The organism is Paenibacillus sp. F4 (genome assembly GCF_002894905.1).
Classification (GTDB): Bacteria; Bacillota; Bacilli; order Paenibacillales; family Paenibacillaceae; genus Paenibacillus; species Paenibacillus polymyxa_B.
The window spans coordinates 230686-288356 of the sequence record NZ_POVS01000014.1; the positions used below are offsets into that span (position 1 = coordinate 230686).

The window sequence follows — 57671 nt, forward strand, 5'->3', positions numbered from 1 at the left end:
TCTTCCCAGCCGGGATTTTTGTCTATATCCTTTTTACAACATTCTCAATGTAAAAATAACAAAATCTTGAAAATTGCAATCTGTTGTATAATGGCGGGTAACAACTAGAAGTCGCTATAAAAATATTCATAAGAGATGCAGGTGATGGCGATGGAATGGTATTTTGCATACAAAGACGAATTGGAAAAAGTATTTCGTCAAGCGGAGGAACGGACGTCCACGTTTCCAGCTCCCTTTCAGCAAGAGGGGTTGGACTATCTGGCGCGTTTTAATCCGTTGCGGGAAGACAGCACGCGTAATTACATATGCTATTTGCTTCCATTTTGGCTGCAAGAACTCACCGGACTCCCCCCCAAAACATGCCGCAAGCTGTCACTTGGCAACGTGTTCGTCATGGCCCACTATTTAATTCAAGATGATGTGATGGACACAGCAGCAGACAACCGTAAAACGCAACTTGCCTTAAGCCAGCTATTCTATACCGAGTGTCTAAGCGTATATCGGGACCTTTTTCCGGCAACCTCTCCTTTTTGGTCATATGCTCGAACGTATGTTGATGAATGGGCCGTTAGTGTGATATCCGAAGGAACAGAGGACTATTTTCAAGGAGAAAGAAATAAGGTCGCGCTGAAAGCAAGTCCATTAAAAATGGCCGGAACGGGTGCTTTACTGCTCGCAGGCCGTGCTGATCTGATCCAGACTATTACAAATATGACGGACTTGGCGCTACTCGTGCTTCAAATGTCGGATGATTGGGCGGATTGGTCAGAAGATTTGGTCGAACATAGCTATAACTGTCTTTTGTCCCATATCAGTGCCGAGCAGAAGACAGCTTACTGTGAAGGATTGGGACCTCAACAGATTCAGGAAGCGATTTATGTACGCGGTGCGCTCGCCAGCTATGTGAACATTGCCGATCAAGCAGTCCAACAGTTAGAGACCCTGGAGCCTTCTATCCACGGCCTACGTAGCTTTGCACATTCTATCACAGCAGAACTGGGCGAAGTGGCGGCGGAAATTGAAGGCGGACGCTCGCATTTGAGAAGAGGCGGACTTGATTACTGGCTCTCCAAAAATATGAAATAATGCTAGATTTTTCTGAGTCTTTCGTGGTATACTGACTAGGTAAATATAACCAATTGAATGAGAGGGTGATTTTTGATGGCTACTGAAGTTCTTCAAACACAAGTCATTCAAAAAGCTTGGGAGGATGCCAGTTTTAGAGAAAAGCTGATGACAGATCCCAAATCTGCAATTCGTGATGTGTTAGGAGTCGTGATCCCCGATCATATCCAAATCAAAACGTTAGAGGAAACACCTGATCAGTTTTATCTGGTAATCCCCCCAGACCCCTCCGGCGTGCTCGCTGCATCCCAGAAACCTCGCTCGATGTGGTAAATTAGTTGTTAATGCTTATTTAATCTATATTCCTTAATCTCATGTGGGTGGGCTCAGCAAGCTTCCCTCCGTTTTCTCCGAATGCAAAAAAGCCGGATATTATCCGGCTACGGGGAAGCGGATGGTCGCTTCTGTTCCCACCCCTTTTGCACTTGTAAAAGTTATTTTGCCATTCATCGTTTCAATAATCCGAAAAGTCACCATCATCCCCAAACCCGTGCCCTTTGTCTTATTCGAGAAATAAGGCTCACCTAGTCTGGATAAAGTCTGAGCATCCATCCCTTCACCATTATCCCGAATATGAATGACCGCTTCTCCGTTATCCACATAAGCCCATATATGAATATGACCCTGGTCTCGCAGCGCTTCAATACTGTTTTTGATGATATTGATGAACGCCTGCTTGAACTTGGAGGAATTCCCACGTACTTTGATTTCCTGGGGAATATCCAGCGAAATTTTTCCACCTTGCAAATTAGCCATTGGACTGATGATTCCCTCAATATGTTTGAATTCGTCCAATATGGTCAACGTTTTGGTTTGGTCAAACTCTGGCTTGGCAAAAGTCAGAAAATCTGTAATAATCGCGGAAGCTCGATCCAGCTCCTCCAGAGCGATATGTAGATAGTCTTTATTTTTACCATCCTCCTGCTTGCTCATCAACTGAAGAAATCCACGTGTAACCTGAAGGGGATTACGTACCTCATGAGCTACAGATGCAGCCAAATCGCTAATAATCTCCATTTTCTCCGAACGTTGAAGCTCATTATTGAACATCTCCAGTTCTCTGGAATACCGAACCACCTGCTTGTGCTTTTCTGCCAGCCTTCTGCCCAAAATCGCGATCAACGCCAGTACAAAACCGAACACGCCCCATTTCCACAAAAACATATTGTAGTGTCCGTCCAGAATAAAGAACCAGCTCAGTTCGCCGATAGAGATGACTGCAAAAAATGCAAAGCCTGTCGATAAAATGATCGCTTCGTGATCACCCTTAAGTGCCATGCGGACCGAAGCAAATACCAGCAGTATCATTAAGGCGACGAGTAATATACCCAGGATCACTACACTAAAAAAATAATATATATCGTTCAACCGCTCCTGTGCTCCTAAATTCACAATCATCATGGTAAAGCAGAACAAAGAGTAGGCGGTTAACAACTTTCTGAATTTGCGAATCAGTATAATCGAATTGATATTTTGCTCAAAAAAGTAGGCTAATGAAGGTAGCAGAATAAATAGTGCCACATCAAAAAGTTGTAAGTACAGCTTTCCATAGCCGCGATAGAATGTATACAAGAATGGTGAATACGTTACGATCATCAGACCAATAGACAATACAATCGCACTTAGGGACAGCCACATGGCCATACTCGGACGGAACAGGAAAAATGAGCAGATCAGTAGTACCAGGGCGATAAAGATAAACGTACTGCCCAGTACAATATCTAAAACATCCATTCTGACCAAGGTCCCCAACAAATCACGATAATCACCGGTCATCACATTGCCGATAATGCCCAGTCTATTCTTACTGCTTTCCGTCCATATGTATAATGTTTTACCGCTGTCTTCCGGCTTCAGCGGAATCAGAATACGATTATTCTCATAATTGTACCCACGGTAGGATTCGTAAAAATTGGTCCCATCTTTATACAGCGTAATATGCCTGCCATAAATATTTTCAAAAAGTACCGCTGGCGTTTCATCATTTAGCGAAGGTAACTTCATACGAATCCAAGCAGATCCTTTATTACCGGGCTGCCTAAGCAGTTGTGTATCATCTTCAATATGCATCCAGACCTTGCTGGGATCCTTTACCTCATCTAAAGAGCCATCCTCGTTTACCGCTCCCCATCTCATATCCCAGGAGGGTATTTTATAATCCCTTTCCGGGGTCATTTTGGCCGCATAGGTGGAGTGGCCCAGCGACAACAGTATCACAATGACCGCTAGCAGGGCGGCGACAGCTTTGGGCACATGCCTCATATTAAGCACCTCAAAGTTACATAGTAGGATTTACAAGTTTGTATACGTTTTAACATTTTTTACGTCTTGAAATTATATTATTCTATACGATGATGTGCATACCTTCTTCATAAGAAGGGTATCATGTTCTTTTTACTCATTTTTTGTAAAATCTTCATATTGATTAATGATCATTTCCTGTTCGCGCCGCTCCTTCTGCTCTCTAAGCCCCAACCATGGTTCAGAATCTTCATCTTCATAGATCGTCCAAATATCGGAAAATAAGTAATCGCGTATTTCTACTATTTTTCCAGCCTGTCCGCCATCTGTCCAGTATAAGCCTTCCGGGCGCCGAATGAGGGTGCGGGAAAATCCCGGGGTAGATGCCTTTTGACCTACTCGGATACGACTAATCATCGGACCAAACATGTACCATTCCAATTCATATCCCTCCCTATCTTCTTTATCATATCACAGCAGTTACCAAAAAAACGCTAATTGAGAATGGGCATATCCCTATTCGCATGATTTTAACTTCCTACAGACACACTAACTCAAGGTTTAGCCGTTCTTCTGTTTGGGTAAGGTCGGAATAAGCAACAAAAAGTAAAGGAGCTGAGTAACATGGCCAATCGTGATGATCGAACTACTGAGCTACATGACAATGATTTTGAGCCTTCTCTGCAAAATGCAGAAACCAACTGGGAGAATCTGACGGAAGGGCCAGATACTCCTCTGGAGGACGTCCCAGATGCCGATGAACTGACACCGAACAGTCCTGTTGATCCTTCTGCTCCTGCCGAATTCCTGCATGGTACCGATTTGTTGAATGGTACCGATGGGGATGAAGAAGAGCAACTGGACAGCGACGATATGCTGGATTAACATTAACCACTTCATTTTATCAGGTGAAAGAAAACGGTTACCAATTCTGGTATGCGGGTAATGAAGTGTATAACAGAAAGGAGTTGACTGATCTCCTATGTATAAAGATCCGATGTCTCAGGCCGATATGGAGTATAAGCGCTACAAAACCTTGAATCCTGTGGAAGCAGACGAACGTAGGACCGCGGACAAGACAATTACGGACGATATTTCGGCCGAAGATAACCCACGAGGAGTCGCATCTGCGAAGCCCGAACCCAGGGATCAAGGAAAATGAAAGGACCGATAGGGAAATGCAAAAAAGGTGCAACCTAAGCCACGCAGATGATACGTGGCTTGAGTGCACCCTTTTTGTACTTCATATGTTTACAATGGCAGCAATACTACTGTCGATTTGGCTTCCAATCCCTCTACCATTTCGTTCCAGGCAGCAGGCTTGTTCGGCAATACTGTATAGTAACGACGCAGGAAAGCTGCCACCAATTCGGCGCTCACTTCTTCCACGCTATCATCCTCAGGCATAAAGCCTAAATTCAGCCCTTCTACTGCTACTCCATCGTTATTCCAGGACGGATGTACATAGTCCAGGTCCAATCGCTTATAGCCCAGATGAGATAGCACCTCACGTCGCACGTACGGGTCCATTGGCTTGACACCACCAAAGGTATGCTCGTTGCCACGGTAAGGGTCATAGATTTCAGCAAACATCCCCTGCAACTGCTGTCCACTGGCCTGAGCAAGCGCGTGCAAGTCATTCTGACGTCGTGTCCAAAGAAAACGGCCAATGCCCAGTCCCGGTTGTCCGATGACCGTAAAATCTGTCATAGCTACATTAAAGTCCTCATAATAACGATACTCTGTTGCACCGACTACCTTATCGTCCTGTACCGCAACAAAGACACGAATACCCGGGTCTTCCAGTGGTTCCTTCCACAGGCTGTACTCCAGCACTTCCTCTGGTGGAAATACTTCCTGCATTAGCTGATGCATGCTCGCAAACAAGGGGTCTTCAATATGAGTAATGCGATGATATTCCATAGGACACACTCCTCTTCAATTAGTGATGGGTATGAAACGGATTTCGCCATTCCATGAGGGCAGCATAATTACGCGATTGTTCATCATCCAAATAATTCGGCAGGATGCAGACAGGCACCCGTCCGCAACGAAGTAGAAAAGTTAATACCGGGTCCTTCAGTTCACCAGACACTACGGCATCCACATACGCTTCTGCGCTCAATTGGTCGGCATGATGCTGATAACCAGGCATACGGCCCGCGCCCAGCAAACGATCCAGTCTCCGTTCAATCACAAGATGATATAAGGAAAAAATCAGCCATTTACCCAGACCCAATCTGCGGTAAGCAGGACGTACCGCTAAGTCAATCACATACAGCGCCTTAGCGTCCTCACAGTGTGTACGAATATAACCGTCGTCCGCAACTTCCTCCCATGTATGCTGAGGATGTTCGGGGTTATAATGCATCAGCAGGCTGGTTACCGAACCCGCCAGTTCCCCCTCAATTTCCACACACAGCGCTCCATCTGCAAAATGCTCTATCTGGCTGGCAATCTGCTCCCGGCTCCATAACAGCTCCTGCGGATAAGGTGGCGGGAAGCTCTCCAGCTGAATACGCAGCAATCCCTCATAATCGGCTGTAGAATAATTACGAATCACCGCCCGAAGCGGTCGATCGCCGTCAAAGATGAACCATTCTTTGCGATACATGGCTTATTTCCTTTCATTAGCTCCAGTCTGTGTACAAATCTGTTCTACGATCACGCCAGGTTGTCACCGAGCCACGCTCGCGTACATCGTACAACAGCTGCAAATCGAGATCTGCTGTCACAATCATATCGTTGTTCAGTTCACCCTCCACCATAATGCCGCGTGGCGGAAAAGGAATGTCATTGGGTGTAATGACTGCGGCTTGCCCATAATTGGCACGCATAAAATCAACCGTAGGCAAAGAGCCGACAGTCCCCGTCGAAACGACATACACCTGATTTTCAACCGCTCTGGCGTGGCTTGTATACCGTACCCGGTAAAATCCGTGACGATCGTCCGTACAGGAAGGGCAGAAAATAATATCTGCTCCCTTCGCCTTCGCCATGCGAACGATTTCGGGAAACTCAATATCATAGCAGGTCAGCATCGCTATGGTGCCCTTGGACGTCTCAAACACATTTAGTCCCTCACCGGGAGCCATATTCCATTCATGCACCTCAGTCGGTGTAATGTGAATTTTGTCCTGGGTGGCCACGCGTCCGTCCGGGTAAAACAAATGTGCCGTATTATATAAACGTTCGTTTCGCCTAATTACATGAGTGCCGCCAATAATATGCATCCCGGTTCGACGGGCGAACGAAGTGAATAATTCAAGGTACCGGTCGGTAAAATCCGGCAGGTCGTTGATCGTCAAAGCTTTGCCTTTACTCTCACCGATCGACATAAGCTGGGTCGTAAAAAACTCGGGAAACAGGACAAATTCCGCGCCAAATTCCTCGGCTGTTTTAATATAATGCTCCGATTGCAGGGCAAATTGCTCGAATGAGTCAATCGTATGCAGATGATATTGAACCGCCGATACTCTGATTTTGCTCATAATTCCTCCTCGGACATCACGTCTTTTAGATTGCAAGGGGGTCCCGTTGCTGTTCACATTATAACCGATTCAAAACGGTGCGAAAACTGAACCTGATAATCAGGGCTTGCCTTCTGCACCTACTTTGTTTAAAATAAGGTCAAATCTTTTGAATACCATGAACAAAGACAGCGACGGAGACAAGTAAACGTCTAACGGATTCCCACAGAAAGGTACGAATTGCTGAGAGCGTACCGCAATCCCGCGTTGAAATTCACTCCCGAGTCGAGCCTTGAACCGACAGAAGGATTCATTCCTTTGTCCGCAGTAGAGGTTTCCGGAAGCCCCCGTTACGGGCATCAAGCTCAGAAGTTACTGCCGTCGACTGAACGACGTTGACGATTCGTATGTATACTTCTGTAATTAGGGTGGTACCACGGCATTCGTCCCTTGCGACGAGTGCCTTTTTGTGTTATTTTCTGCAAAAAAGTCTATGGGCTGACAGAAAAAACAAATTTAAATTCGGGAAGGGTGTACTGTATGTCTACAAATGAAAATTCTTTGGAGCTGCTGCGTGAACAGCTCGATGCTACAAATTTGCAATTGCTGGAGCTGCTGTCCCAACGCGCTGAACTGGCGGGACAACTTGGAAAATTGAAGGAAGCTCAAGGGGTACCTGACTTTGATCCGGTACGTGAGCAACAAATGCTGGACAAGCTGATCGCGGCTAACCGTGGGCCTTTTGACGATGCTACGATTCGCCAGCTGTTCAAAAATATTTTCAAGGCTTCTTTGAACTATCAAAAAGAAGAACACAAAAAACATCTGATCGTCAGCCGCAAAAATCAACCGGATAGCACTGTTATTAAGGTTAAAGATACGCTGGTGGGCGGCAAAGCCTCCATCATGGTCGCAGGTCCCTGCTCGGTAGAAAGCTACCAGCAAACTCGTGAAGTAGGTGCGGCTCTCAAGGAAGCCGGTGTGCCGATTCTTCGTGGTGGCGCGTTCAAACCACGTACGTCTCCGTACGATTTCCAAGGACTGGGCGTGGAAGGACTGCAAATTCTCAAACGTGTAGGCGACGAGTTCGGGCTGGCTACAATCAGTGAAATCGTCGATCCAAGACATTTGGAGGAAGCGATCCAATACATCGACATTATTCAAATTGGTGCGCGCAACATGCACAACTTTGAGTTGCTCAAAGCTGCGGGTGAAACCAGAACTCCGGTTCTGCTCAAACGCGGACTGGCTGCCACTATGGAAGAGTTCCTTCATGCTGCTGAATACATCGTTTCCCGTGGTAACACGCAAGTCATGCTGATTGAACGCGGTATCCGTACGTACGAAAAATGGACGCGTAACACGCTGGATATTTCTGCTGTTCCGATTTTGAAAAAGGAAAGCCATCTGCCTGTATTGGTGGACGTGACTCACTCCACAGGACGTAAGGACATCCTGGCCCCTTGCGCCAAAGCTGCCTTGGCTGCTGGAGCCGACGGTATCATGGTGGAAGTCCATCCGAACCCAGCAGTCGCTTTGTCCGATGCTCAGCAACAGCTGAACATTCCTGAGTTCCACAACTTCCTGTCTGAAGTCAAAGAATCCGGTTTATTCAAAGCGTAAAACTAATTTTATGCCGGGATTCATAAACCGCTTTCATTTTCTCGGATTATGTTGTAGAATCTAAACAGGATTGTGACTGATCATGCAGGCAAAACCTAGATATATGTATGCGCCATTTCTATGGATGCATATATGTATTTAGGTTTTTTTTATATCTTGAATCATGAATAAAAAGGATGCTCGCATGGTTATAATCCTAAAACATCCTGGAAACGTTCAGAGAGGGGAACAGAAATGAGAGAAAGAAAAGGGTTAAGCATTTTTTTATTAGCCATGATATGTATTTTGATCATCAGTGGTTGCAGCGGCGGAAAAGCTCCTGCTGTTGCAAAGGATGAAAGCGCTGCTCCAGCAAAAGAACAAGTGGACAATAAAGTAGAAACTAAAGCGACGAAGGCCAGAACGGTTATTACAACCGATGGAGAAGTCGATGATATGAATTCGGTTATTCGCTTCCTCCTCTATTCTAATGAAATGGACTTGTCTGGTATCGTATTGACCAGTTCCGTGTATCATTATGCAGGTGATGAAAAGGCCGGCATCAAGCCATTTAGATGGACTGGAACTCAATGGGTAACGGATATGATCGATGCTTATGGAGAAATTTACCCTAATCTAACTAAACAAGCCGAAGGATATCCAAAGCCTGAATATATTAAAAGCGTTACCAAGATAGGCAATATTTCATACAAAGGTGAGATGGACAAAGAAACAGAAGGATCTAATTTCCTTAAAAATCTCTTCCTAGATGATGACAAAAGAGATTTATATGTACAAACCTGGGGTGGCACAAATACTACAGCCAAAGCTTTAAAATCTATTGAGGACGAATACAAAAATACAGCTCAATGGGCTGATATCCAAAAAAAGGTGAGCGATAAGCTCGTTCTATATATCATTTTGGATCAGGATGACAGCTACAATAAGTACATCGCAAAGAATTGGCCAGACATCAGAATTATTAATGATCAATCTAACTTCTGGCATTTCGCTTATGCTTGGAAAATGCATACAGAAGAAGTAAACAGCAAGTTGCACGGGGAATGGAACTTCAAAAATATTAAAGATGGTCATGGGAAGTTGCTCAATATGTATGCCTTGATGGGCGATGGCAATATCATCAAAGGCGAGTTGGATGAAGAACAAAGAGGCAGTGAAGCCTACTTAAAGAAAAATCCACAATACGACAAGTATGACTTTATTTCTGAAGGTGATTCTCCATCCTTCTTCTATTTAATTGATAACGGATTGCGGAGTATGGAAAACCCATCCTATGGTGGCTGGGGAGGTCGTTTCGGTGTCGTTAACGATAAATTATTTAGAAATACCGTGTTAGATTATGATGTGCATACGAAAAAATTCGAAGCAGAATATTCTCTGATGCGTTGGTTTGATGATATTCAAAATGACTTTGCTGCTCGTGCAGATTGGGCTATTGCATCCGACTACAAAGATGCCAACCATAATCCAACGTTGACCATTAAAGAAGGATTAGACCTAACCGCTAGTCCAGGGGAGAAAATAACCCTGCATGCAGAAGGTTCAGATCCCGACGGTAATCAATTGACCTATAAATGGTGGAGATATTTTGAAGCAGACACGTATGAGGATTCTAAAGTAAAACCAGCACAAGTTAAACCTGAATTGCTGGGGGAAATGCAGCTTGGGCTTCATCGAGAAGTAGCTAAAGGCGAGAAAGTAAACACGATTGACTTGCAAGGTAGTGATACGAATGCAGTTAGTTTCACAGTTCCTGCAGATGCTAAGTCAGGGAATACGCTTCATATCATTGCAGAAGTACAGGACAATGGAAAACATCCTTTAAAGCATTATCAACGTGTGATTGTAACCGTAAAATAATTGAACACAACATCCAATAAAATTAGGCCCATGGAATAACACTCCATGGGCCTGTTTATTTTTGCACATCGGACCTCAGACAATCTCTATACACGTTTAATGCTTTTTTCAGTCAAAGGAACATAATATCCTTTGCCATTCGGACCCATAGCAAATTTATTGCGAAGATGGATTAGATTAGGGCCGAATTTCGCCTCTAATTGTTCACGGAACTCATATAGGATTTCCATGATATAAATATCATGAATAATCACTTCTGTAATCGGCATCACCAGACCCGGATGTAACGTCCATGCAGCGCGGCTGTCATCACCAAGTGAAAGTATGCCAGCTACGACCTCCCGGTCGTCTACGCTAAGTACAATCCACCGACCACCAATTTCAGACGTAATCTCCTCACTCATATCATGGCGGTAAACATTAGCGAAATCAAAATTAAGCTCCCCATACGCTACAATGATCACTTCAATTCCTTGTTGAGCGACTTGCTCTAAGGCATCTCGGAACACCTCGGCATCCTCTTTCCAAATTTCCAATAAAATTCGGTGTTTTGCTCCCTTTACCCCTTCATTTATGCGATTGATAATGGCTTCATACCCCGAAATATTCCATATATTCTCTCTATTTTGAAATGATGCTGTGTACTGCTCCAAACTCTCTTGCGCCACATTGAAAATCTGCTCTGCTTTGCGTTTTCTCTGGGCAATCAATTCATGTGGCGGGAGCGGCACATACAGAGGCGTATTTTCTTGACTGACCATGATATCCCCACGGTTGACCATTCCAGACAAAACCTCGTAAATTTTGGATCTCGGTACCCCGGAATTCAATGAAACGGCGTATCCCGAAAGTGGAGAGCTTTCCAATAAGGTCACATAAGCCTTGGCTTCATATTCACTAAAATTCAAATCCCGTAGAATTTCTAATATATTTGGTTTTGGTTTCATGACGTCTTCTCCTCAATTCGTGTTCATCCTTACTATATCACTTCCCCTTGACAAAAACTGATATACACACTATCTTTTTAGTAACGTTTTTATAGTAGTCACTTTAGTAGCTACTATCATCATTTCACAGGGGATTACCTCAGGGAGGATTTAACTTGAACAAAGTCATAGCTCATCACAGCGAAAGCAGCCGGATTTACTACGGTTCTACGATTCTGGCCCTATTGATCTGGAGTACATCGTTTATTGCCACCAAAGCAGCCTACACGACGTTCCCCCCTCTTACCTTGGGTCTATCCAGATTTATTATAGCTTCCGTTGTGCTAGGTATCGTTTTGCTGATTAAAAAAGAACATATCAAAGTAAAGCCAAAAGATTTGGTTACGATTTCGTTTAGTGGTGTTTTGGGAATCACTCTCTATTTTTCAATGGAGAATATAGGGGTTAGCCTGACTACCGCTTCCAACGCAGCATTAATTGTTGCATCATATCCCGCAATTACATCGCTGCTTGAACTTATTTTGTATAAAGTGAAAATATCCAAATATAAAATTTGCGGCATAGCACTGGCCATGATCGGGGTATATTTCTTGACTTCAGTTGGCGAAAGTTCGGGTAGTAAGAATCAACTAATCGGAAATTTAATATTAATTGGAACGGGTTTTGCGTGGGCGTTTTACACTTTCATGACGCGCAAGGTAGTGGACAAATATCCGCCTGTGACGTTATCTTTTTATCAAACTGTTGCAGGAAGTATCTTTTTTATACCGTTGGCTCTATTAGAAAAGGATAGTTGGCAGGCTCCGACAACAGGATCGTTTATGTTGTTAGTATATTTGGGCGTATTCTGCTCCGTTATCGCTTTTTTGCTTTACAATTACGGATTAATCAAGCTGTCACCGAGCAGTTCCGTTTCTCTGATGAATTTGGTTCCGATATTTGGAGTCTTATTTTCTGTGTTGCTTTTGCAAGAAACGATTACATGGCGCCAAATCATTGGTGGTTTGGTCGTCATTATAGGTGTCCTACTGAGTGCTCATCAAACGAACCGTACCTAAAATGGTAGATTGCACACTAGTTATAAAAGTTAAGATAAGCATCGTTGTTATAGGTATTAGCGCTACAGTACAAGGGCGAGTGACCTCACCAAAAGTTTCTCGCCCAGTCGGTTGCATTTATGCAGTCGGCTTTTTTTCTTTTATATAAAAAAGGTGGTTATATTGATTGATGAGGTTATCCATAATTACAGACTGTCTGAGCACACTGGCATGATTAAAACCATGTTTTGCTTGCAAAATGTACAGCTTTTGGCGAGCTTTCTCAAGCTGTTGACACAAAATGTCGTCTCTTATCATAATATATCCCTCCTTGTCATATTATCAGTGTAGAGGGTTATGAATAAGTATACTAAAAGTAAAGGTTTGGGATAATTATCTAATAACACAAAAAAAGACCTGCTCTATGAGCTCTAAGGTTGTCCTCTTCGACAATTCTGTGTGATTCGCTTACCCGGCAGAATGAATATCCTGATCCGTGACGTTCTTCTTGGCTGAAACCGGGAACACGTTTTTCCCCTTCACCCCTAGCAACAACGCTGCAAGCAGCAATATGCCACCGTTTAACACAAAGATCCAGCGGATCGGCATCCAACTGCCAAGCATGCCGCCAATCAACGGCCCCGCCATTGTCGCGAGTTGAGTGGCTGATTGGCTCAAGCTAAAGGCTCGTCCGCGAAACTCCGGCTTGGTGACCTCCACAGTCATTGCGTTGATAGCAGGCATGACGGACGCATAAAACAACCCATATCCAAACCGAAGCGCACCAAAACCAATAAAGTTGGTTACATAAAATTGTAGGATATTCCCGATTCCCGAACCGATCAGCCCAATCAGCAGCACGTGTGCAAATCCGGTTCGTCCTCCAATCCGTCCCCATCGGGGAGCCATCAGCACCGCCGCAATGCCTACGGCTGAGAATACAATCCCGGAACTTAGAGATGCTTGGCTGCGGTCAACTCCCATTTCAAGCACATATACCGTAATTAACGGTTCCAGTATCATAACGGAAAAGGTACTTAATCCCGCTAGAATAAGCAAAAAGTACAAAGGCCGATTAGCAATAGCCTCCTTGATATCATCACGAACATGCGAGCGGGTACTGGTTCCCTTGAAGCTGTCCTCTCTAGCGCCAAAGGTCGCAATTAACGCAGATACCAGTACAAGAGCCGCAGAGAAAAAAAAGGCATTCCGATTGCCATAATAATGGCTCACCACACCGCCAATCAACGGACCTATAATGCTGCCTGTCGCCCCAGCGGTCGCCATAATACCGAGTGCATAGCCGGTTTTCTCCTCAGGTGAACCCGTTCCGACCAGCGCAATCGCAGCAGGAATAAACCCGGATAGAAGGCCTTGAAACAACCGTACTCCTACGAACACATATGGATCTGTCACCAAAGCACATATCAGGTACAACACCGCCAGGCTAAAGCCTGAACGAATCAGCATCGGTTTGCGTCCATACTTATCCGCAAGCGAACCCCAAAATGGGGCAATCAGCGCGCTGGCTAAAAAAGTAACTCCAAAGGCAATCCCCGACCACAGTTCCAGATGATCATTTACGCCCATTTCCGTATTCAGAAATATAGGTAAAAACGGAATTGACACGGAATAGGCCATGCTGCAAAACAATACTCCAATCCACAAAATGACCAGGTTTCGCTTCCAATATAGATGCATGATGCCACACGTCCCTTCTGCTCATTCCATTATTACCCTCTAAATTAGAAAAGTCTACCGCCCCCTCATCCTTCAATCGTGGAACAACCGTGAAGAAGCTGATATAATCGAATGGAATGGAGTTGATGACATGGCTAAGAAGAGAAATTCGTCTTCCCCTGCTCCTGCGGCTCAGGACAAACCTGCTACGTTAAAAGATCTGTTGAGTCAGGACGTGCTGAATAAACTTAAGGCTCAAGCCAATGAAGCCCAAGCAGAACAGGACAAACGTAAAGAAGACGAACGGCAGCGTGCCGTCGAAGCAAAAAAAGCTGAACAGAAGAAGCTGGATAACAACTTTGAGCATCTGCTGAATAACAGCAATTTGGACTGGCACAAATACAAATAAGCCAAAACCACAACGGTTTTGGCCTATCTTTACGCTTTATGTTATAGCCAGTCACGAATATGTTGTACTGAGTACAGCACCCCTACCCAAACCGGCAGACTGAACGCCATACCCCATATGAGACCTTTCGCCAGCTTTTTGTCTACCTCCATCATGATCCTGCCCCTTTCCTTGGGAATAGCAGCAGTATGGGTCAAGAATACGGTTTTCAAACCCGTATTTCCTTATCCCCAGCAAAAAAGGTATGATAGAAAATGGAAAAGTGTTCTGCGCTGCCCCCAAACTTTAAATTAGGATGTTACACCATCCAACCTTTCAGGAGGAATATCAATGAACCGAAAAACGATACGCCCATGGTACACGCTTTGCCTACTGGCCATCATGCTCGTGCTGGTTGCTGGATGCGGTACAAAAGCGGCCGATGTGGAAGCCGCCAGCCGGACAAGCACTACAACTCCTGCTGCGACTAAAGACAAGAACAAGGCTGTTTCCCATCCGATTGTCACGATTGTCATGAATGGTGGCAAGAAAATTAAGCTTGAGCTGTATCCGGAAGTAGCACCGAACACGGTTAACAATTTCATTTCTTTGGTGCAAAAGGGAGCCTATAACGGTACCATTTTCCACCGTGTTATCCCAGGCTTTATGATTCAGGGTGGTGATCCGCAAGGTAACGGTACAGGTGGCCCCGGCTACAGTATCAAAGGCGAATTCAAGAGCAATGGTGTTAACAATACACTCAAACATACACGTGGCGTATTATCCATGGCCCGCTCAGCGGATCTGGATTCGGCTGGATCGCAATTTTTCATCATGGTTGCCGATGCGGACTACCTCGACGGTCAATATGCCGCTTTCGGTAAAGTAACGTCCGGGTTGGATGTGGTCGATGCTATCGTCAATTCCAAACGGGATAGCAATGACAAACCGATCAAACCGGCTACGATGAAAAAAGTCACTGTGGATACGCTGGGTAAAAAATATCCAGCTCCAGTCAAAGTAAAGTAATATCTGGATGATAACAACGGCCCTGTGCATATGCATGGGGTCTTTGTTTGGCTGCTGCCTCTGTGATGTAGTAAGAGTATATACACAAAAGGAAGCGTTTTCAATCATTATTTTTAAAGTTTTTTTCCGTTATAAAAGCCGCCAGTGTTCGACAAAAAAGCTACTGTATGAGCAGTAAATTCGTCTAATTGGACTTGGTCTCGACTGAACGAATACCTTCCATCTCTTGAAGCAGTGACAGCAGTTCCTCCACTCCCTCTGACCGGGACAGCTTTAAAAGCATATGAATGACCAACTGCTCACCGTTATTGATGCGCTCGACGTGAAAGCTGTGAATCGTCAGCTTCTTGTGCTTCAGCAGTTCTTTGATCCGATTCAGTACGCCCGGCTCATTGTCGACCTGAACAACCACTTGTTGCGTGGACGGGGTAGCCATCTGATAAAAACGACTATGGAGCAAGGACTGAGCCGCTAAAATAAACAACGTTACACCTGCACCAAGCCCATACATCCCTGCACCTACGGCAATACCGATTCCGGCGGTAGTCCAAATGCCTGCGGCAGTGGTCAGTCCTTTAATTCTATTTTTTTGTGTAAAAATCATCCCTGCGCCGATAAAGCCCACTCCACTTATAACCTGTGCTGCTATTCTGGAAGGGTCCAGCGACAGGTTAGACCAGACGGCTTGATCCTGAAAACCATATTTGGATACCACCATCATGAGCGCTGCGCCAATACCGACAATAAAATGCGTGCGAATGCCCGCCTCCTTCATCCGACTTTTGCGCTCATAGCCGATTAATGCGCCGCATAATCCTGCAAACATGACCCGAATCAGGTAATCCCAATCCCACATACTTTTTTCACTCCACTATAGTTTATGTTTTGAAAGATGTTACCTCAAAGTATACAATTTAAAAATACTACGGCAAATGAGCCATTTATACAGCTGTTATTTTGTTATTACCCAAATTTTAAGGAACCCTCACTTCATCCTCTGGCAGATTACGATGTGCCTTCCTTCCCTTGAGCAACCACAGCTCCGGTGTATCCTGTACACCATCAAGGCGCAAGCTGAACGCCCCCGCTGGTAAATTGCGTACACGCAGCAATAGACGGTTTCCGTCTGCTACGGCATCCACAAGCTCCAGCAACGTTAGTGAATCGTTCCTTAGGTGACGGCTCAGGTCGCATGTTGTACCTGCTCTGTCCTCCCGGCTCCAAATACGCAGCTCATCTACAGACGGCGTGGCAATTCGCTTGCTGAAAGAAATAACCACCTCATCTTCGGCTGAACGTTCCGCCCTAAGCGGTTTGGGCGGCTCATCGTACATGTAACCACCCACATGGTATTCATAGGCGGTCCAAGCGTCGTATTCGTCCTCCAGGGCGGTAGCCCCGAACCGCCGCGTCCACTCGCGGTCTCGAACCATCCGCGCGAGCGAACCGATATCCGCCTGCACCCCGAGGGGCAGGCCCGGATAAGCGGCGCGAATCGACTGCGCGATGCGGGCGTAGCCGCGAATATACTGTGGCGGCAGACGGCGGCGCATCCAGTCCGGCCAATGGGTCTGGAGTACGTGCATATCCGGGGCGACGCACCCGATCATGGCTACCGCGTCCAGACCCTGCCATTCCCGTAGCTGGCCTGGGACATCGCCGCGTCCGCTCACAGCAAGCGACCATGTCGCCACGCAGATGTCCGGCCGGACATCACGCACACCGCCTGCGCCGTTCACCAGCTCGCTGATCAGGCCGTTCACGGCGTCCACACGCAGATCAACCCACTGCGCGTACAGCTTCGGAACCTTCCGGTAATAATTCCGCGCATGCTTGTCGCGAAAATCTGGAATGTTCTCACCGCTATGCTCGCGAAAGGCACGCTGTGCATGCGGCCCAATATCCCCATACACTCCACTGCGCAGCCCGTTCCATTCGGGGAAATAAGGCTCCGCCACCTCGAACCCGTCGAACGGAATGTCGGTGACGAGCCGGGCAGCGGCTTTCTTTTTCCATTCCACATACTCCTGGGCAAAATGTGAAAGCCGCTGAAATCCGTCGTTCGGTTCGCGCAGCAGCTCCATGCGCCATCCTCTCCACTCCGGCGGCAGCTGGGACACGCCAAAAGAGCCGTTGCCCAGCACCATCGCCCACACCGCTATGCCTCTGCGTTGAAAAGCAGCAACAAGCGCTCCATCCACTTCATTTTCACGCACGACAAAATAATGAACGGTCTGGTAGCCCGCAAGGGCGATCTCATCTGCTATACTGTCACGCGAACGGTTGGCGTAATAGGGAAACAACGGATCGATTTGAATACTGGGGCCGCTCAGTGCCCACGGTTTCATTTTTCCGGTCAGTGCTATAGCGTTTGTCGATTCGGGTCGGTCATTTGCGTTATAGCTCAATTCGATCCACCTCCGTCACTCGGTCTTTTTCATACTTGTTCCTGCTATATGTTTTTGCTATAAGTTCCTGCTGGTTCGCCTATGTTACCATATTTCGCAAATGGGATGAAATCCAGCTGTGACTGTTTCACCATCAACGTACAGAGGTATGGAATAACGAGTCAGGTTTAGTTTATGAACGGAATGGGAGGAATAGTCAATGGCAGAGCAGAGATTGCAAGGGAAGATAGCAGTGGTCAGTGGTGGAGGTTCAGGGATCGGCAAGGCGACCGCGATCCGTTTTGCAGAACAAGGTGCCAAGGTGGTCATGCTGGATCGGACACCCAAGCATGCAGAGGAGACCAAAGCAATCATCGAGCAGGCCGGCGGCGAGGCGCTTGTACTGGAATGTGATATATCCATGCCGGATATGATTCAGCAGGGGTTCGCTAAAGTCGTGGAAACGTACGGAAAGCTGGATATCGTGTTCGCCAACGCAGGCATTAACGGCACCATGGCCCCTATCGAGACACTGGAACTGGAGGAATGGGACCGCACGATGAACATTAATCTTCGCGGCACCTTTGCTACCGTCAAATATGCCGTCCCTTACCTGAAAGAACGCGGTGGCAGCATTATCATTACCAGCTCCATCAACGGTAATCGAACCTTTTCGGGTATTGGATTCTCAGCCTACGCCTCCACCAAGGCAGCTCAGGTTGCTTTTATGAAAATGGCAGCGCTGGAGCTGGCACGATACAAAATTCGGGTCAACGCGATATGCCCGGGAGCTATCGACACGCAAATTGACGATAACACGTACCCTTCCGAAGACTTGAAGAAGGTACAAATTCCAGTCGAATTTCCGAAGGGCGGAGAGCATCCGCTAGAGGATGCCCCTGGTGAGCCAGAGCAGGTTGCCAATCTAGTCCTGTTTCTCGCCTCAGACGAGTCATCTCATGTATCGGGTACGGAAATTTATGTAGACGGAGCAGAATCACTACTGCGTTAAGTATTAGAATGGGGAACGTTATACCCATACTACTGTTTAGGCATTCTTAGCAGCCTTATCCCTGGTCATATACTTGTGGAATAGGCTGCTTTTGTATGGCTTTACAACGGCTTTATATTGACCTGTCAGCACCAGGCAGAGCTCCTTTGCGAAAGCGGACATACAACCTGCCTCCCGGGAGCACCTCGAACAACAGCATCAGAAGCGAAAAGAACAGCAGTGCAATGGCTTCTTCTGCCAGAATGTACAGAGGATATGGCCCCAAAACATCCAATATCGACGGTGTTGACGGCTTTCCGGCTAGAAACATGTAGTTAGCACCGAGAGCATCGTCTACGATCCACACTATCAGCGCCAGGCCATTCAGAAAAAGCATCACTCCTCCCACACTCTTCCACGTCGGTCGGAGTCCTTCTATCCAGGTCATATACAAGGCTGCCAGAATAATAGCACTATGAGCTATGAAAAAATGGATAAAACGATAATGCGGAAATGCGTATGCCAAATTAGGCGTGAGTACTGCTTGAAGCGCCCCTCCAATTCCGGCAAAAAGAATGATCGGGTATAACCAGCGGCTTCGAAAAATGAGCATCAGGATAGACAGCAGCAGTGTCACACTGCACAGTTCTAATGGCAATGAGGTCTGCACATCCCAAATATGCTGCATCACATACCAAATATTCAGAGTCAGCTCTGACAGAATGAGGACTGTAATTAACAACCAGCGAATTCCCTCGCTTACGGGCTTGTTCGACCGAATCCATCCCCGAGTCAGCCACAGCATCAAAGCGCATACAATGAGTCCCAATATAGCCAACCCATGTGACGGAGTAAAAGCCTCGAACCCTTCTGGCGCGTTGGCATCTAACCAAGGCCCTGACCACGACCTATCCATAGCTAGCCCCCTTTGATCTCTTTCCCTCTTCGTTGCATTCTATTTTATAACCAATAGCCGATTATGTTCTAGCCGTGTTTCTTGCTTGTTCCATACCTTACCTTTATGATAAAAGATATTATATTCAAAGGAGAACCCTCATGGCCATTAATCGCCGATTAATTACAGATCAGGATTTCAGCGAGGCACTGGAACGTCATCTGCGTGTCCGGGTATTTCAGGATGACCAATTGATTGGCTCTGGCGGAATCATAATCCGTTTTGACGATCAAACCATCGTCGTGCAATCCAGCGTCAGTGATCTGGCTTACCACCCCAGAAACCAATGTGAGTTTTTTGAAATTAAAAAATAGCCACTATACACCGGGGAACCATTTTGCTGCGTTTTCCGGTGTATAGCGGCTATATTTTGTTTGATGTATATATCATGCCTCACATGAGGGTTCTGTTATAGTTGCATTCCACGTGTTTTCATCATGAGTTTATTCGTAAGCACTTTCAAATCCTCGGAAGAAGACGAAATTTCCTGCATAATTGCTGTCTCCTCATGAGCAGCTGTATAAATTTTGTGAGCTCCTTCAGAGAAGGCCCCTGACATTTGCTGAATACGATGGATCTGCTCAAAGGTTTGATCTACCCGATTCGTCTGCTCCGTCACGGCTTCTTCCATTAAACGGATGCTCTCGACAAATTCACGTACAATAGCGTTCAAACGGTTCAGCGTCTGATCCACAGAGCTTGTCCGTTCCGCCTCAGCACTGACCAACGACGTTTGCTGATGCATCAATTGTACTGTCTCTACGATTTGCGACTGCACACGGCTAACGATGGCATTAATTTCCTGCACAGACTCCGTACTTTGGGCGGCAAGTGCGCGAATTTGGTGAGCCACTACAGCAAATCCGTTCCCTTCTTCTCCCGCACGCGCCGCTTCTATAGAAGCATTCAACGCCAGCAGATGGGTCTGTTCCGCAATATCCTTCACGGTGCTTGTAATCGCTTCAATTTGGGAAGCTTCTTTTTCCAGTCGTGCAATCACCTGCTGCGAACGACCATGTGAGGCTGTCAGCTCTCCCATTCCATCCATCAGGGATGAAAATACAGCCTGCGTCGAATCTACTGAATGCTCCATATGGCCTGACAGTTCCAGCATATGCCCCGATTTGCTACGCATCATCTTAAAATCGCCCAGCATTCGGTCTGCTGTTTTAATAGATTGGGCAGATGCTTGCTTTTGCTGCTCTACGCCATTCAATATATCTTCTACCACCGAAGACATGGACTCAATTTGTGTAGTAGCCTGCACAATAGCCAAGCTCAGATTTTCCGCACTTTGCGAAGTTGTTCTGGTGCTGTACGAGATCTCATTGAACATATCTTTAATGTTCAGCATCATATGCCGAAATGCATCATACAGGACTTTGATTTCATCCTCCGAACGACGTTCAGGAATTACAACAGACAGGTTCCCCGCCGAAGCTTCCTCTGCCGCCTTTGCCAACCTAACAATTGGCCGTGTGAGTAATTTTGAGATCAACCAGCCCAAAATGCCACTCCACAGGACACCCAATAACAGAATGATCGAAGTGTACACCCATTCTTGTGTACCTTGAGCAAGCCAGTCCTTGAGTACAAAAATAAAAAAAGCGCTTGTTCCATAAGTTATTGCAGAAATTGAGACAAATGCAGTAACCATTTTCGTACCTAGTGACATCTTCATGTACTGTAGCCCACCCCAAAAAACTCAAATTTGATTCCATTTTACCATAAAATTGCTACATTTCTAGTAGAATTTTTCATAGACAGATATATTTATGAGCATAAAGATACAGAGTCTTAAGTCCCCTACCCTAACTACTGTTACCAGGCAGCAGCTTGCATCTTAAAATGGACGAATCGCGCTGCTACAAGCTTTACAGGCCATTCTTCACATTTTAAGCGAGCTGTTGCTTCACAAAGTCATTTTCCATTATTAAAAATCATTGTCATTTTTCTGTTCAACGGTTACTTTCTTAATCGCCTCAATTGTGTCTATTTGGTGACTATTTTTTTCCAGTACAGTAAACTCCCATAAACCCATGGTCAGCTTGTCTCCTTGCTGGATATCAAAACGCTCTGAAAGCATCCATCCACCAATCGTATATACGTCCCCGGCCTCAATATCCGTCTCCAAGCGCCGATTGACCTCATGAATGAGCGCCTGTGATTTGAGTATGTAGCGATGATCATCTTTTTTTGTAATGAGTGGAGTTAACGCTGCGGGGGTTTCGGTGTCGGTATAGGAAGGAATGTCTCCAACAATCTCCTCCATAATATCCTCCAGTGTGACAAGTCCAGATGTTCCACCATATTCGTCCACCAGCACCGCTACTGGAATGCGTCGCTTTTGCATCTGAACCAGTAGATCCCGAGCCTGAACCGTCTCAATAACCTGAAGCACCGGGTGAATATAAGAAGCCATCGTCGTATTCCCTGTGCTATGCCCACGTGCCAAATCATGCAGGGCTTCCTTGACGCGAATCATCCCGATAATACGATCCCGGTCTCCATGTTCAGCTACAGGTAGAAAATTATAAACTTTGTCCTCGATCAGCTCCATAAACTCGGCCACTGTTGCCTGGTGGGAGATGGAACGGATGTGGATGCGCGGTACCATAATCTCCTGCGCTGCACGGTCGTCAAAATCAAATACATTGTTCAGATATCGATATTCTGTCGGTGTAATTTCACCACTACGAAAGCCTTCAGATAACGCCAAACGAAGCTCGGCTTCACTGAGTGCTGCATCTTCTTCAGATACCTTTTTGAGCCCGAAGAGACCCGTAATGACACGCGAAGAACGACTGAGCACCCAATTCAGGGGATAGGTCATTTTATAAAATATCGTGATCGGACGGGCAAAAAACAATGCCATGGGTTCAGCAATCTGTATGGCAAATGTTTTCGGTACCAGCTCCCCAATGACCACCTCAAAATAGGTCAAGATCAAAAAAGCCAGCAAAAAGGAGAGCACTCCCGTCAGGCCTGCCGGAATATGAGCCAATACAAACAGGGGGTGTAGCAGATGTTCAACAGTAGATTCCCCTAGCCAGCCTAGCGCCATTGAGGTTAATGTGGTTCCGAGCTGACAAGCAGATAAATACTCGTCCAGCCGAGACAAAATATTTTTAACGGCTTTCGCATTTTTGTTGCCTTCAGAGGCCAATTGATTGATGCGAGATACCCGCACCCGAATAATGGAATACTCCGAGGCCACAAAAAACGCAGTTAATGCGATAAGTAATATAACCAGAATGATATTTATCGTTTCCATAGCCCTCTCTTGCTCCGTTCATAACGAAGCAAGAAGCACCCCCTTTGACATTCATTTTTGGATGGAACCATAACATAAGTAATGATGTCCATAATCGTGTATTACCCAAAAATGACAAGGAGTAGACTATGTATAACCCTGTTAGCGAATCGCCAGCGGACTCTTTTGCACGATATCTATCCATTGATCAGCTATCAACTGATGCCCAACCGCTGTCGGATGAACCCCGTCATGCAGCCAATAGGAAGCGTCCGCCTGGGTAGCGGCTTCGTTCAACATACTCTGGAGTGGCACAAATACGGCCCCAAATTCGTCCGCAAGCCGACGTACAATACGCTGGTATCCCGTTATTTTTTCTTGCCAAATGTCCCATCGCGCCTCGGTAGCTCCCGTTTTCAAAATAAACGGCTCGCACAGCACGAGTCCCAGATCAGGCATCACTTCACGCGTTTCTTCCAGAAGGTGGCGATAGGCTCGTTCAAATCGGTCCGTCACCCCGGATGGTTCCTGCTCCACGATCCGCCAGGCGTCGTTCACTCCGATTAGAATACTGAGCAGGTCCGGCTTCAGGCTAAACATGTCCTCATTCCAGCGTGCATACAAATCCGAAACTCGATCCCCCGAAATTCCCCGGTTCACAAATTCTGGCTGCGTGGTAGTCAAACGGCTCCCCAACGCACCTGCGATCAGATACACATAGCTCTGACCCAGCCAATGGTTCGCGTCCTCATTTCGTCCCCTTCCTCCATCTGTTATAGAATCTCCCTGAAAAAGAATACGTGCATGTTCTGTACTCGTCATCTTCCTAACTTCCTCCTTCGCATTTTCCAATAATACCCTTATCATACCTCGCATCTTCTAAATTATAAAGCGGTTTCAAAATATAGAAGAATTATAGATTTGCCATATGGCCGGATTCACTAGCTTTAATTATGGTAGGAATCCGGGGGCAAAGGCGATCAAGTCATTTCACACCGCTCGGTACTTACACACCTCACGAAAATTACAGCCTCCGCACGCTCTGCGTGAAGGCATCGGAGTGAAGAAAGACTCGGGCTTGGGGCGGTTATAGTAATCGTCATCAAGACAGGACTTCATTTCATCGATGTATCGTCCGACATTACTAACCACTTTGTCGATATCCTCTTGCGCGGGGCGATATACCTCATGCTCTCCTGTCATCAAATACTCCACACGTACCTCAATCTTCTCCAAAGGAAGCTGATAGTGCTCCTGCACATAGGAAGCATACAAAAAAAGTTGGTCGGAAAAATCGCCTTCCTTGCCTGTTTTCCAATCCACGATGACCATGTCTCCATTGTCTCTACGGTAGAGCAAATCCATTTTGACATACACTTTCGTCTCATGAAGGAGCATCGTATCCCACTTCTCCACTTCAACAATTCGGGCCTTTCCCTGTTGCAGTTCACGCCAAACCGCAGTACGGTACAAATTGTGTATCACCGCGTGCTGTCGCTCCTTAATAAGGGCGATCCGTTCCGGAAGCACCTCGTCGTCGTAATAAACCTCCGCCAGCATGACGCGATTTTTCGGATCTTGTAGCCATAGCTCACGGTGTAGCGATTCCTTGTAGCTGTTATTCAACATGTTCTTCATAGCTGTCTCGAGGTATGCTGTGCGCGGGATAGCCCCTTTTTCCATCCATCCACGTATGACTGATTCACACATTTGATGCGTAATATTCCCGAATAAAATATATAAGTTGCTCAGTTGCTTGAGCCGATACAACGTAACTTGCTCTTCAGTGCCCTGTGCCGAATTCCAGCCATTATGCGAGCCGTAATAATGATAATAGTATTTGCGTAAGCATTCATCGAACGTTTGAGCCCTCGATTGCGAATAGGACCAGGACGGGTATATAGCCATGACAGGCCCTCCTTCATTAAAACTATCATCTCTTTATTATAACGCAAACCCAAGCTGTATCGGCGATAAAAAAGGACAAAGACTTTAACCCATGGGTTAAAGTCTTCTACTGACTGACTAGTTTGTAGACTCGCAATGAGTCCGTTCAACATTTATCAAATCACTAACATTAACAGCACCGTCCTCACGGACGTTGACAACAAGTACCGGAGTTCCCAGCATGCCGCTGATCCACTCCTTATAATCATCCACATGATCATTCGGAAGAATCGTCAAGATGACACCAGCGAAGCCACCACCATGTACCCTGCATGCGCTGTTATCTATTGATTTTAAATACATTTCGGTTAAAGCCAGTGCAACCGATACGTCTTGTTCCCGCGCAATCCCACTTCTATATACGTTTTGGAGCCATTTCCATGAGGAATTACCAGATTCGGTAACGAGCCTCAGGAAATCAGTAAAGCGCCCCTCCTCCAGTGATTTCACCTGTTCATCCACACGTCTATTTTCTTCAAAAAAATGCAACGCCCGCAGTACTGCACGGTCTCCTGCTTTTTCCCTGACCATTTTAAGGTTGGCATATAGATCCTCTGGCAATAAGTCACGGCAAACCGAAGCGTCTAAAGACTGAGCCACTGCAAACATTTCGTTGGGCACCGCCGCGTAATCGTCCGTTAAATCAGCATGATTTCCACCTGTATTTACAATAACGAGGGAATATCCGTTTTGTTCAAAATTCCAATGAACAGGATTTATGATCGGTTCCTTGGGATTTTCAAAGTCAATGGAAATCAAGCCGCCATACGCACAAGCCATCTGATCGAGCAGCCCCGACGGCTTGTTCCAATAGCCATTTTCCGCATACTGACCAATTTTGGATTTAGCAACAGCATCTAACGCTCCCTCGTTATAAAAATGATTCAATATCGTACATATCAACATTTCAAAAGAAGCGGAAGAGCTTAAACCTGAAGCAGAGAATACATTACTTGATATATAAGCTTGGAATCCCCCGATACGGTATCCGAATTCAAGTAGACCAGCGGCAATACCACGGACCAGCAGCATCGTACTGTCATCCTCCGGTTTTGGCGACAAGTCGGTTAAATCGATGACGTACTTCGTCTTGTAGCCTTCAGAAAAGAATGTAATTACAGACTCCTCCACTTTAGAAGCTGCAGCGATGGTATCGAGTGTAATACTGCCTGCCAGCACCTTTCCGTGATTGTGGTCTGTATGATTCCCACCAATTTCGCAACGCCCCGGAGCACTAAACAGTTCAATAGCCCCTACACCAAAATGCTCCCGATACGCCTGTATAAGTGATTCATATCGAGTCGTTTGCTCAGAGATTTGCTGTTGACCGTACATTCGGGCAAGCACCATTTGTCCCTCTCTGGAATTCAATAGTTCCATATCTTTCATCGTATATCCCCCAATTGTATGTGTTTTCCTATCTGGAATGATACTATAATTATCTCAATTTTCCCTGTATAAAAGTATGGCACTTTTAAAATTTGTAAGCGCTTATTTAAATCGCTTTACTGAGCATTTTACCAATATAACTAAAAAAGAACCAGCCCCTAATTGGGCCGGTTCCTTGAATTTCTTTTTAGTCGCGTTTCAGTACATATTCCCCATCATTATTACGAGTTACTGTGGCGCCAAGCGCCTCGGCAACTGATTTGAAAGGAACATACAATGTGCCATATTCATCCGTATATGGAGCTTGTGGCAGCGTCAATGTGCTTCCTTCCAATACAGCCTGTTTGGAGCCACTTTTCAGCTTAATCGTCTTACCTGTAATATCATCAATTACAGTAGTCTGTTTGGCCGCTGCATCCCATTTTAACTCGGAGCTCAGTTCGCTCGTCAGTTCACGCAATGGAATAAAGGCAGTACCACCACGATTCTCCAAGACGTAGTAATCGTCTTTAGGATCGAAAGTTGTTTCTACTTTTGTAATTTCCAAATCATTTTTTAAAATGTTATAGATCGGAGAATTCGCTTCAAAATTGCGCAGCGTCGCTCCCGGAGTTAATTCAGCTTGTTTATTCAAGTCAATAACACCGTTAGAAATATCCACTTTATCAGCCGTCACACTACCATTGACGTTCCAAGATTGAGTTTCGGTCAGAATTGTGAAGGACTTCACCGGAAGACCATCCACATCTGGCAAAGCAACCGTCAGGTCTGTTGCCGCTTTGCGAACATTTCCTTTTTCATCAAAATACATGTCGCTTTTCAAAACCGTGTTAGCACTCAGAACCGTTTTGATTTCAGGGGACTCTGTATACATGGTGCTAACTCCTACATCATACTGATCAACAGCTAGATCCAAATACTTTTTAACTTCGGTATAAGCCTCATTGACCATTTTTTCTTTGTTGGCACTCAGTTCCGCTGTTACTTTATCACTACCTTCAATATTCATGCCGGAAGCGATTGTCTTCGTCATATCAATGGCTTGCCCGATCAGCTCTTTCAAGCCTGCTTCATCCTTGGCCAGATTCGCCAGGAACGGTTTTACCAATGTTACCAGCTCATCACCACGAAGTTCAGCATGCAGATGGGTCAGTTTCACTTTGTCTTTTTCACCGTATACTTCCTCGGTTACAGACGTTGCAGAAATGGTCGAAGGGTTAGGCGCATGCTTGAGCATAAGTGCAGCGGCTGTTTTCGTCAGCTCTCTCACGTCTTTGGAATATACATACGGATCAAATCCAGCAGGCAGACCGCTCAAACTCTCTTGCGAGTTCAAAGATATGTAATAAGGTTTTTTGGCACCTTCCAGTTGAATAGCCAAACCTTGGCGGTCTAAAGCAAGTTCAAACGGCAAATTATACTTATCGATGTGCAATGTACCTTTGGCAGAAGCAAGTTCCTCCGATTGTACTTTGGCTTCATCCACAGTGACGGAAATCGAATTAATCAAATCTACGATTTCTTTATCTCCTTGCGTGATTCCTTCTCTGGGAGTCAATTTAAGAGAGATTTTCTCCGTTGTCTGCTGGGATTTCACATCAAGTGTTCCCAATAAATTTTTACTTACATCAAATCCACCTACTGCCTGGCAACCTGTCAAAGCTACCATCAACAGAATAAGAGGGACGGCGATCCATTTTTTTATATTCATATTAATCCCCTTTCAAGATATTTCCGTAATATCTTCTATTATCTCAGTGTTAACACGCATTGTAAATGAGTAGAATGGAAAATAGAACTAGTTATTTAGGATCAATTTTCAGCCTGAAGCATCCGGTAAGCCAGTAGTGCCATCTCCAGGCAACGACGTTTGTCAGGGTCTGCCAGATTTCCCTCTATGATTTCATTAATTTTATCCAGCCGATTATAAAGGGTCTGTCTGTGAATGTACAAAATTCCGGCGGTATCACGCTTGGAGCCATGGGATTGAAAATAGGCATCCAGTGTATCCAGAAGCTGCATATGGTGCTCACGATCATGCGCAATCAGCTCGCCCAAATGGTCCTCTACGAATTCTTGTAGAAAAGGAATGCGGGGCACCGCCTTCAACAACTGATAGATTCCTATGCTGTCGTAAAATAACCGATCCTTCATGACTGGGACGCTTCGTGCCACTTCAATGACCTCATATGCCTCTTCAAAACTGCGGTCCGTCCCCGTCATGCGATGCCTCACTTTACCAAAACCTGCATGAATGCGCACCTTATCAAGCTGTCCTGCGGCATAGTTCTGAATATATTGAACTGTATGGGCAAGCACTTTTTTCATTTGCGCTGCGGAACGCAGTGTTAATTCCTCCTTGGCACAAAGGATGTAGCATTGACTTCCCTTCATCATCAGCAGGTTGTGCAACGTTTCCTTTTTCAACAATGAACGAAGCAGCACTAGCACATCCTGATTGATGGATTCCTTGCGTACCTGACTGGCATCCTTGTCCTGATGTTCTACCTCAATGACCCCTGCCCAAAATAAATACTGCCCCTTCGATAACAATCGCAGGCCCATCCGGGTCTGAGCCTGTTCTTCACTGGGAAGCTGTCCGCTCAGCACATCCTGAATCAATTCATTTTGATTACGCAGCAACCGGTCTTCAAGAAACTGTGTTCTCAGCACCAATGTAGCGGCTGCCTTGGCAGTGTAATCGAGTAGCAGTGACATTTCTTCCGTCGGCATTTCACTATGCAGCACCAAACCTACTGCGGAAAACACCTGACCGAAGCATACAACGGGCTGGAACAAGACGGCAGTGGATTCATTCAGGTGAAACAGCAGATGCCCCTCCCGATCGGCGGTCATACTAGATTCCACTTCATTGGCATAAAAATCTGCAATACGGTCCGCTAGATCCGGCTGGACGGAAGGTACGAATCGATTGGTTTCAATGGAAGACATGTAGATGACCTGCCGGGCTGCATAGTCATGAAGCACACGCAAAAGGGCGTTCATATCAGTGCTGCGTAAGGTTTCCTGCTGAAGCTGACGTGAAAATCGCTCTAGATCTTTTAGAAGTTCATGATGTCGGTTAATAAGTAGGGAATGAATATCTTGTGTAATTTCAACAAAACGCACTGGCTGCTCAAATACGATGACCGGGAAGTGATGTCGTTCCGCCAACTCCAGAATTTCAGAGGGGATTTCATGAATGCTCGTGCCCAGCTCCACACACAATCCTGCGGCTTCCGAGCGGATCAGTTGCTCCATATACTCGGCACGCTCTTCCCCCTTCCGGGTGAGCCACAGGCCGGTCGTCAAAATCAAGTCATGACGGCTCACAAATGGAGAAACATTTGTGATTTCTAGCACATGGACCCAACCCACACGGCGATGTACGCCCTGTTCCCCCGCCGCCAGCTTCGCCCGCCGGAAAACGGGACGTTCCAGCACATCCGCAATAGTAAATGTTTTTTTACCGTTCATCGGCATTCTCCTTATGTCTATGTCTTTATGTCATTTTATATGACATATATTCATCAAAAAGTCGAGCCTTTAAGTCAGATAATCCGACAAAATGTATGATGTCAAGGAGCTTCACCCCTTGTAAACTGTACCTAATCTAACATGAATTGCATTTATCGGCTTGAGTCCATGTAACTAATCGGCAGGGCTGCGCAAAAATGATTAAACCAACGAAATGGATTTGTTGGATAACAATTATTTTTAGGAGAGGTGAATGAAATGAAAATTGGGGTTCCGAAAGAGATTAAAAACAATGAAAATCGTGTCGCTCTAACGCCAGCAGGTGCAGCTCAAATGATTCAACACGGACATCACGTATTTGTGGAAAGCCGTGCAGGTGTTGAAAGCGGATTTACGGATGGAGATTATGCCACTGCGGGTGCGACTCTTGTGCAGCAAGCTGCGGACGTGTGGTCCCAGGCGGATCTGATTATCAAGGTAAAAGAGCCTCTCCCCTCAGAATACGGGTATTTTCGACCAGGGTTGATTTTGTTCACCTATCTGCATTTGGCTGCCGAGCCAGCACTGGCCCGCGCTTTAACAGACAACGGCGTAGCCGCCATTTCCTATGAGACGCTCGATGTTGAAGGCAGCCTCCCGCTGCTTACTCCGATGAGTGAGGTTGCTGGTCGAATGGCTGTACAAATTGGAGCACAACTGCTGGAAAAACCAAAGGGTGGCAAGGGCATCCTGCTGGCAGGTGTACCGGGGGTCAAACGCGGTAAAGTGACCATTATTGGCGGAGGGGTGGTCGGCACCAATGCTGCCAAGGTCGCCATCGGTCTCGGGGCAGATGTGACACTAATCGACCTGAGCCTGCAAAGACTGCGCCAACTGGACGATATTTTTGGCAATCAGCTCCATACACTGGTGTCCACCCCGTCCAACATTGCTGAAGCCGTGGCGCAAAGTGATTTGCTGATCGGTGCTGTCCTGATCACTGGTGCCAAAGCTCCGCGGCTCGTAACGGAAGCCATGGTACAGACGATGCAGCCCGGCTCTGTGATTGTGGATGTCGCCATCGACCAGGGCGGCATAGTCGAGACGATTGACCACATCACCACACACGATCAGCCTACCTATGTGAAGCATGGCGTCATTCACTATGCGGTAGCAAACATGCCGGGCGCGGTACCGCAAACCTCGACGCTCGCATTGACGAACGCGACGCTCCCCTTTGCTCTCCAGCTCGCAGATCTGGGTGTGCAGGAGGCGCTTCGCAGAAGCAAGCCGCTGCTTAGCGGCACCAATGTCCTGAACGGACATATTACCTACGCAGCCGTCGCACGTGATTTGGGATATCCTTATGTTCCCGTGGAACAGGCATGGCAGGCAAAAGCCTTACAATAGAATAGAAACAGCTCAAAGAACCACACGCTCTTCCCAGCAGGGACTGAAGCGTGTGGTTCTTTTTGTGCTAGCTGTATCCACCGTACTTACTGCATTTCAGACGATTTCTGACGAAAGGAACGTTTGGAGATGGCGATAAATACCTGTGATTTCTTCCAGCGACATGCGCACCAGTCCGCTAGACGAAGGTGCCACAAATTCATACATCTCAGGAATGAGCGGTTCAGGCTGAAAACCCCAATTTACTTTGGATTTTTTACTGTATTCGGTGTACACGCCTTTGCCGACAAAGCAAGCAACCTTCGGACGGTATTCCTGTAGCTTCGCATACAGCTTCAGACGTCCTTCGGCGTATTCCTCGCGTGCAATATCCTCTACTCCCCTCGTGGGACGGGAAACAATGTTCGTAAAGCCGAAGCCCAGCTTCAGCAGCTCCCGATCTTCCGATGGATCGTACAAGCGAGGTGTCAAGCCTGCTCCCTCCAGTATGCGCCAAAATCGGTTGCGCGGGTTCGCATAATGATGTCCTACCTCGCCTGATTTCAAGCTGGGATTAAAGCCGATGAATACAACGGATAATCCATAATCCAGATGATCATCTACCTCATGCAGTTCTATCTCTCGCTCTGTCATGGGCTCCTCCTTCCTCAAACCATATCCAGCGGCTGCTTCCGCGTTGGCGGAGGAAAAGCTTCGTCTATTTGTTGAAGTTGTTCAGGAGTGAGCCGAATACTTGCTGCCGCTGCATTTTCTCGTACGTGCGGTTCCTGCACCGCCTTCGGAATTGCCCAGACATCACCGTCCCGTATGACCCACGCAAGTGCAATTTGGGATGGAGTTACCTCGTGGCTAGCAGCAATGTCTATCATAACGGGATGCTCCAGCAGCCCCCGTCGCAGGCGGCCACCTTGGGCAATCGGGCAATAGGCCATCACAGGCACCCCATGCGTACGGCTCCAAGGTAGCAGATCATATTCGATGCCCCGCGAAGCCGCGTGATACAGCACTTGGTTGACAGCGCAGGCTTCGCCTCCACTTATGCTCCATAGCTCCTCCATGTCGGACTTGTCCAGATTGGACACTCCCCAGCTACGAATTTTGCCCTGCTCACGCAGTTTTTCCATGCCTTGTATCGTCTCTTCCAGCGGAATATTCCCACGCCAATGCAACAAATACATGTCCACGTACTCCGTTCCCATTCGGGTTAGGCTCGCTTCGCACGCTTGAGCCAGTCCTTGGCGGTCCGCATGATGAGGATACGCCTTGCTAACAAGATAGACATCATCCCGGCGACCCCGAATGGCCTCTCCGACGATCTCTTCTGCGCCGCCCTCCGCGTACATTTCAGCCGTGTCCACCAGCGTCATGCCCAGCTCCAAGCCAAGTTGAAGCGCGCGCACTTCTTCCTGGCGGAGTGATGCTTTTTCACCCATATGCCACGTGCCCTGCCCGATGAGCGGCACTTCACGACCGTCAGTCCAGGTAATCACACTTTTCTTATGTTGGCTCATATGCATTCCCCTCCTTAGGACCCTGATGCCACAGGCTTGTCAAATACATGGCTCTGTGTCCAATGCTGTCCACCATCCGAGGTGGTATACATGACTGGGGCCTGCTCTGAATCCGAGAAAATAGCCCAGCCTTCCTTGGCATTTGCCATCCCGATTTGCTGACCACCATAACCGTCAAAACCTTGCTTGCCATTGTTCCACGTCTTGCCGCCGTCAGTCGTCCAGCCGATGGTATTGGGCTTGTCGCACGGTGCGCAGTAACCGCCCATCCATGCGCTACTGCTATTAATCGCATAGAGCATACCAGGTGCAGCCCCTTCATTTTTGGGAACCTGGTTGTCTTGCTGGCTAATACCTGGTGCCGGACCGCCACCAGCAGTGGTATTCGCCAGCACAGCACGCCAGCTTTGTCCACTATCGGCAGTATGCCAAAGCGAATACGACGTCTGATTCATCCCCGTATCTCCAACCAGCTCGATCCATGCGTTGCCGCGTTCTACCGAACGAATAATGGCTCCATTTAGAGGCGCCTCCGTTGTGCGTGACATGACAGTAGTCCACTTTTGGCCCCCGTCAACAGTGTGTAAAATTTGAAACGAACGGTCTGTGTCCTGCGTAACTGCCCAGCCGTTTTGCCGATCATGGTAATATGGCTGTCCTACCAAGTGGCCGGGCACGGGGAGCGAAGACCAGCTTTGCCCGCCATCCTTCGTATATTGGCTGCCACTGAACCCTTCCTTGGATGATACAAAGTGTAAAAAGCCCGCTTGCCCTTGCTCAGGTACAGTCCCGACAACCTCCCAGCGTTTGCCGCCATCGCGAGTGGCCAGCAGCGATCCGCTGTCTGCCATCACAGTCCAGGCCTGCTGCCCGTTCAAGGCAAAAATCTGCTGAACCGTACCTTGGCCCTGATATTGCACATTCCACGTCGATCCGACTGAACCGGATGTAGCCGTGTCCGTTCGGGCAATCCAGCCATTTCCGCCGATCCAGCCGGATTGGCCGTCGATCAAACGCAGCGCGGTAATATTGTCCATGCGGACCTTCGCTATCGTAGTGTCTGTGGTTGCTTGTCCTCCTGTTTTCGGTGTATCTACAGTGGTTCCCGAACCATTCGCTTGTGCCGAGGTGGTACCCTTTTGCTCATTTTGAGTCGTTTGTCCTGTTTGCGAGCCTGTTTCACACCCCGCTGTCACTATGGCTACGGCGAGTAAAAGCACCCAGACCGATGTTTTTTTCTTCATTTTCGTTCATCCCCCTATGTTGGTGATATACATGCTGTGCGGGTATTGTATTCACAGCAAAGCATATTCTATGTATTACCCTGCTGTCTTCGTTTCACTCTTAAGGTGAATATAGCGTTAACTGTATGACGAACCATCGTTACAGGATTACGAGTTTACAGGAACAAAGCCGCCCTTTTCGATGGCCCGGGTTCCTTCTTCACTTTGCAGCCATTCGAGTAATCGTTGCATCGAAGGGCTTGGTTTCTCGCCTTCCCGTGTGACCACGAACAGTTGAGCTGTGAATGGATATTGTTTCGAGCGAATGTGCTCTTTGTTCGGCTCCACTCCATCAATAGACAAAAATTTGACCTCTTGACGATTATGCATCACATTTGCAAAATAATAAAATGAATATCCGAGCGCGTTGTGATCCTTGTTAAAATCTGCGACTGCATTAATCATACCACCCATAATGCCAATTTGTAGTTCACGTGGCGGGTCAGCCATCTCATGGCCTGCCATCACTTTCTTTTGCATGTATGTCTGACTGCCTGAATTTTCTTCTCGCTGATAAGCAATGATCGGCTGATCCTTGCCCCCTACTTCATTCCAATTATGAATAGCCCCTTCATATATGCGACGAACCTGCTCCGAAGAAAGTCCTTTAACCGGATTGTCTTGATGCACGAGAAAAATAAACGCATCCCACCCAATGGGTGTGAGCTTCAATTGAATTCCCCGGCTTTTTGCCAGACGCAGCTCCTCATCGGAAGGACCGGCCACCAGGATCAGATCCGCCTTCTTTTCGATCAAATTGACATATGCCTGATGGGTCGTGTTGAATCTCAGCTCGTGCGCCGCTCGCGCCTTGCTCATTCCAGTCAGTTCATGCAGCATATCCTGCGCAAAAGGAATGGCCGCTGTAGCCCCGTCTACTACCGGAAAATCCCTCTCTGCAATGTACGGGCGTTGAGGAAGCATCAGTGTAATCGTCAGCACAATGACGAGCGCAGCAGATATCGCGGCAACAATCCATTGCCATCTATGATCCACCTTACCATTCTTGTCGGTTAGCGCTGGATAACGATTCACCCCAACTCCTACTACCATGCCAGCTATCGGCAGCAGTGCTGCCAGTAGAAACCAAACTTCACCATGCTGTGTATATGGCCCCAATACCTCTAACACAGGCTCCGCCCAAGCGTGATAGAGTGAAAAGAGCTCCCACGCCCCTCCCCACACTTCAGCAGGTTGGCCACCAGACCCTTGTATGCCTACAATCCACAACCACAGTCCACATAATAATGATAATAGCCCGGTCAGCATCAGCGAAAGCTTGCCCATGCTGGACATACGCGCACTCAAGGCACCATAAGCTGCAAAGATGAGACCGATAATCCATGCATATAGCAGCATGATTACAATCACAGCTGTATCCGTCACACCCTCATGCCTCAGCAGAAGCTGCACTTGGGGTGCCACAACCATACTCCAAACTACATTAAACATGACTGAAAACAATCCAAACATAAACGTACCGCCCAGCCATGGCCAAAACCATGCTATCCGCACAGACTCGTCCTTTTCCGGCTTGGTTATAACTCCCTTTGGATCAGACATGTACATCCCCCTATATCTAATGAATGAAATGAAACTGTAAGCCATTGCTTCTTCATTGTACAATTATGGTAAAGATTAGTATACGAGAGGAGGATAAAAATGTCCTTATCCGATCATCCCAGCGATGAATTACTCAAGCTGAGTATGGCAAAAAGGCCTCCCCCACGGGAAAGGCCTTTTTGTCATCGAATCTTCTTTATATTGCTCTGGCATGGATCAAAAAACGGTGCTGCTTCACGTCCCAATACCCATCACGTTGAATATCCAAATACAGACCATACAGCTGTTCTATATATTTCTCTGGCTGAAAATCTGCAATCTGCCATTCAATGGCTTTTAAATAGTAGACAAGTGCTCCAATATCGTAAAAACGCTGTATCGGAAACTGCTCCTGCTGCTCTACGATTTCGAAGCCATTGCTTTTCAAACCTGCAAGTGCTTGAGAAAGGGTCCAGTCCGCATACTCGTATTCAGGTGCTCCCAAACGGTCGTTGATGCCCGCACAATCCAAGCCCCCTACCTGTTGAGTCAAAAACGTCCCACCTGGGCGCAAAATCCGTCGTACCTCCGTTGGCGAAAATGACTCATGCTTATTCAGCACAAGATCGAACCCGGTATCGCCAAACGGAAGGGAATTGTCATCCTGTATAGCCATAACGCGCACGCCCAGCGGCTCCAACCTTTCCTTGGCGATAGGAACATTCGGTGCATATGCTTCTGTCGCACATACGATCTCTGGAAAAGGGCGTAGCCGAGATAATAGCTCTCCCCCGCCTGTTCCCATATCCAGCATCGCCTTGGATGAATGAATAAACTTCATAGCCTTGCTGACATAAGACCAGTCCAATGGCTCGCTCGCCACACGTCCTGTATCCGAGATGAATGAAAAATCCCATCCAGAAAATGACTGCTTATGATGCTCCAAGAACTGTAGAAATTCACGATCTTCTGTATATTTCATATTATTTTTGCTCCTCCACCATTGAACTGGACATAATTGAACTCTTCTCTCTGTATGTTCTACGTTGTATCTCTCTGTGCCTTTATTATGTCAGCCCTAATGTGGAGGAGCTCTTACCCGTCGATAAGGTTGTTATATGTCGTGTCCGAACCATCCCATGTTCATCTACCTCCGTCCATATGCTATCCAAACCAGATACTGTCCTTCGTAAGAGCTTAAGGAACTGCTGGTAATGCCTTGGCAAGCTCCGGTGTCATATCGTTCGGAGTAAAATAGTAATAGCGTGTATGGGGATCTGAACTAAATAAAGGTTTGATCTTGACCTGAACCAGGTAAGTGCCTTTCGTCATATTTGGAGTATAGCTATTAGATCTACGCTTTTCCAGTACAGTGCTCCACAGCTTCGGGTCTTCAATCGTTATTGCTTTATGCTTCTGTTGGATGCTTTTAAATAGCTTATAGTCTTCAATATACTGATTGGGTTGATAAGGTTCAAGCTCTTCAGTAATAATAGGAACAGCCCGTATCGAAAAAATATCCTTGGCATCAATGATCACCTTATCCGCATACCCCTTTTGCTCTAGCCAACCTGTAAGCTTGTGATATGAAGCCGGCCAATCAAATGAAATTTCACGCTTCCAGCTCGGTTCGTTATTGGTAAAGGATGACTCTTTGTTTGTAATAGAAATACTCCCTAGGGGATATCGATGTGATTGCATTTCGCTATAACTCATATTTAATACTTCTTCTCTGAGTATATCTTCAAATTCACGTGCTTCTTTGGGATTGGTTAAAACCACCCGTCTTTCATTATCATCTACGGATTGGATATTAATCGTCTCTGCTTTTCCTTGCAGCTTATCCAACTTGTACCTCACCGTTTTGTAAGGCTCTGCTTCCATCACTTTAGTCAGTTCTGTCCGGAAGGGCTTCTCAGGGAATGTATAGCGGCGAGTCATGGTGGAACCATCATCCAGACGGTAGACTATGACTGCCGATTCGACGGCCAGGTTTTTGGACAACGTTTTCTCGCCAGCTGCATGTGCACGTACAAGTTCACGATGTAAATTTAGCACAGAGGCGATATAAGCCCTGTCTTGGGAGTAATAAGCTTCTGTTTGTGCATCTCCCCCTAGAGGCTCCTCTTGCCCCACATAAACTTTTTCTACGGAGTGTGCTGTTGGAATCCGTCCCTCATAACCCAACCAACCTGAAATCGGGATATATAGTACTAGCCCCATGATCACACCGTAAACGACCATTTCTATCAAAGCGCGAACGCGCACAATTTGCCACGTTTTGCGGATGACCATCTCTACAATGATATAACCTAAAATAGCTCCAAGTGCATACCCAAAAATCGACCAATTAGCTCCTCTTGTACCTGCATTATAAAAATAATCGCCTAGTACAAGCATAGCGCATAGTATAACCCCTGCCTTGAACAAAGGTTGAAAGAAAGAGAAAGCCATTGCCTGAGTCGCCTTCTCGACTAAGCGTTTACGATACAAACCATAACTCAAGGCGACAAACAGCAGGGAGATACCTATATAGGCAAGCAGCTCCATGTAAGAAAAGGCGCGATTCGGCAAATTGTCCATAATGCGTACAAACGGCGATAAGTTTTCCCAAATATTATTATTGCTGCGAAACTCCGAACCGTTAATATATTGGACAATGGTTTCTTGCACCCGCACATATCCGTATAAATTACGCTCCAGAAAACGCCCCATCATCATGAATAGAAACTGAGGCAATAGCAATAAAACATACACTACTACGGTCTGTAGCAACGATTGTCCCACACAAATACCTACAAACACGGTAAAGGTAAAAAAGAAAATCGTAAGGACGGATACGACCAGTGCCCATGAACCAATATCATGGATATGAAAAATATAAGGCAGTTCGACTGACGTGTTAACCCAGGCAGTTACTCCCGCAGTCAGCCATACAGGTACAAGTAAAAGAATAAGACCGCTAATTAAATGTGCCGTTAATAGATGCTCTCTACGCAAAGGCAGGCTATGATACAAATCGGATGGCCCCTGTCGCTGAATAAAACGAAGCAGCATCACACCTGCCAGCACCGGTACGGTCACTAAAATTAATTTTTGCAATTCATTACCTGAGCTTGTGCTATCGAACAAGCTTTTTAAAACCACTCGTGGTTGTTCATCACCAATGCTCATAAACAATGGCAGTAGTACTGTAAATAGCAATCCTGCCAAGTACAATAGACCGATCCAGCCATGCTGTCTCAGGCATTGGCGAATTACGCCGCCGCTACAGAAGAATCGGTTGGATGTCATAACCTGCGTCCTCCATTTCATAAATGAAAATTTCTTCAAGCGTCAACGGCAGCAAATCGAGCACATGCGGCTCATACGCTTCAATCGTCTCTGCAATCCGCTCTCGCTCACCCCGGATTATAAGCAGCAGAACACTGCCCCTCCGCTCCTTATGTACAACCGAAAGTTGTCCACAGACGGCTTCCTCATGCATGCTGTCCCGAAAAGCAACCTGCACCTTATGCGTATCGGATTTGAGGTCGTCGACCTCTTTTTCCAACAGCATCCGCCCTTGGTGCATAATGCCGACATGATCACACATGTCTTCAATCTCACGCAAATTATGAGACGAGATCACGACAGTCATCTCACGTGCTGCGGTTTCTTGGAACAAGAGATTTTTGATCATCCGCCGCATCACAGGGTCCAGTCCGTCGATCGGCTCATCCAGAATCAGCAGCTCTGGCATGCAGCTCAAGGCAAGCAAAAAAGCGGCCTGACGCTTCATCCCCTTGGAAAAACGGTGAAGCTTTCGTTTAGGATCTAGCTTGAAAATCTCGGTAAGCTGTGTGTAGCGTTCCTCACTCCAAGTTGGATAAATGGAGCGGTAAAACCTGGCCATCTGACGAATTGTCGCTTGCGGAAAAAAATAGGGGGTATCCGGCAAAAACAGAATGTGCTGCTTAACTTCAGGCTGCTCATACACCGGCTGTCCACTGATTAGCACCTTGCCAGCATCGGGTCGGTAAATCCCGGCAATGATTTTGAGCAGTGTTGTTTTCCCTGCCCCGTTCGAGCCCAAAAGTCCAAAAATAGAGCCTTTCTTCACCTTAAGGGCGAGCTGATCGACAGCCTTTTCTTCTGTAAATGTTTTTGTGACTTCCCTTAATTCAATCAAGGGACATCCCCCTTTCCTTCAATTGCGTAGCTTCCACGTATAAGGCGTCCACTTCCTGCTGCGTAAAACCGAAATGGACAGCTTCGATCATCTGCTTCAACAGCGCCGCCCGAATCTCATCCCGCTTCATTTGCTGCGGCTGATGCTCGGCAGGGGTGACAAAGCTGCCCTTGCCTTGGACGGAATAGATGTATCCTTCGCGTTCCAGCTCTCGATACGCCTTCTGAATCGTATTGGGATTCACCGTAAGCTGAGCGGATAAAACCCGTACAGAAGGCAATTGCTCATCCGGCTGAAGCGATCCGTATACGATCATTTCCTTTACCTTCTCTATTAACTGTTCGTAGATCGGCTTACGACTGCGGATATCCAGCTCGAACATGGACTTCCTCCTTTCAAGACTTGATCAGATTCATCTGCATCCTTTCAGCTGTTCTAACTGTACTATTATTAATAATACAGTTAGAACAGTTTGTCAATCTTTTCTTTGGGTATTCCTTACAAAAATAACCGTGATGCATCATGCATCACGGTTATCTCTTTTTAGCCTTCCTTTGACTCATAAGGTTCATCACGGCTTATATTCGCAAGCGTTGAACCTTCTGGCAGCTTAAGATCCAGCTGGAACCGGAACGTCGCTCCTCTAGCCTCATCGCTATCCACACCAATGGAACCCCCCATCAGCTTGACCAAGTTTTTACAGATGGACAATCCCAGTCCTGTCCCTCCATATTTTCGGTTCAGTGCCGGATGAAGTTGGGAAAAAGGCTGAAACAATAGATGCTGGCGGTCTGCTGGAATACCGATTCCAGTATCCGTTACACTGAACTCAATTAGGCATCTATTTTTACGACGGCTGTAAGCCTTTCTCTCCACAAAGATATTTACACGCCCTCGCTCCGTAAATTTGATCGCATTACTCACCAAATTCACCAGTACCTGTCGAATACGCACATGATCACCGACCAGCATTCCCGGCATTTCCTGATCCACATGCCATTCCAGCTCAATGCCTTTTTCCATAGCCTGCGTCATGAATAGGTCAGCCACACTGCCGACCACATCATCTAGCACAAAGGGCTCGTGCAGCAAAGACATTTTGCCAGCTTCGATTTTGCTCAAATCCAGTATCTCGTTCAATATCTGCATTAAAGCACCGCTGCTGCTGGTAATAATGTCTATATAGCTACGCTGCTCCTCATCCAATTCAGTATCTGCCAGTAACCCTGCCATGCCTATAATGCCGTTCATCGGTGTACGGAGCTCATGACTCATCACAGAGAGAAACTCTGACTTGGCCCGATCGGCGCGTTCGGCAGACTCCTTGGCCCGAATGATCTCCTTTTCATTCGTCCTGTCTACAAAAACCATCACAGCCCCTTTTCGCTCGCCATTATCCATCAAAGGACTGATTCGATAGGAGGCCAGAAAGCTGGACCCGCCTTTTTTCCAAAATACTGCTTCCTCTGCCTGATAAGAAGCTCCGCTTCGAATCGCTTGAAGAATAGAGGACTGTTCGTCCGGAAAATGGCTGCCAATCTCGTCTGCATGGCGAATGATATCTATGCATGCGCCGTTCAGCGGATTAGCCGATCCTACGCCGAACATCTCGATAGCTGCCGGGTTCATAAAGCGGACATGTCCTTCGTTACTTAAACCCACAATTCCTTCGGATACGGCATTCAAAATAAGCGAATGCTCGTTGCTGAGCTTTTCAATTTGAGCAATGTAGTTTTTAAGAGGGGTCACATTTTCTATAATCCCGTAGCAGCCTACAATTTCCTCTTGTACGAAAATCGGGATATTCGTCATCTTAATGAATAGACGCTCCCCCTCCTTATGTATGAATTCCGATTCATAGGTTTGTGTCTCCCCCTGCCTGGCCAGTTCCATATGACGCTTGATTTTGTCCTGTTCCTCAGAGGAAGCCATTACAAGTATTTCAGCTCCGATCAGCTCATCCTTCGTATAACCCGTAAGCTGCTCCAAACTTGGATTCACACTCAAAATATGACCTTCCATATCCATGGCGCATATCCCAAGCGGATTATGCTGGAATAGTGACTTATAACGATTTTCACTTTCACGAAGACGCTGCTCGATTTTCCGGTGCTCTGTAACATCCTGTATCATCCCGACTACTTGAACAGGCTTGCCTGCCTGCTCGTCCATCTCAGCTTCCCAGATCGAACGCAGTACCTTCTGTTCCCCATTGGGCAATACAATCCGGTAAAAGGTTTCTTCGTGAATTCCCTTTAAAATAACATTGTTGATAATCTGTTTCATCCGTTCTGTATCTTCGGGATGAACCGCCTTCATGAAGGCGTCAATACTTGTTTCAACCGGCTTGACGAGATAGCCAAAAATGCTGCGAAATTCCTTGGAAAAATGCATAACATTGTTGACCAGATCCCAGTCCCAGGAGCCGAACATCGCCAACTGTTGAGCTTTTGCCAGGTTCTCCTCGCTCTTTTGTCTCTCTGTGATATTCCGACCAATGGACAGAACCCGCTTGATTTTGCCCTGTTCATCTCGAATAACGCGGAATGATACTTCCAGCCACAAATAGTGCCCGTCCTTATGACGGACACGCCGCTTCATGATGCCTGTTTCCTTGAACATTCCATGTACACGCATGTAATCGGCATCTTCGACATGGTAAAATTGCAGCCGTTTTTTCCCAATCATTTCCTGCTTCGTGTAGCCAAGGAGTTTTTCTACCGAAGGAGAAATATATTGGAGTATGCCGTCTGCCGTGCTGTAAGAGATGACATCCGGCGTATTTTCGGTAATCAACATGTACAAATCCTCATTGTCCGAAAGCACCTGCGCCATGTCCTTTTTCTCCGTGATATCCATAGCATACGCAATCAAATAAGATTGCTCGGTAGCCTCATCGTCAAATATGGTTAATTCCAGCGCTAGCCAGACGGTTGTTCCCCGTTTATGTTTCAAACGCAGCTCTGTCTTATAGACTTGATCTGTAGCCTTTAGCCAACCTGCGTAAGCCTCCCTCAACCCTTGCTGATCCTGAGCCTCTTTATATAAGAGATGGTAATATCGGATATCTAGTAATTCCTCCTGCTCATATCCGACCATTTTGCAAAAGGCGGGATTGACGTACAGGCACTTCCCCTCCCTCGACAAAATCACGATTCCTGTCGGGGCATGATTATACATATGTTCCAGCAAAGGCAGTCGTCGAGCAGCAGAAAACACAATGAATCTCCTCCTTTGTGGTCCGGCAGTTTTTCTAACTATACCTATTCTAACATGATATGGAATTTTTATAACGGTGAGTCCGCCTCTAGATGAATGCCCTTAAAACATGTATGCACAAAAGATTGCCGATGCAGGTTCATCGGCAATCTTCGAATTATTTTTTTATACCACCCGGCTAAGAAAATGACGCAAAAATCGCTCCGCATCGACTTTAAGTGCCACGTCAACCGTAGTCAGTGCTTGAGCTTCGTTCTCATTTTGCACCTCACGGGTGCGACCAACCTCGGTGGAATCGCCCACCTCAACGGCAATGTGCATTGGACGCGTCTCCACAAAGCTGGAATCTATCGCTAATCCTACAGCCAGTGGATCATGCAAAGCACAGCCTGCAATACCAGGTCTGAAGTTGCGATAAGCTTCCATATAAAAGTCTGTCATATCTGCCATAAATGCACCCAGCTCGGTCCCTTGCTCACGCCATTTGTCCACATCCTGCTGTGGAAGCAGGGTTTGCATCGTGACGTCCAGCCCAACGAGCGTAAGCGGAAAGCCCGCTCCCAGCACATAGGCTGCGGCTTCTGGATCGGCGTAAATATTCGCTTCAGCCGTCGGAGTTACATTCCCTTTCACTGTGACCGCACCGCCCATAATGATCAGGCGGTCAAGCAATTGGGGTAATTCGGGACAGCGATCCAATGCAATCGCAAGATTGGTCAGCGGTCCCACAGCTACCAGGGTAAGTTTGCCTTCATAGCGACGAGCCTGTCCGATTATAAAATCAGCGGCATCCCCAGACGCAGCCTGACGGGAGGGTGCTCCTTTCAACTGATTGCCAATACCGTCTTCGCCGTGAATATGCCGGGAATAAGGTTTGAACAGCTCACGAGTATACGGCTTGTGAGCGCCAGACACGACCGGAGCCTCTACCCCCAGTTTTTCCAGCAGAATCAGTGAGTTACGTGTTGCCTCCTCCACCGAGATATTACCAAAGGTGGTTGTAATACCGAGTAGGTCCAATTCCGGCGAATGGACCGCGTACGCAATAGCAAGCGCGTCGTCAATGCCAGTATCTACATCTAAGATTAACTTTTTGCTCATGATGACCCTCCACAGTAGAACAGCATTCTTTTTTTCATTATACACAATTTCAATGCTTATTCCCTTGGTCATCAAATTCTTTATTCGAAGACGTAAAAAAAGACTACGACAGCTATGCCGTAGCCTTCTTTTAATACTTTTCAATCACTCAAGGGCACTTGTTCTGGCTAAATCCTAAGGCTCGATTCCCCACACCAGCTTATCATTGTGGAACAACGTTACTTTGTTCCATTCTGCATAAGAAGTTTTAGTTGGATCGAAGGAGTAATCATTGGATTCGTTCAGGTTAGACCAGTCGCTATTGTTCATGCGGATCTGAATATCACCTGTTTGCGCTCCAGCAGCAAGCGTGCCGGCAGCAGCACTGAAACCAATTTCAATATAGTTGTCTTTAATGGTACGCAGCACGTTATCATTACCTACTTGCGCCCAGTCTACTGCAGATTGCAGCTCTTGGCTGCCATCTTTCGTGAAGTAATAGCGGACTTTGAGCTCACTCAGCTTCACAGGTGTTGTCCCTTTATTTTTCAGGTTAAAGAAAGGCTTAGCAGCGTTATTCGCTGGATCGGTGTCCCCGGCCCGGTACATTACAACCAGATCACCCGCTGGTTCTGTAGGATCTGTAGGGTCTGTTGGATCAGTCGGTGTACCTTTAGGTTCAGCGCTTACCGTTGCGGAATCCTTACTTGTTCCTTTCGCATTCGTAGCACTTACAACATAGAAGTAAGTTGTTCCGTTGGTCAGCCCCTTATCTGTGTACTCTTTCTCAGTAACAAGAGGCGCAACGGCTGTAAAAGGACCTGCTTCGCTAGTGGCACGTTTTACCGTGTAGCTATCAGCACCGGTAGACGCATTCCAAGTCAGCGTCACCTGAGCATTGCCCGCAACTGCCTTTAAGCCTGACGGTACAGCTGGAGCTGTAGGTGATGGATCCACACCACCAGATGAAGGGACAATCGCTGGATATGCATTTTGCACCAGCATCGCAAACTGATCATGGAACCAAGCTCCTGAAATAGGTGCATTCGGTAAAGCATCTGTTAATGTGCCATCCTTAGTGGTATAGGTAGGATCACAGTATCGGTCAAAGCCTTTACCCTCATCGTTCGGAATGAGCGAGCTGGAACCATCGGAATCACCCGGAGGTTTCGCCCATACATAAGCATCGACATGGGAAGCTGGAGCTGTTTGCGGCGGCGTACCCATACCTGCTCCGCTGCTATTACACCAGTTGCCGCGATGCGAGCGTTTGTCTACACGGCCTGAGTTTACATAGGAGTTAATATCACTGCCAACAGCGGCAGTCGGACGGTTAGGTCCTCCCCATCCATTACGGCTCGTATCAATTAACATACCGAGCGAGCTGGGCCAGCCTGCATTGACAAAATCTTTATGCAATGACTCTGTGAAATGCAATTCATCAAAATTAGGATTCCATTCGTAGAACTTGGACGATTTGATCGGTTGTCCACCGATATTCAAATCTGGATTAGGCAAGTTAGGTTCTGTCAGCGGTGAAGTATTGGCTGTATTCGAGATAAAGCCGTCCACGCTGGACAGACCTTTGCTAGTATCTTTGAAGATAGTTGTAAACAGGGATACCGTTGCTGAACGATTGTTATCCCAACCTAACCATCCAGAGTGACCGATATCCACGTATTTGTACACATTCGGAATCTCGTTCAGCTTATTCATTGTATACTTGATCCCGGCTTCATAAATTCCTGTAGATTTGGCTTGCGCACACTGAGGAGTATCCAAATTGGTTACCAAGTTTGGTAAGCTATCTGGTTCAATAATCGCTACAATGCGAATATCCTGATACTTCGGATTGGCAAAAATAGCAGCAATTTTATCGACATAATCCTTTTTGTACGTTTCCAGCCCCGCTTGGGTCAGCGGCAGCTCACCGTTGGAAGCCAAGGCTTTACAATCCCGTCCGGGCAGATCATATACAATAAACTCTGCCGTAATTGGTGTGTTGCCTTTCTTTTGCGCCAATACTTGGTCCAAATGCGCTTCCAGGCCAAGCTTGCCCCCACCGCCGTTAATAGCAGCGATACGATCAAGCCATACGGCTGTCGGAAATGTTTTGACCGTTTGCATTTTTGCTTTCAGATTGGCATCAGTAATCTTGGCAATCGATGTGTCGACACTAGCCGCATAATCAGGGCTAATGTATTTTGTCGCCCCTTGGTAAGGATTGTCCACATGGGATTCTGCATGTATTTTATCCGTAAATCCTGCACCTGGTAGAAAGCTGCTTGCGACGAGTGATAGCGCAAAAGCATACTTCATGCTTTTACGAAGCACTTGCTTTGTTTTCAATTGCTTCACCTATCTTTCCATGGATTTTGTTGAATCTTCCTATGTCGGCACCTGATTGTTACATGATTAAATGCGAGTTACGCCTACTCTCTCCAAAAAAAAGCGGCGTTCATAGTTGCGAAAGGTAAGCGCTTTCTATTTGTCCATGCGCTCACATTTTCCCCTTTTTGTCACCTCCTATGTTAGATTATAGTGAGCTGGAAATCTGCTGTAAATTGAATAAATTAAGGACTACATTATTAATTAGGCATATGAATTGCCACTCTAACGGTTCGTTGTGGCACCTCTTTTTCTGAAACCGGTTCCTTCATTTGTTGAACATCCCTGCTATGACAAGCTCTCAGGAGATTTAGGATCGACAGTAAAAGAGCGAATTCGTAAAAAGCAAGACCGCATTCTTTAATTTCCGTCAGCCCAAATCGACAATGATAAAATCCAGAACGCCAACTATGCCAAATCGTTATATCTATCGACAGCAAAAGGGTGTATTCAGGCCACATGACCGTGAAAACACCCTTTAATTGTTGTGAAGACAATCTCTGCTCTTGTTGTTCTACACTTTTTCGCGATCCTTGCCTTTGTCGGATTGCCCTGCATTTTTATTGGCGGCATCCCGATCCAGCTGCATTTCTTCAACCGTCTTCACCTTAAGTCGTGCTGCTCCCTCATAAGGTTGGGTTGGAATCAGATCGCCTGCAGCCAGACGTTGACGCGCCTCGGCAATCGCTGCTCCGTATTGCGGCAGCCATGCTTCCTGCGCCACCAGCATTTCATCAACCATCTGCCAAATTTCTTTCGGATTACACACCGCGCCTACTAGCGGATCCATCATAAATGCTTGTCGCAGCAGCTTATCATCTCCGTGTACAGCCGCTTCAACAGCCAAACGCTGGACGGAAATACTTACATTACAGACGGCAGCAAGACCGAGCGGAAGGTCTCCTACATGTGGCATGGAGATACCATTCCGATCCACATATCCAGGTGCTTCAATAATCGCGTCGTCTGGCAAATTGGAAATCACACCGTTATTTACGACATTAAAATGCCCCCGGTATACACGTCCGGTTTCCAAACCTTCGATAATGTATGAACCATGCTCTTCACCGCGATTTTCCGCCTTGTACTCCAATGGATCTTCTTTCATCCAGTTAGGGAAATCTGTTTCAAACCAATTACGTCCTTCTGTACATACACGCAGATAACCGCCTGTTTCTCCGTTGATCCAGCTGCCTAGATCAATCCAGTCCAGAATTTCATTCGGACGCTTCCGGTACCAAGGTACATATTCACTTAGATGACCATTCGACTCTGTGCTGTAATAGCCAAAACGACGAAGCATGTCGATGCGTACCTTTTCGGTGCGGCTATATTCAGGATGTTTTTCAAAAGCCTCCAGCAGTCCAGCTGTCAGATCCTTGCCTTCATGTGACGCCTGAATGTACCACGTCTGGTGATTGATTCCGGCGCACACAATGTCCACATCCTGCTTCTCCAGACCATACACCTCGGCAATTTGGTGATGCCCATGCTGGACGCCGTGACATAGACCGATTGTACGCACACCGCTGTATTTATTGCAGGCCCACGTCATCATCGCCATGGGGTTCGAGTAGTTCAGCAGCAATACATCCGGTGCACTTAGCTCGCGGATATCCTTGCAGATGGCCAGCATTTCAGCAATACCACGCTGACCATACATAATCCCTCCTGCACACAGGGTATCGCCAACGCATTGATCCACGCCATATTTCAGCGGAATATCCACATCGGTTGCAAAGCCCTCCAGCCCGCCAACCCGGATCGTACAAATGACGTATTTGGCATCCTTTAAAGCTATCTTTCGGTCCGTAGAGGACTGTATTTGTATGGATAAACCGTTCTCCCGTATATCCCGTTGGCACAGCTCAGTGACCATATCCAGATTGTGCTGACTGATATCCGTAAAAGCCACTTCAATATCATTAAATTCCGGCACCGATAACAGATCTCGCAAAATTCCACGGGTAAAACCAATGCTCCCTGCTCCAATAAACGCTACTTTAAATGACACGGCATTCAACCTCCGGTAATTAGAATTGGTATATATCGTCATTGTAGCAATAGGCCTATGGAAAGCGTTATCAAAATCATGACCAGTTTCGTGCTTAGGTGTCAAAAATCCTAACTTTCGCGTTAACAAATGGTTGTCCATTTCCATTTTGCTCCATCCCGTTTCTCTCTTTCTATCTAGTGTTTTTTCAGTTCAATATGTACTTTAAGTGCGGTAAATGTAGTAACATAAAAGAAAACATTGGAGAGCAAGGAGCAGCCTAAGATGAACAAAAAGATTATCTTTTTAGATATAGATGGAACGCTAGTGGATGATGATGGTATGATTCCCGAATCTGCAAAAGCAGCATGTATCGAAGCGAGAAAGAATGGACATCTGATTTATTTATGCACTGGCCGATCCAAAGCGGAGATTTATGATTTTATCATGGAGGTCGGTTTTGACGGGATCATCGGAGCTGGCGGGGGCTTTGTAGAAATCGAAGGCGAGATGTTATATCACCACAAAGTATCGGATGAAGATGTTAAACATATGGTCGATTACTTTGATGAACATGATTTGGACTTTTATTTGGAATCGAACGGGGGACTGTTTGCGAGTAAAAACTTTTTGCCCCATGTGGAACGGCTTATCTATGGTGATGTGGACAATGATCCCGTAGCCAGAGAAAAAAAAGAACAACGTCCGCATCCTTTTATCACTGGCCTAACTATAGGAGAGGACAACCTGTATCGTAGTGACGTGAACAAAGCATGCTTTTTGGAAAACAAAAATGTTCCTTTCGAACAGATCAAAAAGGAATTTGCAGGGAAATTCGAGGTTATTCAATGTACTGTATCTGCTTTCGGGCAAGACAGCGGCGAGCTAATGGTTCCCGGTATTCACAAAGCCGTAGCTATTGAAAAGCTTATTGAGCATTTGGGAAGATCCCAAGAAGACACCATTGCTATCGGAGACGGGATGAACGATGCTGAAATGATTGAATATTGTGCGCTAGGAATTGCTATGGGAAATGCCAAACCGGGCCTCAAAGCCATTGCAGATGACATTACGGATGCTGTCGATGAAGATGGACTGTTTCACAGCTTTAAAAAGCATGGTCTGATTTAGTGAGGTTATTTTTTTATACTTAAGCCCCTGCAGTAGTTTCTGGACTTAAAAATGTCCTAATTCTACTGGTAGGGGCCTATCTCCAATGCTATCTTTCCACGGAATTCACTTAGTGCTTGCTCGGCTTCCATCTCCTCAATAACCGCGCTTATGCTGACGATAGCTGCGTGCGGTTGTTTTGTTGCTGTATAATGAATTAAGTCTCTAAATATTGACAAAGGAGCAAGACATGTCAAACCGTAAATGGACATTTATCCTTATCCCCGTCTTCCTGCTATTTGCCTGGCTGCTCTTTCAGTTCACTCTGTCTTCTTTTCAGATTCACCAATTTGCAGAGTTATTGAAGACGGTTTCTCCAAAAGACGGGGTTTCCGATACAAAAGTCGTACTGATATCACAGGAGTTGGATAATTATTACTGGCGGTCAATCGAACAAGGAGCCCGAAAGGAAGCGGAACAGTACGGTATGCGGCTCGATTATATCGGGCCGGACCGCATTAATCCGTCCGAGCAGGTCAAACTGCTGGATAAAGCGATCGCCAGTAAGGCGGATGCAATTCTGGTTCAAGGGATAAATGATCCAGAGTATCGCCGATTAATCGACAAAGCAGCCGGACTTGGCATCCCCGTCATCACGATCGATACGGATGAACCAGACTCCCGTAGACTAGCTTACGTGGGAACGGATAACGAAGGAGCAGGAAAACGGATGGGCGCGCTGTTAGCGAAAGCCTCTAGAGAGCGTGGCGACATTGGAGTTATGATCAGTAGCGAGCGCGTCGAGAATCAGCGACTCAGGCTTGCTGGATTTCGTTCCGTGATCGGTCACTATCCCAAGCTCCGCATTGTGGAGATTCGCTCCTCAAATATTTCACGACTTCAGGCAGCACAGCAAGCTCAGAACATGCTCACCCGGTATCCGCAGATCCGCTACATGGTCGGATTCAGTGCGCTGGACGGCCTTGGCATTCTGGAAGCCTCGGAGCGGCGCGGCGGGCGGAGTTTGCAGATTTTCGCTTTTGACGATATGACCGAGACGTTGGAAGCCATCAGAGATTGCAAAATCGAACTGACCATTGTTCAACAGCCAGAGGAAATGGGGGCTAAGGCCATAAAATTGCTGAATGATTATCTAAAGGGGAATGCCCCCCAGGAATTAACATACACCAGGATATATGAGATGCATGCGGACACTCCCGACAACATGACCGGAGATGACAGACGATGACGATCAGAACGAAGCTGCTTCTGTTCATCCCTCTTCTAGTTGTGTTCGCCAATATCATCGCTTATTTTGTATTCCAAAGCGGAAAGGTCGTACAACAGAGCTACGATGAAATGCTTGGCCGAATTCTCCTCATTGAGCAAACCTCCGAATCGGCGGAGAGCAACTTAAAGCTCCTATATGCCTATCTGCTTAATCCAAGAGGCGATAAGGCTGTGCAGGGTCCGACAGAATACCAATTAATGCAGTTGAAAGCCAGAATTCAGGAAGTCTCCGACTCGACCGACCCTTCTTTCGCCGAAGAGGACTACATGAATCTGTTGGCCACATTTCTTGAACAGAAACAAGCCGCAGTTCTGGATGCAGAGGCACAAGATCCTCAATCGGCTTTTGAACATTATATTGAAGCGGAAAAAACCGTCAGCTATATTCATGAGGAGGGTCAGCAACTGATCGATGATGAACTGGCTTATTACCGGCCAATCATTGAGAACATCCGGAACAAGAATGAGCGAATGAATGGATGGGGAGTGGCGTTGTTCGGCATGAACGCGCTGATGGGGGTTTTGCTTGCAATCTGGGTCTCGCGCAGCATTACTGGCCCTGTCGGCAGACTTGTCGGACTGGCGAAGCGAATCGCCACAGGTGATCTGAATATCAAGCCCCAACCGCGACGGGATGACGAGCTAGGCGTACTGTCGGACGCCATTTCGCAAATGTCCACCGATTTGAGTATCCTTATCGAGAAGGATAAACAGAGTCTGGAAATGCGGCGGCTTGTGAAGGAACTGGAGCTTCTGGCTCTGCAAAATCAAATTAACCCGCACTTTTTATTCAATACCTTAAATGTGCTCTCCAAGCTGGCGATCCTGGAAGGGGCGGAGAAAACCAGCGACCTGATCGTTTCGCTGTCCAATCTGCTACGGTACAGCCTGCAGAAGCTGGACAAACCCGTAACTCTCCAGGAGGAACTGGATCATATCCGCGAATACGTAACCATCCAGCAGGCGCGCTTCAGGGACAGAATTCGCTTTGATCTTCACTTTGACGCTTCCGTACTTCAGCAGCAAATTCCGGCCCTGACGATCCAGCCATTTATTGAAAACGCTTTTCTTCATGGTGTGGCAGATATGGAAGACGGAGCCATTATCGTGTTAACGCTGTCGAGAGCAAACGAAGATGTACAAATTGAAATTTCGGACAACGGAAAGGGCATGACGGAGGAAACCCGACTGTCCGTACTCCGTCTTAAAGGCGAAGCCGAAAGCGGCAGTTCAACAGGACTTGGAATGCAAAATGTGTTTAGGCGGCTGCAGTTGTTCTACGGAAAGGAAGGAATGGTTGAAATCAATAGCAATATCGGACGAGGTACTACCATAACCATACGAATTCCAGTCAAGAAGGAGAGTGAGCGGACTGATGTATCGGTTGTTGATCGCGGATGACGAGGCTTTGGAGAGAGAAGGACTGGAATTGACAGTGGAACGGGCGATGCCGGGGATATTCCGGTTTATTCATGCCGGCAACGGCCGCATGGCGATTGAATGTGCGGAAGAGCACCGTCCCCATATTGCCATTCTGGATATCAATATGCCTGGAATCGACGGGCTTGCGGCGCTTCGTGAATTAAAGGAGCGGCTTCCCGATACCCGATTCGTGCTCGTCACTGCCTATGATTATTTTGCCTATGCCCGGGAGGCGCTCTCTTTGGGTGTAAAAGAATATATTCTGAAGCCGGCGAAGCGAGAACTGATCATCGGTACACTGAAACGACTGATTGAAGAAATTGAGTGCGAGAAGCGGGCACGTACGGAAGAATTGGAGCTTAGGCATAAAATCTCACAGTTAATGCCGCTCGCAGAAAATGAGCTGGCTTTAATGCTTATGGTCGACCAGACCGTGGATTCGAGCGCTTCCCAGCTATCAGAATGGCTGGACTTTCCTCTTGATCAGGGAAGCGCCATCATTGCCGCCTTTGACGGATATACGGACGAGCAAGATAAAAAGAAAATTTACGATCATTTCCGAAGCTATGTAAAAACGCATGGTCCGAATGCCATTGTAAGCTCTTTGATTGACCATCATGTAGCCACTTTTTTACGCAAGCCGCCTGCTACCGGCGAAAACGACTGGCGGCAGTTGGTTAATCACCTTGTTCAGCAGCTTTCCGAGCTTGCCCAGCAGCAACTTGGTATAAAGACAGCCATTGGAATCGGATCGCTGCATAACGGCGAGGAAGGACTTCGCAAGTCCTATTTCGAAGCCGTTTTTGCCTCCACCCTAAGCAAACGGGATGGAGGTTACTGCCACTTTGACGAACTGAAGTCATCAGAGGCTGGAAACGCTTCTTTGCTTGCCGTCAAAGCGGAGAATGGAATGCTTCAGCAGACGTACGTCATGTCAGCACTGCAACGGATACGCGAACAGCGGGAGGTTCAAACACTGACTATGCTGGGTAGGGCGAAAATGTATATCGAGGAACGGTTCAACGATGATCTTTCGCTGGAAGAAGTGGCTGATTTTGTCCATTTGAATCCTCACTACTTCAGCAAAATTTTCAAACAGGAATACGGAGAAACATTCATCGACTTTGTAACCCGGCTACGGATTGATAAAGCCATCTCTCTGATTAAGGCCGGCAACCTTACTCTTAAGGAAATCAGCTTTGAAGTGGGTTATAAGGACCCGAACTATTTTAGCCGCGTCTTTAAGAAGATAACGGGCGTTCCTCCCACTGAGTTCAAAGGCCAAAAATAGTAGAGATTCATCCATGCCGACTATCGGCATGGATTTTTTTAAGCTCGAATGACAAGGTAATGCTAGGTTCAGCCCCTCCATCTCCGATTCGGGAATGGAAGCCAAAATCGTGCATGAAAAGGTCCGTTTATTGAAGACGATAACCGGCCTTTCTTTTATAAGCGCATGTTATACTTCTCCTCGAAGAACGGAATGAGGTTCCAGAGATCTGGAGGGGAGATGATCATATGGCAGTAATCATCAATAATGAAAGCGCTCAACAGAAAGCGCTTCAATCAGAAAAACCTAATATGCTTTTTGTGACGTTGGTATCCATCGTAGCTGCGCTCGGAGGTATCCTGTTCGGTTTTGATATCGCGGTTGTTTCGGGAGCAGTCGAATTCCTACAGCAACGTTTTTCGCTGAGCGAATTTCAGGTTGGTTGGGCGGTGTCAAGTCTGATTGTCGGGAGTGTCACCGGAGCGGCTCTCTCCGGCTACATGAGTGAAAAGATCGGCAGAAAAAAGGTATTACTGGCCGCCGGATTTTTATTCGTCGTCGGCTCGATCTGCTCTGCGCTTCAAGACACGTTCACCGGGTATGTTATCTTTCGCATGATCGGCGGCATTGGCATAGGAATCACTTCCACCGTTTGTCCGGTGTACAACGCGGAAATTGCTCCCGCCAAATACCGAGGTCGTTTGGTCGCTTTAAATCAGTTGGCGATCGTAACAGGGATTTTCCTGGTTTATTTTCAGAATTCGTGGATCGTCAGCATGGGGGATGAAGCCTGGGGTGTCTCAACAGCCTGGCGCTGGATGTTCGGAGTGGGAGCCGTTCCCGGACTGATCTTTATGCTCTTGATGCTCTTCATACCCGAAAGCCCGCGATGGCTTATTAAACAAAATCGGCCTTATGAAGCGCTGCCGATTTTGCTGAAAATTCACGGTGAAGAAGCCGCTAAGCAGGAAGTGCTTGATATCAAGGAATCATTCAAAAATGAGAACAACTCATTGAAGCAATTGTTTGCTCCCGGTATTCGGGTCGCTCTCTTTATCGGTGTCATGCTCGCCATTATGCAGCATATTACCGGCATCAATGCCATTTTGTATTACGCGCCGGTTATCTTTAAAGGAATGGGACTCGGTACGGACGCATCTTTGACCCAGACCATTTGGATCGGGTTGATCAATGTGTTGTTCACCATCGTATCCGTATGGCTGATCGACAAAGCGGGACGAAAAGTCCTGCTGATCATCGGCACCTCGTTGATGACCTGCTGTTTGGTCATTATTGGAGCCGCATTCAAAATGGGTTTGACCACCGGACCGCTCGTACTCATCCTAATATTGATCTACGTGGCCTCCTATGCTATATCGCTTGGGCCGATCGTATGGGTTATGATCTCGGAGATCTTTCCGAACCGCATTCGCGGCAAAGCGGTAGCCATCGCTTCGATGGCATTGTGGGCCGGCGATTATCTAGTATCGCAGGCATTCCCTCCTCTGCTGAGTTCAGCCGGCCCGTCCAATACCTTCTGGTTATTCGGAGCCATCTCGTTGTTCGTCGTAGTCTTTATATGGCGCAAGGTTCCCGAAACCAAGGGGAGATCACTTGAACAGATGGAAAATATGTGGCTTGGGAAATGACCCAACTTTAGCTCTCAAGAAGCCCGGACACATGTTATAATGCTTCAAAACACACGCCCTCTGAATCATACCGGCCTAAATCGGCAATGGTTCAGAGGCTTCTTATTATCAGTTCCCATCCTCCTCCGCATAGTTCCTCACATTGCGCTCCACAGCTGAGCGGTATTCTACAGGCGTCTTGCCTGTGTGCTTTTTGAACAACATATGAAAATACTGCCTGCTGGCCACGCCTACATAATCGGCAATTTCTTGAATGGGAATGTCCGTTTGCTGAAGAAGCATACGAGCCTTGTCCATTCGCAGCATCGTTAAATACGCGGTGAGGGTTAGCCCAGTATGTTTTTTGAAAATACGGTGCAAATAACCTGGGTGCAGATTCACGGCTGCCGCCATGTCCTTAACCACAATATCTCGGTCATAGTTCAGATGGAGAAATTCAATGCATCGTTTGATGTACATATCCGTTTGCTGCGTGTTGCTGCGCTCTGCCTCTTCCCGTAGACGTGCAATTCGTACTAGCAATTGCATAAAAAGCATCTCTGCCATTGCACCCGGCTGTTCTTTTCGTTGGTCCAGCTCCAGCACGAGACTTTTCAGCGTAAAGTATACCTCTTCCGGGTCCGACAGTACCAGATACGGGAACGGACGTGACATGAGAGTCGTGACCTCCTGCTCCTCTGCTGCCATTTGTCGGATAGACGGCCCTACTCTCACTCCCTCCTTAAAACCAAACTCTACATTTAGCATCCGGCACGGTTGTTCTCCTTCCACCACCAGCCGATGCGGTACACCTGCGTCCAGCATAATAAACTCGCCTTTACGCAGCGTGATGCTTTCTTCCACATTCTCTCCCGTTTGTACATCTACCCTGCAAAAGCCGGAAATCATGTACATAATTTCGGTAGAATGATGATCGTGGTAAGACATGGTATAGTCATGCCATTGCTTGTAATAGTAAGCAAAAAAACGGGGAATATAATCCCCGTCACGCAGCCGTGGCTCAAACAGACTTCCGTTCATCCCCGCACCTCCACAAAATAGATAAGGCTAACATGACAACGTATCTGCAACCGCTCTATTTTCACAGTTTAACAGACTGAGCCATGTACTTCTATTTCACTCCATCGGACGATCTGAAATCCTCTGGAATATGGCAGGCGACTCCTGCCTAAAAGGTTGGGGATTTATCACTTTCTGGACTTAAATACTGAATCAACATTCCCGCAAATCGGTTAGCAATTTCTATATCATCAAGTTCGTTATTCCAATCGTCCTTGGACGTCAGACTCATTTTCTGGAGTATACCCATCATAGACGTGAAGATAAAATGAGCGGTCTTCAAGGGTTCTGTGTCGGACTTTAATGATCCATCTTGGAATCCAACTTCCAGAGCATCCATCAGGAAATGTCGTTCCTTTTCCCGGCTAACAAAATTTTTGTACTGTTCTTTGAGTTCTTGATTTGAATCATAAGCTTCGTAATGCAGATCGAATAGAAGAATAAACTTGATGTATTCTGGATGTTGCCAAGCGTAATCAATCCATGCATCAAGCATCGAAGTAAGCATCTTCTTACCGCTCATTTCGGCTGAAGGTGCCCTTCTAACAAATTCGGTCATGCTCTCAAGGATTTCCATCTGAACCTCAAAGATCAGTTCGTTCATGGACTGAAAGTGCTTATAGAATGTGACCCGACTTACACCAGCCACGTTGCATACATCCTTAATATTAACTTTGAGAAAGCTTTGCTTCATAAAAAGTTCCTTGGCAGCCGCAATGAGTTCTTCCCGATTTTTGTTTTTCAAATTCTGGTGCCAGTTCTCAGTCATTAACAACCATCCGTTTCTCATTTTTCGATTTTTGTAAGGTTAAGAAAAGGGCAGATGCAAGGATAAGTGCACCAAAAATATAAGGAATATGAATGTGTTTGTCAAACAACAAACCTGCTAAAATGGGTCCCAATATATTGCCTAGGCTGGTATACGTCGTATTCAATCCGGCGGCATATCCTTGGCGATCACCAGCTGAGTTCGCGATCATTGTACTTACGGTTGGCCTTAGGAAGGCATTAAAAGCAAAAAACAGAGCCGATACCGCCAGCAGATAACCTAAATTGATCTTAATGATCATTAACAGTAAAGCGACGGCTGTCATGATCAAAGAGAGACGTATAAGCTTCATCTCACCAAGTCTCTTGATGAGATAATCAAGTAGCCATATCTGCACAACGATGCCTATAATTGCACCAACCGTAATGATCATTGAGATTTTAGTGGCATCAAAACCATATTTTCGTTCCACAAAAAGAGCATACACCGTTTCATAATTCATCAAACCTAATGTCATGATCAGAATGAGGAGAAGATAACGAAAATAGGATGTCCGAAATGAGTTTAGGATTTGGTTGCGAATGGGTTCCCGGCGGACCCATTGGCTAGCGGGTTTTCGTTTTTCCTTGGGCAGTGTCTCTGGCATATACAAGCTAAGCAGCGTAGCTACAAGTCCAAGTCCACCAGCAAAAAAATAGGGCACCCTGATGCCAAACTCAGCGATCAT

The 57671-nt window shown here is 46.7% G+C and carries 49 protein-coding genes and 1 other annotated feature (1 of these 50 running past the window's edge); of the genes, 16 read left to right on the forward strand and 33 right to left on the reverse strand.

What is annotated here, in order from left to right; all coding sequences use genetic code 11:
* The first annotated feature begins 150 nt into the window (after nucleotides 1–150).
* Together C1T21_RS16290 and C1T21_RS16295 are read left to right on the forward strand one after the other, a co-directional pair.
* The gene (locus tag C1T21_RS16290) at nucleotides 151–1086 is read left to right on the forward strand and encodes a hypothetical protein (RefSeq protein WP_103049058.1); all 936 of its coding nucleotides are present in this window, start codon (nucleotides 151–153) and stop codon (nucleotides 1084–1086) included.
* A 75-nt stretch (nucleotides 1087–1161) separates the two neighbouring features.
* Nucleotides 1162–1398: an NHLP leader peptide family RiPP precursor gene (locus C1T21_RS16295; RefSeq protein WP_007429107.1), complete on the forward strand. Its 237-nt coding sequence runs from the start codon at nucleotides 1162–1164 to the stop codon at nucleotides 1396–1398.
* A gap of 99 nt (nucleotides 1399–1497) precedes the next feature.
* Here the strand turns inward: C1T21_RS16295 and C1T21_RS16300 are convergent, their stop codons facing one another.
* Nucleotides 1498–3387, reverse strand: coding sequence for a sensor histidine kinase (locus tag C1T21_RS16300; protein WP_103048986.1), 1890 nt, complete (start codon nucleotides 3385–3387; stop codon nucleotides 1498–1500).
* A 132-nt stretch (nucleotides 3388–3519) separates the two neighbouring features.
* Nucleotides 3520–3807, reverse strand: a complete 288-nt coding sequence (locus tag C1T21_RS16305) for a hypothetical protein (RefSeq protein ID WP_103048987.1) — start codon at nucleotides 3805–3807, stop codon at nucleotides 3520–3522.
* A 183-nt stretch (nucleotides 3808–3990) separates the two neighbouring features.
* On the opposite strand from C1T21_RS16305, the gene C1T21_RS16310 reads away from it, so the two are divergent.
* The gene (locus C1T21_RS16310; protein WP_025723196.1) at nucleotides 3991–4251 is read left to right on the forward strand and encodes a hypothetical protein; all 261 of its coding nucleotides are present in this window, start codon (nucleotides 3991–3993) and stop codon (nucleotides 4249–4251) included.
* Between the two features lie 366 nt (nucleotides 4252–4617).
* Here the strand turns inward: C1T21_RS16310 and C1T21_RS16320 are convergent, their stop codons facing one another.
* Genes C1T21_RS16320 through C1T21_RS16330 form a run of 3 tightly spaced genes read right to left on the reverse strand, consistent with a single transcriptional unit; the run spans nucleotide 4618 to nucleotide 6857 of the window.
* Complete coding sequence (locus tag C1T21_RS16320) at nucleotides 4618–5289, reverse strand: GNAT family acetyltransferase (RefSeq protein ID WP_103048988.1); 672 nt, start codon at nucleotides 5287–5289, stop codon at nucleotides 4618–4620.
* A 19-nt stretch (nucleotides 5290–5308) separates the two neighbouring features.
* Nucleotides 5309–5980, reverse strand: coding sequence for a GNAT family N-acetyltransferase (locus C1T21_RS16325; RefSeq protein WP_103048989.1), 672 nt, complete (start codon nucleotides 5978–5980; stop codon nucleotides 5309–5311).
* Between the two features lie 16 nt (nucleotides 5981–5996).
* Complete coding sequence (locus C1T21_RS16330; protein ID WP_025723200.1) at nucleotides 5997–6857, reverse strand: carbon-nitrogen hydrolase family protein; 861 nt, start codon at nucleotides 6855–6857, stop codon at nucleotides 5997–5999.
* A gap of 161 nt (nucleotides 6858–7018) precedes the next feature.
* Nucleotides 7019–7290, forward strand: a binding site (T-box leader).
* Between the two features lie 86 nt (nucleotides 7291–7376).
* Here C1T21_RS16330 and C1T21_RS16335 point away from each other — a divergent pair.
* Entirely contained in the window at nucleotides 7377–8459 is a 1083-nt protein-coding gene (locus tag C1T21_RS16335) for a bifunctional 3-deoxy-7-phosphoheptulonate synthase/chorismate mutase (protein ID WP_013309063.1), read from the forward strand.
* Between the two features lie 234 nt (nucleotides 8460–8693).
* Nucleotides 8694–10319 carry a DUF1593 domain-containing protein gene (locus C1T21_RS16340; RefSeq protein ID WP_103048990.1) on the forward strand — a complete coding sequence of 542 codons (1626 nt, stop codon included), beginning with the start codon at nucleotides 8694–8696 and terminating at the stop codon, nucleotides 10317–10319.
* 86 nt (nucleotides 10320–10405) lie between these two features.
* Here C1T21_RS16340 and C1T21_RS16345 read toward each other — a convergent pair whose 3' ends face one another.
* The gene (locus tag C1T21_RS16345; RefSeq protein WP_025723203.1) at nucleotides 10406–11266 is read right to left on the reverse strand and encodes a TrmB family transcriptional regulator; all 861 of its coding nucleotides are present in this window, start codon (nucleotides 11264–11266) and stop codon (nucleotides 10406–10408) included.
* Nucleotides 11267–11421: 155 nt separating this feature from the next.
* Here C1T21_RS16345 and C1T21_RS16350 point away from each other — a divergent pair, with 155 nt between their 5' ends.
* Complete coding sequence (locus C1T21_RS16350; RefSeq protein ID WP_025723204.1) at nucleotides 11422–12324, forward strand: DMT family transporter; 903 nt, start codon at nucleotides 11422–11424, stop codon at nucleotides 12322–12324.
* A gap of 117 nt (nucleotides 12325–12441) precedes the next feature.
* On the opposite strand, the gene C1T21_RS16355 is transcribed toward C1T21_RS16350, so the two are convergent.
* Both C1T21_RS16355 and C1T21_RS16360 read right to left on the reverse strand, forming a co-directional pair.
* Nucleotides 12442–12621, reverse strand: a complete 180-nt coding sequence (locus C1T21_RS16355; RefSeq protein ID WP_061831220.1) for an aspartyl-phosphate phosphatase Spo0E family protein — start codon at nucleotides 12619–12621, stop codon at nucleotides 12442–12444.
* Nucleotides 12622–12771: 150 nt separating this feature from the next.
* Nucleotides 12772–14004: an MFS transporter gene (locus C1T21_RS16360; RefSeq protein WP_103048991.1), complete on the reverse strand. Its 1233-nt coding sequence runs from the start codon at nucleotides 14002–14004 to the stop codon at nucleotides 12772–12774.
* Nucleotides 14005–14134: 130 nt separating this feature from the next.
* Here C1T21_RS16360 and C1T21_RS16365 point away from each other — a divergent pair, with 130 nt between their 5' ends.
* Together C1T21_RS16365 and C1T21_RS16370 are read left to right on the forward strand one after the other, a co-directional pair.
* Complete coding sequence (locus tag C1T21_RS16365) at nucleotides 14135–14392, forward strand: YqkE family protein (protein WP_023987317.1); 258 nt, start codon at nucleotides 14135–14137, stop codon at nucleotides 14390–14392.
* A gap of 330 nt (nucleotides 14393–14722) precedes the next feature.
* Nucleotides 14723–15400 (forward strand): peptidylprolyl isomerase, encoded by a 678-nt coding sequence (locus C1T21_RS16370; protein ID WP_103048992.1) that lies wholly within the window; start codon nucleotides 14723–14725, stop codon nucleotides 15398–15400.
* Between the two features lie 184 nt (nucleotides 15401–15584).
* Here C1T21_RS16370 and C1T21_RS16375 read toward each other — a convergent pair whose 3' ends face one another.
* Nucleotides 15585–16256 (reverse strand): MgtC/SapB family protein, encoded by a 672-nt coding sequence (locus C1T21_RS16375; RefSeq protein WP_061831224.1) that lies wholly within the window; start codon nucleotides 16254–16256, stop codon nucleotides 15585–15587.
* Nucleotides 16257–16374: 118 nt separating this feature from the next.
* Entirely contained in the window at nucleotides 16375–17748 is a 1374-nt protein-coding gene (locus tag C1T21_RS16380) for an N-acyl-D-glucosamine 2-epimerase (RefSeq protein WP_103049059.1), read from the reverse strand.
* Nucleotides 17749–18007: 259 nt separating this feature from the next.
* Here C1T21_RS16380 and C1T21_RS16385 point away from each other — a divergent pair, with 259 nt between their 5' ends.
* Nucleotides 18008–18799: an SDR family oxidoreductase gene (locus C1T21_RS16385; RefSeq protein ID WP_103048993.1), complete on the forward strand. Its 792-nt coding sequence runs from the start codon at nucleotides 18008–18010 to the stop codon at nucleotides 18797–18799.
* 112 nt (nucleotides 18800–18911) lie between these two features.
* Here C1T21_RS16385 and C1T21_RS16390 read toward each other — a convergent pair whose 3' ends face one another.
* Nucleotides 18912–19694, reverse strand: coding sequence for a YwaF family protein (locus C1T21_RS16390; protein WP_103048994.1), 783 nt, complete (start codon nucleotides 19692–19694; stop codon nucleotides 18912–18914).
* Nucleotides 19695–19834: 140 nt separating this feature from the next.
* Between C1T21_RS16390 and C1T21_RS16395 the strand changes: the two genes are divergently transcribed.
* The gene (locus C1T21_RS16395; RefSeq protein WP_103048995.1) at nucleotides 19835–20047 is read left to right on the forward strand and encodes a hypothetical protein; all 213 of its coding nucleotides are present in this window, start codon (nucleotides 19835–19837) and stop codon (nucleotides 20045–20047) included.
* A gap of 95 nt (nucleotides 20048–20142) precedes the next feature.
* Here C1T21_RS16395 and C1T21_RS16400 read toward each other — a convergent pair whose 3' ends face one another.
* The 7 genes from C1T21_RS16400 to C1T21_RS16430 form a co-directional block, all read right to left on the reverse strand.
* Nucleotides 20143–21414: a methyl-accepting chemotaxis protein gene (locus C1T21_RS16400; RefSeq protein ID WP_103048996.1), complete on the reverse strand. Its 1272-nt coding sequence runs from the start codon at nucleotides 21412–21414 to the stop codon at nucleotides 20143–20145.
* A 252-nt stretch (nucleotides 21415–21666) separates the two neighbouring features.
* Nucleotides 21667–23007 carry a hemolysin family protein gene (locus C1T21_RS16405; RefSeq protein WP_103048997.1) on the reverse strand — a complete coding sequence of 447 codons (1341 nt, stop codon included), beginning with the start codon at nucleotides 23005–23007 and terminating at the stop codon, nucleotides 21667–21669.
* Between the two features lie 141 nt (nucleotides 23008–23148).
* A complete protein-coding gene (locus C1T21_RS16410) occupies nucleotides 23149–23808 on the reverse strand; it encodes an SGNH/GDSL hydrolase family protein (RefSeq protein WP_180984600.1) in 660 nt (219 codons plus the stop codon).
* A 168-nt stretch (nucleotides 23809–23976) separates the two neighbouring features.
* A complete protein-coding gene (locus tag C1T21_RS16415) occupies nucleotides 23977–24894 on the reverse strand; it encodes a PD-(D/E)XK nuclease family protein (protein ID WP_103048999.1) in 918 nt (305 codons plus the stop codon).
* Nucleotides 24895–25011: 117 nt separating this feature from the next.
* Nucleotides 25012–26322 carry a galactokinase gene (locus C1T21_RS16420; protein WP_103049000.1) on the reverse strand — a complete coding sequence of 437 codons (1311 nt, stop codon included), beginning with the start codon at nucleotides 26320–26322 and terminating at the stop codon, nucleotides 25012–25014.
* Between the two features lie 187 nt (nucleotides 26323–26509).
* On the reverse strand, nucleotides 26510–28033 hold the full coding sequence (locus tag C1T21_RS16425; protein WP_103049001.1) for a copper amine oxidase N-terminal domain-containing protein: 1524 nt from the start codon (nucleotides 28031–28033) through the stop codon (nucleotides 26510–26512).
* A gap of 101 nt (nucleotides 28034–28134) precedes the next feature.
* Nucleotides 28135–29799: a PucR family transcriptional regulator gene (locus C1T21_RS16430; protein ID WP_103049002.1), complete on the reverse strand. Its 1665-nt coding sequence runs from the start codon at nucleotides 29797–29799 to the stop codon at nucleotides 28135–28137.
* Nucleotides 29800–30057: 258 nt separating this feature from the next.
* On the opposite strand from C1T21_RS16430, the gene ald reads away from it, so the two are divergent.
* Nucleotides 30058–31188, forward strand: a complete 1131-nt coding sequence (gene ald / locus C1T21_RS16435) for an alanine dehydrogenase (RefSeq protein ID WP_103049003.1) — start codon at nucleotides 30058–30060, stop codon at nucleotides 31186–31188.
* A gap of 96 nt (nucleotides 31189–31284) precedes the next feature.
* Here the strand turns inward: ald and C1T21_RS16440 are convergent, their stop codons facing one another.
* The 12 genes from C1T21_RS16440 to melA form a co-directional block, all read right to left on the reverse strand.
* Nucleotides 31285–31821 (reverse strand): mismatch-specific DNA-glycosylase, encoded by a 537-nt coding sequence (locus C1T21_RS16440; RefSeq protein ID WP_103049004.1) that lies wholly within the window; start codon nucleotides 31819–31821, stop codon nucleotides 31285–31287.
* Nucleotides 31822–31835: 14 nt separating this feature from the next.
* Complete coding sequence (locus C1T21_RS16445; RefSeq protein WP_103049005.1) at nucleotides 31836–32699, reverse strand: aldo/keto reductase; 864 nt, start codon at nucleotides 32697–32699, stop codon at nucleotides 31836–31838.
* A 14-nt stretch (nucleotides 32700–32713) separates the two neighbouring features.
* The gene (locus tag C1T21_RS16450) at nucleotides 32714–33943 is read right to left on the reverse strand and encodes a WD40/YVTN/BNR-like repeat-containing protein (RefSeq protein WP_103049006.1); all 1230 of its coding nucleotides are present in this window, start codon (nucleotides 33941–33943) and stop codon (nucleotides 32714–32716) included.
* A gap of 147 nt (nucleotides 33944–34090) precedes the next feature.
* Nucleotides 34091–35545: a PstS family phosphate ABC transporter substrate-binding protein gene (locus C1T21_RS16455; protein ID WP_103049007.1), complete on the reverse strand. Its 1455-nt coding sequence runs from the start codon at nucleotides 35543–35545 to the stop codon at nucleotides 34091–34093.
* Between the two features lie 196 nt (nucleotides 35546–35741).
* Complete coding sequence (locus C1T21_RS16460) at nucleotides 35742–36506, reverse strand: class I SAM-dependent methyltransferase (protein ID WP_103049008.1); 765 nt, start codon at nucleotides 36504–36506, stop codon at nucleotides 35742–35744.
* 215 nt (nucleotides 36507–36721) lie between these two features.
* Nucleotides 36722–38818, reverse strand: coding sequence for a DUF6449 domain-containing protein (locus tag C1T21_RS16465; RefSeq protein WP_103049009.1), 2097 nt, complete (start codon nucleotides 38816–38818; stop codon nucleotides 36722–36724).
* Entirely contained in the window at nucleotides 38793–39695 is a 903-nt protein-coding gene (locus C1T21_RS16470) for an ABC transporter ATP-binding protein (RefSeq protein WP_103049010.1), read from the reverse strand. The genes C1T21_RS16465 and C1T21_RS16470 overlap by 26 nt, the downstream gene beginning before the upstream one ends.
* Nucleotides 39688–40077, reverse strand: coding sequence for a GntR family transcriptional regulator (locus C1T21_RS16475; RefSeq protein WP_103049011.1), 390 nt, complete (start codon nucleotides 40075–40077; stop codon nucleotides 39688–39690). The genes C1T21_RS16470 and C1T21_RS16475 overlap by 8 nt, the downstream gene beginning before the upstream one ends.
* Nucleotides 40078–40238: 161 nt before the next feature.
* Nucleotides 40239–42914 (reverse strand): PAS domain S-box protein, encoded by a 2676-nt coding sequence (locus tag C1T21_RS16480; protein ID WP_103049012.1) that lies wholly within the window; start codon nucleotides 42912–42914, stop codon nucleotides 40239–40241.
* Nucleotides 42915–43079: 165 nt separating this feature from the next.
* The gene (locus C1T21_RS16485) at nucleotides 43080–44015 is read right to left on the reverse strand and encodes a nucleoside hydrolase (RefSeq protein WP_103049013.1); all 936 of its coding nucleotides are present in this window, start codon (nucleotides 44013–44015) and stop codon (nucleotides 43080–43082) included.
* Nucleotides 44016–44189: 174 nt separating this feature from the next.
* Nucleotides 44190–46352, reverse strand: coding sequence for a glycoside hydrolase family 6 protein (locus tag C1T21_RS16490; RefSeq protein ID WP_103049014.1), 2163 nt, complete (start codon nucleotides 46350–46352; stop codon nucleotides 44190–44192).
* A 544-nt stretch (nucleotides 46353–46896) separates the two neighbouring features.
* Nucleotides 46897–48396 carry an alpha-glucosidase/alpha-galactosidase gene (gene melA, locus C1T21_RS16495; protein WP_103049060.1) on the reverse strand — a complete coding sequence of 500 codons (1500 nt, stop codon included), beginning with the start codon at nucleotides 48394–48396 and terminating at the stop codon, nucleotides 46897–46899.
* A 264-nt stretch (nucleotides 48397–48660) separates the two neighbouring features.
* Here melA and C1T21_RS16500 point away from each other — a divergent pair, with 264 nt between their 5' ends.
* The 5 genes from C1T21_RS16500 to C1T21_RS16520 all read left to right on the forward strand — a co-directional run bounded on the left by C1T21_RS16500 (nucleotide 48661) and on the right by C1T21_RS16520 (nucleotide 55116).
* Nucleotides 48661–49506 carry a Cof-type HAD-IIB family hydrolase gene (locus C1T21_RS16500; protein ID WP_103049015.1) on the forward strand — a complete coding sequence of 282 codons (846 nt, stop codon included), beginning with the start codon at nucleotides 48661–48663 and terminating at the stop codon, nucleotides 49504–49506.
* Nucleotides 49507–49735: 229 nt separating this feature from the next.
* Nucleotides 49736–50734, forward strand: coding sequence for a sugar-binding protein (locus C1T21_RS16505; RefSeq protein ID WP_103049016.1), 999 nt, complete (start codon nucleotides 49736–49738; stop codon nucleotides 50732–50734).
* Nucleotides 50731–52176 carry a sensor histidine kinase gene (locus tag C1T21_RS16510; protein ID WP_103049017.1) on the forward strand — a complete coding sequence of 482 codons (1446 nt, stop codon included), beginning with the start codon at nucleotides 50731–50733 and terminating at the stop codon, nucleotides 52174–52176. Before C1T21_RS16505 ends, C1T21_RS16510 begins: the two co-directional genes overlap by 4 nt.
* Entirely contained in the window at nucleotides 52151–53488 is a 1338-nt protein-coding gene (locus C1T21_RS16515; protein WP_103049018.1) for an AraC family transcriptional regulator, read from the forward strand. Before C1T21_RS16510 ends, C1T21_RS16515 begins: the two co-directional genes overlap by 26 nt.
* A 227-nt stretch (nucleotides 53489–53715) precedes the next feature.
* Entirely contained in the window at nucleotides 53716–55116 is a 1401-nt protein-coding gene (locus C1T21_RS16520; protein WP_103049019.1) for a sugar porter family MFS transporter, read from the forward strand.
* Between the two features lie 108 nt (nucleotides 55117–55224).
* Here C1T21_RS16520 and C1T21_RS16525 read toward each other — a convergent pair whose 3' ends face one another.
* From C1T21_RS16525 to C1T21_RS16535, 3 genes are all read right to left on the reverse strand, one after another.
* Entirely contained in the window at nucleotides 55225–56136 is a 912-nt protein-coding gene (locus C1T21_RS16525; protein ID WP_103049020.1) for an AraC family transcriptional regulator, read from the reverse strand.
* Nucleotides 56137–56284: 148 nt separating this feature from the next.
* Nucleotides 56285–56944, reverse strand: coding sequence for a TetR/AcrR family transcriptional regulator (locus tag C1T21_RS16530; protein WP_103049021.1), 660 nt, complete (start codon nucleotides 56942–56944; stop codon nucleotides 56285–56287).
* Nucleotides 56937–57671, reverse strand: the 3' portion of a protein-coding gene (locus tag C1T21_RS16535; protein ID WP_103049022.1) for an MFS transporter. Its footprint extends 465 nt past the window's final position; only the last 735 of its 1200 coding nucleotides appear in the window; its start codon lies beyond the right edge, outside the window; its stop codon occupies nucleotides 56937–56939. The genes C1T21_RS16530 and C1T21_RS16535 overlap by 8 nt, the downstream gene beginning before the upstream one ends.

Bases quoted from the DNA above. Each gene is read 5' to 3' on its own strand.
- C1T21_RS16290 (WP_103049058.1), top strand. From the start codon at position 151: ATGGAATGGTATTTTGCATACAAAGACGAATTGGAAAAAGTATTTCGT.
- C1T21_RS16295 (WP_007429107.1), top strand. From the start codon at position 1,162: ATGGCTACTGAAGTTCTTCAAACACAAGTCATTCAAAAAGCTTGGGAG.
- C1T21_RS16300 (WP_103048986.1), bottom strand. From the start codon at position 3,387: ATGAGGCATGTGCCCAAAGCTGTCGCCGCCCTGCTAGCGGTCATTGTG.
- C1T21_RS16310 (WP_025723196.1), top strand. From the start codon at position 3,991: ATGGCCAATCGTGATGATCGAACTACTGAGCTACATGACAATGATTTT.
- C1T21_RS16320 (WP_103048988.1), bottom strand. From the start codon at position 5,289: ATGGAATATCATCGCATTACTCATATTGAAGACCCCTTGTTTGCGAGC.
- C1T21_RS16325 (WP_103048989.1), bottom strand. From the start codon at position 5,980: ATGTATCGCAAAGAATGGTTCATCTTTGACGGCGATCGACCGCTTCGG.
- C1T21_RS16330 (WP_025723200.1), bottom strand. From the start codon at position 6,857: ATGAGCAAAATCAGAGTATCGGCGGTTCAATATCATCTGCATACGATT.
- C1T21_RS16335 (WP_013309063.1), top strand. From the start codon at position 7,377: ATGTCTACAAATGAAAATTCTTTGGAGCTGCTGCGTGAACAGCTCGAT.
- C1T21_RS16340 (WP_103048990.1), top strand. From the start codon at position 8,694: ATGAGAGAAAGAAAAGGGTTAAGCATTTTTTTATTAGCCATGATATGT.
- C1T21_RS16345 (WP_025723203.1), bottom strand. From the start codon at position 11,266: ATGAAACCAAAACCAAATATATTAGAAATTCTACGGGATTTGAATTTT.
- C1T21_RS16355 (WP_061831220.1), bottom strand. From the start codon at position 12,621: ATGATAAGAGACGACATTTTGTGTCAACAGCTTGAGAAAGCTCGCCAA.
- C1T21_RS16360 (WP_103048991.1), bottom strand. From the start codon at position 14,004: ATGCATCTATATTGGAAGCGAAACCTGGTCATTTTGTGGATTGGAGTA.
- C1T21_RS16365 (WP_023987317.1), top strand. From the start codon at position 14,135: ATGGCTAAGAAGAGAAATTCGTCTTCCCCTGCTCCTGCGGCTCAGGAC.
- C1T21_RS16370 (WP_103048992.1), top strand. From the start codon at position 14,723: ATGAACCGAAAAACGATACGCCCATGGTACACGCTTTGCCTACTGGCC.
- C1T21_RS16375 (WP_061831224.1), bottom strand. From the start codon at position 16,256: ATGTGGGATTGGGATTACCTGATTCGGGTCATGTTTGCAGGATTATGC.
- C1T21_RS16380 (WP_103049059.1), bottom strand. From the start codon at position 17,748: ATGAAACCGTGGGCACTGAGCGGCCCCAGTATTCAAATCGATCCGTTG.
- C1T21_RS16385 (WP_103048993.1), top strand. From the start codon at position 18,008: ATGGCAGAGCAGAGATTGCAAGGGAAGATAGCAGTGGTCAGTGGTGGA.
- C1T21_RS16390 (WP_103048994.1), bottom strand. From the start codon at position 19,694: ATGGATAGGTCGTGGTCAGGGCCTTGGTTAGATGCCAACGCGCCAGAA.
- C1T21_RS16395 (WP_103048995.1), top strand. From the start codon at position 19,835: ATGGCCATTAATCGCCGATTAATTACAGATCAGGATTTCAGCGAGGCA.
- C1T21_RS16400 (WP_103048996.1), bottom strand. From the start codon at position 21,414: ATGAAGATGTCACTAGGTACGAAAATGGTTACTGCATTTGTCTCAATT.
- C1T21_RS16405 (WP_103048997.1), bottom strand. From the start codon at position 23,007: ATGGAAACGATAAATATCATTCTGGTTATATTACTTATCGCATTAACT.
- C1T21_RS16410 (WP_180984600.1), bottom strand. From the start codon at position 23,808: ATGACGAGTACAGAACATGCACGTATTCTTTTTCAGGGAGATTCTATA.
- C1T21_RS16415 (WP_103048999.1), bottom strand. From the start codon at position 24,894: ATGGCTATATACCCGTCCTGGTCCTATTCGCAATCGAGGGCTCAAACG.
- C1T21_RS16420 (WP_103049000.1), bottom strand. From the start codon at position 26,322: ATGAAAGATATGGAACTATTGAATTCCAGAGAGGGACAAATGGTGCTT.
- C1T21_RS16425 (WP_103049001.1), bottom strand. From the start codon at position 28,033: ATGAATATAAAAAAATGGATCGCCGTCCCTCTTATTCTGTTGATGGTA.
- C1T21_RS16430 (WP_103049002.1), bottom strand. From the start codon at position 29,799: ATGAACGGTAAAAAAACATTTACTATTGCGGATGTGCTGGAACGTCCC.
- ald (WP_103049003.1), top strand. From the start codon at position 30,058: ATGAAAATTGGGGTTCCGAAAGAGATTAAAAACAATGAAAATCGTGTC.
- C1T21_RS16440 (WP_103049004.1), bottom strand. From the start codon at position 31,821: ATGACAGAGCGAGAGATAGAACTGCATGAGGTAGATGATCATCTGGAT.
- C1T21_RS16445 (WP_103049005.1), bottom strand. From the start codon at position 32,699: ATGAGCCAACATAAGAAAAGTGTGATTACCTGGACTGACGGTCGTGAA.
- C1T21_RS16450 (WP_103049006.1), bottom strand. From the start codon at position 33,943: ATGAAGAAAAAAACATCGGTCTGGGTGCTTTTACTCGCCGTAGCCATA.
- C1T21_RS16455 (WP_103049007.1), bottom strand. From the start codon at position 35,545: ATGTCTGATCCAAAGGGAGTTATAACCAAGCCGGAAAAGGACGAGTCT.
- C1T21_RS16460 (WP_103049008.1), bottom strand. From the start codon at position 36,506: ATGAAATATACAGAAGATCGTGAATTTCTACAGTTCTTGGAGCATCAT.
- C1T21_RS16465 (WP_103049009.1), bottom strand. From the start codon at position 38,818: ATGACATCCAACCGATTCTTCTGTAGCGGCGGCGTAATTCGCCAATGC.
- C1T21_RS16475 (WP_103049011.1), bottom strand. From the start codon at position 40,077: ATGTTCGAGCTGGATATCCGCAGTCGTAAGCCGATCTACGAACAGTTA.
- C1T21_RS16485 (WP_103049013.1), bottom strand. From the start codon at position 44,015: ATGAGCAAAAAGTTAATCTTAGATGTAGATACTGGCATTGACGACGCG.
- C1T21_RS16500 (WP_103049015.1), top strand. From the start codon at position 48,661: ATGAACAAAAAGATTATCTTTTTAGATATAGATGGAACGCTAGTGGAT.
- C1T21_RS16505 (WP_103049016.1), top strand. From the start codon at position 49,736: ATGTCAAACCGTAAATGGACATTTATCCTTATCCCCGTCTTCCTGCTA.
- C1T21_RS16510 (WP_103049017.1), top strand. From the start codon at position 50,731: ATGACGATCAGAACGAAGCTGCTTCTGTTCATCCCTCTTCTAGTTGTG.
- C1T21_RS16515 (WP_103049018.1), top strand. From the start codon at position 52,151: ATGTATCGGTTGTTGATCGCGGATGACGAGGCTTTGGAGAGAGAAGGA.
- C1T21_RS16520 (WP_103049019.1), top strand. From the start codon at position 53,716: ATGGCAGTAATCATCAATAATGAAAGCGCTCAACAGAAAGCGCTTCAA.
- C1T21_RS16525 (WP_103049020.1), bottom strand. From the start codon at position 56,136: ATGAACGGAAGTCTGTTTGAGCCACGGCTGCGTGACGGGGATTATATT.
- C1T21_RS16530 (WP_103049021.1), bottom strand. From the start codon at position 56,944: ATGACTGAGAACTGGCACCAGAATTTGAAAAACAAAAATCGGGAAGAA.